The 56,443-nt window shown below is 64.2% G+C and carries 55 protein-coding genes and 2 pseudogenes (1 of these 57 cut by a window edge); 23 read left to right on the top strand and 34 right to left on the bottom strand.

What is annotated here, in order from left to right:
• The coding region (locus GJ630_RS09460) for a DUF2339 domain-containing protein (RefSeq protein ID WP_191449784.1) at positions 1-501 on the bottom strand (501 nt) is incomplete at its 3' end.
• Positions 502-629: 128 nt separating this feature from the next.
• On the opposite strand from GJ630_RS09460, the gene GJ630_RS09465 reads away from it, so the two are divergent.
• Complete coding sequence (locus GJ630_RS09465) at positions 630-1,688, top strand: glycosyltransferase (protein WP_014039847.1); 1,059 nt, start codon at positions 630-632, stop codon at positions 1,686-1,688.
• Positions 1,689-1,736: 48 nt separating this feature from the next.
• Here the strand turns inward: GJ630_RS09465 and GJ630_RS09470 are convergent, their stop codons facing one another.
• The gene (locus GJ630_RS09470) at positions 1,737-3,476 is read right to left on the bottom strand and encodes a Na+/H+ antiporter NhaC family protein (protein WP_151146759.1); all 1,740 of its coding nucleotides are present in this window, start codon (positions 3,474-3,476) and stop codon (positions 1,737-1,739) included.
• A 101-nt stretch (positions 3,477-3,577) separates the two neighbouring features.
• Between GJ630_RS09470 and GJ630_RS09475 the strand changes: the two genes are divergently transcribed.
• The gene (locus tag GJ630_RS09475; protein ID WP_371727302.1) at positions 3,578-5,440 is read left to right on the top strand and encodes a DEAD/DEAH box helicase; all 1,863 of its coding nucleotides are present in this window, start codon (positions 3,578-3,580) and stop codon (positions 5,438-5,440) included.
• 27 nt (positions 5,441-5,467) lie between these two features.
• Here GJ630_RS09475 and GJ630_RS09480 read toward each other — a convergent pair whose 3' ends face one another.
• The 7 genes and pseudogenes from GJ630_RS09480 to purH all read right to left on the bottom strand — a co-directional run bounded on the left by GJ630_RS09480 (position 5,468) and on the right by purH (position 14,482).
• On the bottom strand, positions 5,468-6,961 hold the full coding sequence (locus GJ630_RS09480; protein WP_064288376.1) for a globin-coupled sensor protein: 1,494 nt from the start codon (positions 6,959-6,961) through the stop codon (positions 5,468-5,470).
• Between the two features lie 185 nt (positions 6,962-7,146).
• Positions 7,147-7,785, bottom strand: a complete 639-nt coding sequence (locus tag GJ630_RS09485; RefSeq protein ID WP_129754911.1) for a class I SAM-dependent methyltransferase — start codon at positions 7,783-7,785, stop codon at positions 7,147-7,149.
• Between the two features lie 66 nt (positions 7,786-7,851).
• On the bottom strand, positions 7,852-10,323 hold the full coding sequence (gene folP / locus GJ630_RS09490; RefSeq protein ID WP_191449786.1) for a dihydropteroate synthase: 2,472 nt from the start codon (positions 10,321-10,323) through the stop codon (positions 7,852-7,854).
• 117 nt (positions 10,324-10,440) lie between these two features.
• A complete protein-coding gene (locus GJ630_RS09495; protein ID WP_064288379.1) occupies positions 10,441-11,157 on the bottom strand; it encodes a hypothetical protein in 717 nt (238 codons plus the stop codon).
• 41 nt (positions 11,158-11,198) lie between these two features.
• Entirely contained in the window at positions 11,199-11,738 is a 540-nt protein-coding gene (locus GJ630_RS09500) for a hypothetical protein (protein WP_014039855.1), read from the bottom strand.
• Positions 11,739-11,795: 57 nt separating this feature from the next.
• A pseudogene (locus GJ630_RS20535) lies at positions 11,796-12,760 on the bottom strand (formate/nitrite transporter family protein); the annotation flags it as partial.
• Positions 12,761-12,901: 141 nt separating this feature from the next.
• Complete coding sequence (gene purH, locus GJ630_RS09510; protein WP_191449787.1) at positions 12,902-14,482, bottom strand: bifunctional phosphoribosylaminoimidazolecarboxamide formyltransferase/IMP cyclohydrolase; 1,581 nt, start codon at positions 14,480-14,482, stop codon at positions 12,902-12,904.
• A gap of 145 nt (positions 14,483-14,627) precedes the next feature.
• On the opposite strand from purH, the gene GJ630_RS09515 reads away from it, so the two are divergent.
• From GJ630_RS09515 to GJ630_RS09535, 5 genes are all read left to right on the top strand, one after another.
• The gene (locus GJ630_RS09515) at positions 14,628-15,182 is read left to right on the top strand and encodes a hypothetical protein (RefSeq protein ID WP_004963012.1); all 555 of its coding nucleotides are present in this window, start codon (positions 14,628-14,630) and stop codon (positions 15,180-15,182) included.
• Between the two features lie 248 nt (positions 15,183-15,430).
• Positions 15,431-16,498 (top strand): zinc-dependent alcohol dehydrogenase family protein, encoded by a 1,068-nt coding sequence (locus GJ630_RS09520; protein WP_191449788.1) that lies wholly within the window; start codon positions 15,431-15,433, stop codon positions 16,496-16,498.
• Positions 16,499-16,631: 133 nt separating this feature from the next.
• Complete coding sequence (gene purB, locus GJ630_RS09525) at positions 16,632-18,014, top strand: adenylosuccinate lyase (RefSeq protein ID WP_191449789.1); 1,383 nt, start codon at positions 16,632-16,634, stop codon at positions 18,012-18,014.
• Positions 18,015-18,105: 91 nt separating this feature from the next.
• On the top strand, positions 18,106-19,413 hold the full coding sequence (locus GJ630_RS09530; RefSeq protein ID WP_191449790.1) for an MFS transporter: 1,308 nt from the start codon (positions 18,106-18,108) through the stop codon (positions 19,411-19,413).
• 89 nt (positions 19,414-19,502) lie between these two features.
• On the top strand, positions 19,503-20,147 hold the full coding sequence (locus GJ630_RS09535; RefSeq protein WP_191449791.1) for a phosphoribosyltransferase: 645 nt from the start codon (positions 19,503-19,505) through the stop codon (positions 20,145-20,147).
• Between the two features lie 16 nt (positions 20,148-20,163).
• Here GJ630_RS09535 and GJ630_RS09540 read toward each other — a convergent pair whose 3' ends face one another.
• From GJ630_RS09540 to GJ630_RS09560, 5 genes are all read right to left on the bottom strand, one after another.
• Positions 20,164-21,291, bottom strand: coding sequence for a M20 family metallopeptidase (locus GJ630_RS09540; protein ID WP_191449792.1), 1,128 nt, complete (start codon positions 21,289-21,291; stop codon positions 20,164-20,166).
• Positions 21,291-22,526 carry a diaminopimelate decarboxylase gene (lysA, locus tag GJ630_RS09545; RefSeq protein ID WP_191449793.1) on the bottom strand — a complete coding sequence of 412 codons (1,236 nt, stop codon included), beginning with the start codon at positions 22,524-22,526 and terminating at the stop codon, positions 21,291-21,293. The genes GJ630_RS09540 and lysA overlap by 1 nt, the downstream gene beginning before the upstream one ends.
• 189 nt (positions 22,527-22,715) lie before the next feature.
• Complete coding sequence (locus tag GJ630_RS09550) at positions 22,716-23,252, bottom strand: Tfx family DNA-binding protein (RefSeq protein ID WP_129754937.1); 537 nt, start codon at positions 23,250-23,252, stop codon at positions 22,716-22,718.
• Positions 23,253-23,316: 64 nt separating this feature from the next.
• Positions 23,317-23,688: a hypothetical protein gene (locus GJ630_RS09555; RefSeq protein WP_014039866.1), complete on the bottom strand. Its 372-nt coding sequence runs from the start codon at positions 23,686-23,688 to the stop codon at positions 23,317-23,319.
• A 1-nt stretch (position 23,689) separates the two neighbouring features.
• Complete coding sequence (locus GJ630_RS09560) at positions 23,690-25,216, bottom strand: aldehyde dehydrogenase (protein ID WP_014039867.1); 1,527 nt, start codon at positions 25,214-25,216, stop codon at positions 23,690-23,692.
• A 468-nt stretch (positions 25,217-25,684) separates the two neighbouring features.
• On the opposite strand from GJ630_RS09560, the gene GJ630_RS09565 reads away from it, so the two are divergent.
• The gene (locus GJ630_RS09565; protein ID WP_191449794.1) at positions 25,685-26,761 is read left to right on the top strand and encodes a polymer-forming cytoskeletal protein; all 1,077 of its coding nucleotides are present in this window, start codon (positions 25,685-25,687) and stop codon (positions 26,759-26,761) included.
• A gap of 265 nt (positions 26,762-27,026) precedes the next feature.
• Here GJ630_RS09565 and GJ630_RS09570 read toward each other — a convergent pair whose 3' ends face one another.
• The 3 genes from GJ630_RS09570 to dapA form a co-directional block, all read right to left on the bottom strand.
• Complete coding sequence (locus GJ630_RS09570; protein WP_014039869.1) at positions 27,027-27,857, bottom strand: 2,3,4,5-tetrahydropyridine-2,6-dicarboxylate N-succinyltransferase; 831 nt, start codon at positions 27,855-27,857, stop codon at positions 27,027-27,029.
• A gap of 497 nt (positions 27,858-28,354) precedes the next feature.
• Positions 28,355-29,104, bottom strand: a complete 750-nt coding sequence (dapB, locus tag GJ630_RS09575) for a 4-hydroxy-tetrahydrodipicolinate reductase (RefSeq protein ID WP_050037740.1) — start codon at positions 29,102-29,104, stop codon at positions 28,355-28,357.
• On the bottom strand, positions 29,101-30,021 hold the full coding sequence (gene dapA / locus GJ630_RS09580; RefSeq protein WP_014039871.1) for a 4-hydroxy-tetrahydrodipicolinate synthase: 921 nt from the start codon (positions 30,019-30,021) through the stop codon (positions 29,101-29,103). Before dapA ends, dapB begins: the two co-directional genes overlap by 4 nt.
• 510 nt (positions 30,022-30,531) lie before the next feature.
• Here dapA and GJ630_RS09585 point away from each other — a divergent pair.
• Both GJ630_RS09585 and GJ630_RS09590 read left to right on the top strand, forming a co-directional pair.
• Positions 30,532-31,185, top strand: coding sequence for a hypothetical protein (locus GJ630_RS09585; RefSeq protein ID WP_064288391.1), 654 nt, complete (start codon positions 30,532-30,534; stop codon positions 31,183-31,185).
• A 200-nt stretch (positions 31,186-31,385) separates the two neighbouring features.
• Positions 31,386-31,883, top strand: a complete 498-nt coding sequence (locus GJ630_RS09590; RefSeq protein WP_004516675.1) for an NYN domain-containing protein — start codon at positions 31,386-31,388, stop codon at positions 31,881-31,883.
• A 133-nt stretch (positions 31,884-32,016) separates the two neighbouring features.
• Here GJ630_RS09590 and GJ630_RS09595 read toward each other — a convergent pair whose 3' ends face one another.
• Positions 32,017-32,199, bottom strand: coding sequence for a hypothetical protein (locus tag GJ630_RS09595; RefSeq protein ID WP_008310160.1), 183 nt, complete (start codon positions 32,197-32,199; stop codon positions 32,017-32,019).
• A 587-nt stretch (positions 32,200-32,786) separates the two neighbouring features.
• Between GJ630_RS09595 and GJ630_RS09600 the strand changes: the two genes are divergently transcribed.
• Together GJ630_RS09600 and GJ630_RS09605 are read left to right on the top strand one after the other, a co-directional pair.
• Positions 32,787-33,254, top strand: a complete 468-nt coding sequence (locus GJ630_RS09600) for a PUA domain-containing protein (RefSeq protein ID WP_191449795.1) — start codon at positions 32,787-32,789, stop codon at positions 33,252-33,254.
• 115 nt (positions 33,255-33,369) lie between these two features.
• Positions 33,370-33,855, top strand: coding sequence for a hypothetical protein (locus tag GJ630_RS09605; protein ID WP_191449796.1), 486 nt, complete (start codon positions 33,370-33,372; stop codon positions 33,853-33,855).
• Here the strand turns inward: GJ630_RS09605 and GJ630_RS09610 are convergent, their stop codons facing one another.
• Positions 33,856-34,806 carry an AEC family transporter gene (locus tag GJ630_RS09610; protein WP_050037744.1) on the bottom strand — a complete coding sequence of 317 codons (951 nt, stop codon included), beginning with the start codon at positions 34,804-34,806 and terminating at the stop codon, positions 33,856-33,858.
• 146 nt (positions 34,807-34,952) lie between these two features.
• Between GJ630_RS09610 and GJ630_RS09615 the strand changes: the two genes are divergently transcribed.
• The 4 genes from GJ630_RS09615 (at position 34,953) to GJ630_RS09630 (ending at position 36,741) form a co-directional block, all read left to right on the top strand.
• Complete coding sequence (locus GJ630_RS09615; RefSeq protein WP_008310152.1) at positions 34,953-35,348, top strand: nascent polypeptide-associated complex protein; 396 nt, start codon at positions 34,953-34,955, stop codon at positions 35,346-35,348.
• A gap of 1 nt (position 35,349) precedes the next feature.
• Entirely contained in the window at positions 35,350-36,072 is a 723-nt protein-coding gene (locus tag GJ630_RS09620) for a methyltransferase domain-containing protein (protein WP_371727312.1), read from the top strand.
• A gap of 76 nt (positions 36,073-36,148) precedes the next feature.
• Complete coding sequence (locus GJ630_RS09625; protein ID WP_014039877.1) at positions 36,149-36,358, top strand: hypothetical protein; 210 nt, start codon at positions 36,149-36,151, stop codon at positions 36,356-36,358.
• Between the two features lie 2 nt (positions 36,359-36,360).
• Positions 36,361-36,741 carry a hypothetical protein gene (locus GJ630_RS09630; protein ID WP_129754946.1) on the top strand — a complete coding sequence of 127 codons (381 nt, stop codon included), beginning with the start codon at positions 36,361-36,363 and terminating at the stop codon, positions 36,739-36,741.
• On the opposite strand, the gene GJ630_RS09635 is transcribed toward GJ630_RS09630, so the two are convergent.
• The 3 genes from GJ630_RS09635 to GJ630_RS09645 form a co-directional block, all read right to left on the bottom strand.
• On the bottom strand, positions 36,722-37,333 hold the full coding sequence (locus GJ630_RS09635; protein WP_129754947.1) for a hypothetical protein: 612 nt from the start codon (positions 37,331-37,333) through the stop codon (positions 36,722-36,724). The two genes, GJ630_RS09630 and GJ630_RS09635, sit on opposite strands and share 20 nt — an antisense overlap.
• 9 nt (positions 37,334-37,342) lie before the next feature.
• On the bottom strand, positions 37,343-37,669 hold the full coding sequence (locus tag GJ630_RS09640; RefSeq protein WP_005535365.1) for a transcription factor S: 327 nt from the start codon (positions 37,667-37,669) through the stop codon (positions 37,343-37,345).
• Between the two features lie 117 nt (positions 37,670-37,786).
• A complete protein-coding gene (locus GJ630_RS09645; protein ID WP_191449798.1) occupies positions 37,787-38,881 on the bottom strand; it encodes a hypothetical protein in 1,095 nt (364 codons plus the stop codon).
• A gap of 129 nt (positions 38,882-39,010) precedes the next feature.
• On the opposite strand from GJ630_RS09645, the gene GJ630_RS09650 reads away from it, so the two are divergent.
• Positions 39,011-39,298 carry a DUF5789 family protein gene (locus GJ630_RS09650; protein ID WP_064288396.1) on the top strand — a complete coding sequence of 96 codons (288 nt, stop codon included), beginning with the start codon at positions 39,011-39,013 and terminating at the stop codon, positions 39,296-39,298.
• 150 nt (positions 39,299-39,448) lie between these two features.
• Positions 39,449-39,649, top strand: coding sequence for a hypothetical protein (locus GJ630_RS09655; protein ID WP_014039882.1), 201 nt, complete (start codon positions 39,449-39,451; stop codon positions 39,647-39,649).
• Between the two features lie 98 nt (positions 39,650-39,747).
• Here the strand turns inward: GJ630_RS09655 and GJ630_RS19520 are convergent, their stop codons facing one another.
• From GJ630_RS19520 to GJ630_RS09690, 9 genes and pseudogenes are all read right to left on the bottom strand, one after another.
• A complete protein-coding gene (locus GJ630_RS19520) occupies positions 39,748-39,912 on the bottom strand; it encodes a hypothetical protein (RefSeq protein ID WP_023843175.1) in 165 nt (54 codons plus the stop codon).
• A gap of 89 nt (positions 39,913-40,001) precedes the next feature.
• Positions 40,002-40,166 (bottom strand): hypothetical protein, encoded by a 165-nt coding sequence (locus GJ630_RS19525; protein WP_165353747.1) that lies wholly within the window; start codon positions 40,164-40,166, stop codon positions 40,002-40,004.
• A 102-nt stretch (positions 40,167-40,268) separates the two neighbouring features.
• Positions 40,269-41,039, bottom strand: a complete 771-nt coding sequence (locus tag GJ630_RS09660) for a creatininase family protein (protein ID WP_014039884.1) — start codon at positions 41,037-41,039, stop codon at positions 40,269-40,271.
• Between the two features lie 78 nt (positions 41,040-41,117).
• The gene (locus GJ630_RS09665; protein WP_191449800.1) at positions 41,118-42,815 is read right to left on the bottom strand and encodes an alpha-glucosidase; all 1,698 of its coding nucleotides are present in this window, start codon (positions 42,813-42,815) and stop codon (positions 41,118-41,120) included.
• A gap of 96 nt (positions 42,816-42,911) precedes the next feature.
• The gene (locus GJ630_RS09670; RefSeq protein ID WP_064288413.1) at positions 42,912-43,994 is read right to left on the bottom strand and encodes a Xaa-Pro peptidase family protein; all 1,083 of its coding nucleotides are present in this window, start codon (positions 43,992-43,994) and stop codon (positions 42,912-42,914) included.
• A 214-nt stretch (positions 43,995-44,208) separates the two neighbouring features.
• Positions 44,209-45,167: pseudogene (locus GJ630_RS09675) on the bottom strand (nucleoside hydrolase).
• Between the two features lie 123 nt (positions 45,168-45,290).
• Positions 45,291-46,304, bottom strand: a complete 1,014-nt coding sequence (locus GJ630_RS09680) for an alanine dehydrogenase (protein ID WP_014039888.1) — start codon at positions 46,302-46,304, stop codon at positions 45,291-45,293.
• Between the two features lie 79 nt (positions 46,305-46,383).
• A complete protein-coding gene (locus GJ630_RS09685) occupies positions 46,384-46,656 on the bottom strand; it encodes a hypothetical protein (protein ID WP_050037749.1) in 273 nt (90 codons plus the stop codon).
• Positions 46,653-48,206, bottom strand: coding sequence for a Na+/H+ antiporter NhaC family protein (locus GJ630_RS09690; RefSeq protein WP_014039890.1), 1,554 nt, complete (start codon positions 48,204-48,206; stop codon positions 46,653-46,655). Before GJ630_RS09690 ends, GJ630_RS09685 begins: the two co-directional genes overlap by 4 nt.
• A 329-nt stretch (positions 48,207-48,535) precedes the next feature.
• Between GJ630_RS09690 and GJ630_RS09695 the strand changes: the two genes are divergently transcribed.
• A complete protein-coding gene (locus GJ630_RS09695) occupies positions 48,536-49,288 on the top strand; it encodes an IclR family transcriptional regulator (RefSeq protein WP_014039891.1) in 753 nt (250 codons plus the stop codon).
• 133 nt (positions 49,289-49,421) lie between these two features.
• Here GJ630_RS09695 and GJ630_RS09700 read toward each other — a convergent pair whose 3' ends face one another.
• A complete protein-coding gene (locus GJ630_RS09700; RefSeq protein WP_050037751.1) occupies positions 49,422-50,168 on the bottom strand; it encodes a helix-turn-helix domain-containing protein in 747 nt (248 codons plus the stop codon).
• Between the two features lie 138 nt (positions 50,169-50,306).
• On the opposite strand from GJ630_RS09700, the gene GJ630_RS09705 reads away from it, so the two are divergent.
• Positions 50,307-51,350, top strand: coding sequence for a DUF1611 domain-containing protein (locus GJ630_RS09705; protein ID WP_008310123.1), 1,044 nt, complete (start codon positions 50,307-50,309; stop codon positions 51,348-51,350).
• Positions 51,347-52,426, top strand: coding sequence for a dipeptide epimerase (locus GJ630_RS09710; protein WP_191449801.1), 1,080 nt, complete (start codon positions 51,347-51,349; stop codon positions 52,424-52,426). Before GJ630_RS09705 ends, GJ630_RS09710 begins: the two co-directional genes overlap by 4 nt.
• 44 nt (positions 52,427-52,470) lie before the next feature.
• Here GJ630_RS09710 and GJ630_RS09715 read toward each other — a convergent pair whose 3' ends face one another.
• Complete coding sequence (locus GJ630_RS09715; RefSeq protein WP_371727321.1) at positions 52,471-53,568, bottom strand: polymer-forming cytoskeletal protein; 1,098 nt, start codon at positions 53,566-53,568, stop codon at positions 52,471-52,473.
• A gap of 204 nt (positions 53,569-53,772) precedes the next feature.
• Here GJ630_RS09715 and GJ630_RS09720 point away from each other — a divergent pair, with 204 nt between their 5' ends.
• The gene (locus GJ630_RS09720; RefSeq protein WP_191449802.1) at positions 53,773-54,624 is read left to right on the top strand and encodes a hypothetical protein; all 852 of its coding nucleotides are present in this window, start codon (positions 53,773-53,775) and stop codon (positions 54,622-54,624) included.
• Positions 54,625-54,639: 15 nt separating this feature from the next.
• Here GJ630_RS09720 and GJ630_RS09725 read toward each other — a convergent pair whose 3' ends face one another.
• Complete coding sequence (locus tag GJ630_RS09725) at positions 54,640-56,100, bottom strand: trehalose-6-phosphate synthase (RefSeq protein ID WP_191449803.1); 1,461 nt, start codon at positions 56,098-56,100, stop codon at positions 54,640-54,642.
• Positions 56,101-56,429: 329 nt separating this feature from the next.
• Here GJ630_RS09725 and GJ630_RS09730 point away from each other — a divergent pair, with 329 nt between their 5' ends.
• Positions 56,430-56,443 carry the 5' portion of a 6-hydroxymethylpterin diphosphokinase MptE-like protein gene (locus tag GJ630_RS09730; protein WP_014039898.1) on the top strand. The gene runs 679 nt beyond the window's last position, so only the first 14 of its 693 coding nucleotides appear in the window; it begins with the start codon at positions 56,430-56,432; its stop codon lies beyond the right edge, outside the window.

Raw genomic sequence — 56,443 nt, forward strand, 5'->3', positions numbered from 1 at the left:
CGCGTAGACGCTGAAATACGCGATGGCGAGGCCGGTCCCCGCGACGAGCCGACCCCATCGGTCGTAGCCCTGCCGCTCGGCGGCGTACCGACCGCCCGCGAGCAGTATGAGCCCGCCCGCTGTGCCGGTGAGCACACGCCCGAGCGGGCCGAGGTAGCCCGCTTCGATGGCCAGACGAATGAAGAAGACGACGCCGACCACCAGCGCGAGCCCGCCGACCCCGCCGAGCCACTTCATCCCGATGTCGCGCTCCCAGTTCCGCTCGTCGACAGGCGCGTCGCTGTCGGCTGTCTCGCCGGTCTCTGGCGCTGTCCCCGAACCGTGTGTGGCCTCCGATTCGGGAGCCGCCGTGTCCGCTTCAGTGGTTGCAGTTTCGTCCCCGACAGACGGAGGCGGGTCGGTGTCCAGTTTCGATTCCAGGGCGGTGATGCGTGTCTGGAGGGCATCGACCTCGGCGCGGAGGTCACGTACTTCCGCTTCGAGGTCGTCATCATCGCTCATACACTGACACGTTGCAGAGTCGCTGTAATAAACATCCAGTCGAACGACAGTTCCGACGGCCAATCCGCCATCTGTCGCCGTCAACCGCGAACGGGTGGATTTTTGAGCGGCCACGTCGTCGCACCTGTATGCGTGTCGCGGTCGTCGCCATGGAGACGAGTCAGTACCGGGACACAGTGGGCCGGACCCGGCTGGAGCGGGTGGCTACCGAACTCGCCGCTGCCGGTCACGACGTGACCGTGTTCTGTTCGCAGTGGTGGCCGGGATTCGACAATCAGCGCGAGCGCGACGGCGTCACGTACCGCGCCGTCACCGTCTCGCCGACCGTCCCCTCCTTCTGTGTCCGCCTCCCGGCCATGCTCGCCCGGTTCCGTCCGGATGTCGTCCACGTTCACCCGACGCCGTCGTCGGTCGCACTCGCGGCCAAGACCGGTGCAACGCTGTCTCGCGCGCCGCTTCTCACGGAGTGGTATGGGGACGAAGACGTGCCCGAAAGCCGCCGGGCCAACCTCGCGCTCCGCGCGTCGGACTGTCTCGTCACCCCCTCCGAACTCGTCCGCACGCGGGTCCGCGAGCGGGGAGCGACGGCGGACCAGACCGCGATTCTCCCACAGAGCATCGACATGGATCTTGTCCGGGAAGTCGACCCCGACGAGGAGATCGACGTGGTGTACGCCCATCGGCTGGACGGCAGCGCGAACGTCGAGTCGCTGCTGCTCGGGCTGGCGGAACTCAGACAGAAGGGTTGGTCGGCGACGATCATCGGCGACGGCCCGGAGCGGGAGTACTACGAACAGGAGGCGGCCGACCTCCGCATCGACGACCGCGTGACCTTCGCCGGCGCGTGCGACATCGAGGAGCGCGTCTCGATCTACAAGGGCGCGCACGTATTCGTCCAGACGGCGTTCCGAGAGTGTTTCGCCACGGACCTCCTCTGGGCGATGGCCTGTGGCTGTATCGGCATCGTGGAGTACCAGGCCGAGTCGTCGGCCCACGAACTCATCGAGCAGCGCGACCGCGCCTTCCGGGTGACGAACCCGCAGGAAATCGCCGACAAAATCGCCGAATCGGCCGACTTCGAGCGCCGGACCGTCGACGAGTCCTGTGCCGAGTTCGACCACGCACAGGTCCGTGCAGAGTACGAGGACCTGTACGAGTCACGTATCGAGGAGACCGGTCTTTTCTAATCGGAACGCCGTTCAGACGCGCTGACGACGGGGACAAATCGCCACCAGTCAGTACGGGATGACGCGGAACCCTTCGGGGAGCACCAGCCCGAACACGAGGAACAGCGCGGCCGCGATACCTGCCGCGATGAGAGCGTAGGGCGCTTGACTCCGGACGTGGACCATGTGGTCGCTCCCGCTCGTCGACGACGCGAGGACGGTCGTGTCGCTGATGGGCGAGGTGTGGTCGCCGAAGATGCCGCCGCTGAACACCGCGCCGAGGACGAGCGGGAGGTTCGCGCCCGTCGAGAACGCGAGCGGGATGGCGATGGGGAACATGATGCCGTAGGTCGACCACGACGAGCCATCGGAGAAGCTAACAAAGGAAGTCACGAGGAAGACGCCCACCGGAATGATGAACGCCGGCACGCCGCCGAAGACGTTCGTCACGAACGACGAAATACCCAGTATCGTCACCGCGTTCTGGATGGAACTGGCGAACATCAGGATGACGGCCGCAAGGAGGATGCCCTTGAAGCCGACCATCATCGCGTCGGTGGCATCGTCGTTGGACGGGATGTCGCCCTTCCAGCGATACAGCAGGAAGGCGAGGATGAGTGCCGAGAAGGACGCGAGACCCAACTGGACGCCGCCGATGTTGAACGCCCACGGGCCGCTCGGCGGCGTGATGAGCTGCCAACTGCCGAGCTGGAGCAGCGTGGCCCCCATCCCTTCCTTCCCCTTGACGTAGATGACGGGGCTGGCCCGCCAGAACATCGCGCCGAGGCCGACGACGATCATGGTGAGAATCGGCCAGGCGAAGTTCCGCCAGTCCGGCGTCGCGGTCTCTGACACCTCGTACTCGTCCATCTCCGCGGAAATCATCGGGTCGGCGTCGTCGCCGACGACTTTCCCCTCGTTTCTCGCTCGGGATTCCTCCGTCCCCATCCCGTAGATGTTTGGCACGACCTGCCACGCGACGAGTCCCGCGAGACCGAGCGCGATCCAGGAGTAGAAGCCGGTAAACAGCGTGTTGAAAAACAGCGGCCAGACGGCACCGGTCGCCGCGGTGACCTGCTCGCCGCCGGTGTTCACGAAGTTGGTCATGCCCGAGGGCAGCGTCCCCTGCTGCTGTGCCTCGACGAGGCCGCCTCCGATGAAGCCGACCATCGCCGCTCCCCACGTCGAGTAGAACGCGAGCCGGGACGCCGGGGACCCCGCTGAGTCGACGTAGTAGGCCAGTTTGGCCCGCGAGACGTCGAACTTGTCGGTCAGCGGCCGCATCATCGAGCCGACCACGAGGCAGTTGAAGTAGTCATCGATGTGGATGGCGATCCCGGCCAGGAACGCGGCCTTCTCGGCGTCTGCGGCGGATTCAGCCCGCTCCACCAGCGCCTCCAGCACGCCCTGTATCGCCCCAGCTCGGATCATCAGTCCGATCAGCCCGCCGATGGCGAAGATGGCGAGCAGGACGTTCTTGACGTACCATTCCCCGAACAGCGGGGCCGTGGCGATGATTTCCGGCACGAGCTTCAGCCCGAAGAGCGCTCCGAGTACGATGCCACCGACGCCGACCGTCCAGGGACTCCCGTCTTCTGCCTGTGGCTGGACGGTCGCCACCTCACCGCCGGCGGTGATCAGATCGGACGGGACCCCGACAGCCTGGGGGTGTAATGCGCCGACCAGCACGCCTGTGATGACGATGCCCACGAACAGCCCGATAAGAGCGTCCCGGGTGTACCAGGCGAGACCGATGGCGACGAGCGCGGGCACGATCGACCACGGTCCAGCCGCGATTCCCTCAACCATGCCGGCTGGTCTAAGTGGCGCTATATTAATGTACGTGTTCGGACCGACGGGGCGGTCGCCCAGACGAAACCCGTTTGAGCGTCGGTCCCCTCCATTTGGTAGTGACAGTCGAGGAGCCAGCAGACCGAGACGAGGACTCGGACCCCGCAGAACTCGAACTCGACGCCGTCTACGACGCTATCGATGCCGTCGGCCGCCCACATCTGACGGCGACGGAGTTCTCCCGGAAAACGGACCTGACGCCAGACGAGGCCCGGGAAGCACTGGAGCGCCTCGCCGACGACGGCGACATCGAGCGCCAGGACGTGTCCGAGGTCGAGTCCGTGTGGTACCCGGCGGACATCGCCGAGGTGACAGACCGCGAGCGCGTCGTTCTGTTCCCCGACCGCCGCGAAGTGGTCGTCGAACACCCCGACCAGTTCACGCGGGCGCAACTCTCACAGTTCGCGCGCCTGCAGGACACCAACCGTTCGGGCGGCTACGTGTACGAACTCCGCGAGGAGGACATCTGGGCCGCGCCACACGAGTCCCTGGACGCCCTCCTGACGACGATGCGGGACGTGCTGGGCGAGCGCTCGCCCCACCTCGAAGAGTGGGTGACGAGCCAGTGGGAGCGCGCCCGGAAGTTCCGCCTGAAGACCCACGAGGACGGCTACGTCGTACTCGAAGCCGAGAGTGACGACCTGATGGGCAACGTCGCCCGGCCGAAACTCGACGACGACCACCTCCGGGCCCCCATCTCGGATTCGGAGTCGTGGGTCAACGAGGACGCGACCGCCGAGATCAAGCGCACGCTGTACGAGGCGGGCTATCCGGTCCGGGACGACCGCGACTTAGAGACCGGCGACGCCATCGAGATGGACCTCCGCCTGCGCCTGCGGGATTACCAGCAGGACTGGGTCGAGCGGTTCACCGAGCAGGGGTCGGGCGTGTTCGTCGGCCCGCCGGGGTCGGGCAAGACCGTCGCCGCGATGGGGGCGATGGCCGCTATCAGCGGTGAGACGTTGATTCTCGTCCCCTCGCGCGAACTCGCGACCCAGTGGCACGACGAACTGGTCCGGCACACGACCCTGACCGACGACGACATCGGCGAGTACCACGGCGGCGAGAAGAACATCCGGCCGGTCACCATCGCAACCTACCGCACCGCGGGGATGGACCGCCACCGGAAGCTGTTCGACCAGCGCAAGTGGGGCCTCATCGTCTTCGACGAGGTCCATCACGTCCCCTCGCCGATTCACCGCCGGAGCGCGGACCTCCAGACCAAACACCGCCTGGGTTTGACCGCCACGCCGACCAGAGAGAGCGACGACGAGGAGGAGATATTCACGCTCATCGGCCCGCCTATCGGCACCGACTGGGGGAAACTGTTCGACGAGGGCTACGTGGCCGAACCCGAGGTCGAAATCCGCCTCGTCCCGTGGGGCAACGAGACGGAGCAGTCCGAGTACAGTTCCACGTCGGGCCACGACCGCCGACAGGCCGCCGCCAGCAACACCGGGAAAATCGACGAGATACGCTACGCACTGGCCGAGAACCCGGCCGCGAAGGCGCTCGTGTTCATCGAGTACCTTGACCAGGGCGAGGCCATCAGCGAGGCCATCGACGCACCCTTTATCAGCGGCGAGACGCCACACGCACGTCGGGAGAAACTGTTCGACGAGTTCCGCCGGGGCGAACTGAACACGCTGGTCGTCTCCCGTGTCGGCGACGAGGGTATCGACCTGCCCGACGCCGAACTCGCTCTCGTCGCGTCTGGACTGGGTGGGTCCCGTCGGCAGGGCGCACAGCGGGCCGGACGGACGATGCGCCCCGCCGGCGACGCCCGGATGGTTATTCTCGCGACACGCGGGACGACGGAGGAGGACTTCGTCCGCCGGCAGATGCGCCACCTCGCTTCGAAGGGCATCCGCGTGACCGAGACGGAGGCCGAGGCCGTCGAGCCGCCCGAAGTCGAGGAGTAAGCCAGACGCGCTGACTGTGGGTCGAGCTTATTCCGTGTCGGTATCGAGCCGGCGCGCGGTCTCGGCCACGTCCCGAATCTTCGCCGTCTGTTCTTCGTTCGTCGCCGCGAGGTCGTCCAGTTGTGCCGTCATGTCGTCGATGCCGCTCGACAGTTCGTCGATCATGCTGGCCACCTCCTCGGTCGACGCCGCTTGGTCGTCGGTGGCCGCCGAGACCTCCTGGATGCCCTGTGCTGCCTCGTTGACCGCCGACACGATCTCTTCGAGTTGTTCGGCCGCCGTCTCGACCTGATCGATGCCCTCCGTCACCTGCTCTGTCACGGTTTCGAGGCTCTCGACGGCGTCGACGGTCTCGTCTTGGATCTCTGTGACGGTGTCCTCGATCTGGTTCGCGTGTTCCTGTGAATCTCCGGCGAGCGTCTTGATTTCGTCGGCGACAACGGCGAACCCGTCGCCCGCCTCGCCGGCGCGTGCGGCCTCGATAGACGCGTTCAGCGCGAGCATGTTGGTCTGGTCCGCGATGTCGTTGATCACCTCGACGATGTCGTCGATCTCGTCGGCCTGCTCCCGGAGGCCGGCGATGTCTGTGGAAACCGTATCGACAGCGTCGTCGACGTCGTTCATCATGGCCGCGGCCTGCTGTGCGGCTTCGTTCCCGCGTTCCGCCTTTTCCTCGGCCGATGTGCTGGTACTCGCGACTTCTTCGGCGGTCGAGGCGATCTCCTCGATGGTTGCGCTCATATCCGCGACCTCGCCCGCCACCTCGTCCATCGACTCGGACTGTGTCTCGGCTGTGTCGGTGATTTGTTGGTTCGTCTGGGCGACCTCCTCGGCTGAGGCGCTCAGTTCGTCGATGGGCTGCTGGAGTCCGCTCTCGACCTCCTCCATCAGCGCCTGCTGGTCATCGATTGCCGATTCCAGACGCTGGCTGTACGAGTCGATGTAGGTGTCCATCGCCACCTGCTGGTCGAGGTTGAGGAGTTTGAACACGGACAGCGCCCGCGATTGCATCTCTTCGAGTGCCTCGTCCCGGGCGGCGTCGCCCGACTGCAGGTCCTCGACGATTGTCCGCAGGAAATGTTCGAAGTAGATGCTGTAGGCCCCGAGATAGATCTTCGGGCCGAGGTCGAGCATGTCGTGAATCTTCCCGATACGGGCCCGGTTCTCGAAGTACTGTTTGTCGTAGCTCCCGGCGACGAGGTCGCGGAGGTACTGTGACTGTGTGTTTTTGAGCTGGTCGACCGACTTGGTGGACCGCCCGAAAATCTCGATGGTTTCGTCGAACGATTTGAGGTGATCGTAGAAGTCGTCGACGACAGATTCGGCCCGGGCGTTCGTCTTCGCTTCCATCGCGGTCAGATTGTCGACGTCCGACTCATCGAATCCGGTAAACTCCTTCCGCCAGCGTATCTCCCCGGCGTCCAGTCCGATACGATCGGTAAGCGTTCCGCCGTCGACCGCTTTTCTGTCAGAAGAACTGATGCGCTCTCGGGAGTTCTTACTCCCGTCCCGTAATTCCATGGCGGACCTCCACCGATACAAACCTTATATGTTCGCTCCCGATTTTCATTGTTGAGAGATATCGGGAATAATACCCTCAATATAGTGGGAAAATTGCTTGTGCCGCCCAGGCCTAACGCACTGAACAACTGCCCGAGTAGTCCTGGTTATAGAACCCTTCTCCACACGAACGCCAGTCCCCTGATTCAGTTGTGACCCGGCAGTGTCTCGCTGTCCTCCGGTTGTGCCCGGAATATGGCAAAGGTCCCTCCGAGTTCGTCGTCGACCGGTTCGACCGATTCGACGCGAAAGCCGGCTTCCGTCAGTAGATCTGCGCTACGTTCACGACCGTGGAAACTCCAGGCCATGGCGGTGCCGGTATCCAGCCAGTCGTCGTTCGTGCCTTCCCATGGGTCGTCTCCTAGCGCGGCCAGGAGTTGCCCGCCGGGCCGGAGCACGCGCTCAAATTCGGAAAAGACAGTGGCGTGTTCGTCCTTTGGAACGTGGATGACGGCGTGGTAGGAGACAACGGCATCGAACGTATCGTCAGCGAACGGGAGCGTCGCCAGGTCACCACGGACCAGTCCGTCGGAGTCGACAGTATCACGAGCGGTACGGAGCTGTTCGGCTGAGATATCCAGTCCGATGGTATCGTGCTGATCGGCGAGAACTTCCATTGCCGGCGTACCCGCACCACAGCCCGCATCGAGGACGCGACTACCATCAGGGAGGGCCGCTGCAAGCGATTCGACAAGGGTCCGTTCGCGACCGTTCCCGTCCCGCTTCTCGGCGTAGGTACTCGCAATCTCGTCGTACCCCTCGCGGACAACGTCTCGCTGATCCATACCAGCGGTGCTCGGTGGTGGCGTAAGTGCTTTCGGTCTGGTGGAATTACGGACAAACAGCGCCGCTCAGTCCTCGAATTTCTCCGGGTTCTGAGCTGCCTCAGCGACCCGAACCGCGGCAACGTTCTCCGGGACGTCGTGGACGCGAACGATGTCGGCCCCCCGTTCGGCCGCCAGCGTCGTCCCGGCGATGGTCGCCTCCAGACAGTCGCCCGCTTCCTGTCCGACCAGCCCGAACAGGGACTTGTGGGAGTGCCCGACCAGGATTGGACAGCCGAGTGCCTCGAACTCCGGAAGTCGGTCGAGCAGTTCGAAGTCCTCCGTGGCAGATTTCCCGAAGCCGATGCCCGGGTCGACGATGATCTGGTCTCGGTCGAGTCCGGCCTTTTCCGCGAGCAGGACGCGCTCTGTCAGTTGGTCGATGCAGTCCCCCACCACGTCGTCGTAGTGGATGTCGCTGTCGGGGTCGACCGGCGTCTCGATGGAGTGCATCACGACCACCGGCACGTCGTACTCGGCGGCGACGAGGCGCATCTCGGGGTCTTCGAGGCCAGACACGTCGTTCAGGATGTCTGCCCCGGCGTCGAGTGCTGCCCGCGCGACGGGTGCTTTCCGCGTATCGACGGATATCGCGACATCCAGCTCCGAAAGCGCCTCGATGACCGGCACCACGCGGTCGATCTCCTCCTCGGCCGGGACCGGTTCAGCACCGGGCCGGGTCGACTCCCCGCCGATATCTAGGATGTCCGCGCCGTCCTCGACCATTTGCTCGGCGCGGGCGACGGCGTCCTCGACGGCGTTGTACTCGCCGCCGTCGTGGAAGGAATCCGGGGTGATATTGCAGATACCCATAACGGCTGTGCCGTCGTCCCAGGGATACGCTGCCGACGTGTCGGGCTCGGACTGTTGGATGGACAGCGCCCCCCGCAGTTCGTCGGCGAACGACGCGAGCCCGTAGGGCTGGCCGTCCAGCTTCTCCGCGAGGCGCTTGTACTGGGCCATCGTCGCCATCATGACCACGTCGGTTGATTCCTCCTCTTGGCCGTCCAGCCCAGAGACGGCACATTCGCCGCCCAAGGACAGCAGTTCCTCCTTGAGGTACTGGGCCTGTCGCGGCTGGACGCGGGTACGCAGGACGCGGTGGACGCCCTTCCCCCGCATCCGCCAGGCCCCGGTATCGGTGACGTGGGCGCTCTCGATGGTCTCGCGGGCCTCGGCCAGCGAGTCGACCTGCTTGGGAATCAGCGAGCGCGACCAGCCGGTCCGGGCCTCCCGGACGGCGTACAGCGACCCGGTCACGAGGACCGCATCACCGGAGTCCGCGGCGTTGAGTGCGATATCGAGCGCCCCGGATACGTCGTTTCGCGTCTCGATGGTGGCGTCGGTCGCGTTCTCAACGGCGGTCGCGACGACGTGGTGAGACTCCGCCCGGTCGACGTTGGGCTGGCAGGCGACGACGTGGTCCGGGTCCGGTAACGCCGCGGCGATGCGCTCGTGGTCCTTGTCGACCATCGCGCCGACGACGACGTGGAGGTCGTCGTAGTCGAACGACGACAGCGTCTCCGCGGTGCGCTCGATGCTTCCTGGGTTGTGTGCCCCGTCGAGGACGACCAGCGGCGACTCGTTCATCACTTCAAACCGACCGGGCCAGTGGGCGTTTCGCAGGCCGCGTTCGAGATCGGACTGCGAGACATCCGCGACCTGCCGGCACAGTGTGGCTGCGATTCCGGCGTTCTGTGCCTGATGCGCGCCCAGCAGCGGGAGGGAGGTATCGACGCTCCAGTTCGGGCCGTCGACCGAGACCGACCCCTCCAGCCCCTCACGACCGCCGTAGTTCACGGATATATCGGCCTCGCTCTCGGCCGGGTTCTGGTCTGTCTCGACGGCGCTCCCAACGGTCACGACATCGTCGGTGAACTCGCGGACGGCCGCGAGCGCGTCGCCTGTCGTTCCGGTCACCAGCGGATTGCCGTCCGGGGCGACGTGGGCCTTGTCGTGGGCGATTTCCTCGACGGTGTCGCCCAGGATGTGGGTGTGTTCGAGCGTCACGGACGTGACGGCGCTTGCGACCGGATCGACCACGCTCGTGGCGTCGTATCGGCCGCCGATACCGACCTCCAGCACTGCAACGTCGACGTCCTGGCGGTCGAACTCCCACAGCGCCATCGCAGTCATCGTTTCGAAGAAGGTGGGCGAATCATTGGCCGCGCCCTGCTCGGTCACGTACGCCTGAACCGATTCGACGAACTCGACGAGCGCGGCCTCGGAGAGCTTCCTGCCGTTGATCCGGATTCGCTCGCGCACGTCGTCGAGATGCGGGGACGTGTACAGTCCGACATCGAGGCCTGCTTCCCGCAACGTTCGTTCGACCATCCGCGCGGTGGACCCCTTCCCGTTGGACCCCGCAATCTGGACGCAGCGAAGCCCCTCCTGTGGGTCACCGAGCGACGATAGCAGGTCCTGCGTGGCATCAGTACCGGGTCGCGAGGCGAACCGGCGCAACTCGAAGAGGAAGTTCGCGGCCTCGTGGAACTCCATGGTCGGGCTATCGGAGCCGCTCGCTTTAGCCTGTCGGACTGTTGCGTGTGTCCGGCGCGAAGACGCCCCGAACAGCCTGCTTACCCAACTGGTCTCCCACTGGCCTGCCGGCGACAGTTACGCCTGGTCGCTACGCTCGCGCGTGGCCCACCGACCGAGCGCGCTCGACAGAATCAGGAACGCGGCACCCAGCAGCGGTGCCGGGTCGATCTTCGCTTCCGGTCGCTCGTCCGTGTCCGTCTCAGTGGGCTCCGTCTCCACTTGTTCCAGAGTGTCCGTCTCGGTCTCTGACTTGGGAGCGCCAGATAGCTCCGTACCCGTCCCAGTATCCTGCCGCCGGGACTCGGACTCAGTCCGTGGCATCTCTGTGGCCAGCGACGTTTCCTGCGCCTCTGGAGCCGGCGTCTCCTCGGCGTCTTCTACCGCTGCTGTCGGCTCGAACTCCGTCTCGGCCGGTGATGGCGTGTCGACGCTCGGTTCAGCCGGTGGTGGCGTTTCGTCTGGACGTTCCGTGGCCCATTCCGACGCGTCCTCGTCGGTGCTCCTGGCATCGGTTCCATCAGCGTTGCGGCGGCGGTACCACCAGAGCCCAGCCGTTGCCGCGCCGAGCGCGATGAGGGACAGCCCCGTGCCGAGCAGCCCCCACTGTCGCCACAGCGACCCGAGGCGGTCCGTGAGACTGGGGCCGGAATCCTCGGCCCCGTCCGGCCCCGCCGGTCCCGGTGATGGGCCAGTAGTGGTATCGTCGACAACGGCGACGCCGGGAACGGCGTCGAGCGCCGAGGCGATGGCGTCTCGCTCCACCTCGACTTCGAGAAACGTGGGTGCGTCCATACGTGACCCGTCGTCGGGCGACTATGTAAAACCCGCTCAGGCTATTCCCGGGCGGGCTCGTACTCGGTGTCGGTCGCCGCGGTCCGCGGTAGGTCGGTCTCCATGTCGACGGCGTCCAGCAGTTCAGAATCCGGGTTCTCTGACTCGCCGAGAAGCGCCTGCAGTTCCCGCTCGTACTCGGCCTCGGAGAGGTCCCCCTCGACGTACCGGCGCGTCAACGCCTCGTGTCGCTCCTCGACTGTCGGCTCCGGCGGCGCGAACACGTCGGCGAGGCCGAGCGACGCGAGCGGTGGCACGACTGATTCGAGACGGGTGAGCCCACCAGCGACGCGCTGGCTCTTCGGCACCGACGCCCGCCGGGCCAGCGCACGGACCAGCGCGACCGAGAAGACGATGTCAACGCCCACTAGGAGCAATGTGCCAAGCAGGAACCCGGCGAAAGTCTGGATGACCGCGCCGCCGCCGAGAAGCGCCCCGACTGTCGCGACGACACCGACGATTCCCAGCCCGACAGCGCCCAGCGTCGTCAGAACGACGGCGGCAAACAGAAGCAGCAGCCGGTTATCTCTCACCCAGTTCACACCAACGATAGCCGGAGGCCGTTGAAATGGTTTGTGTCAGCGCTCGTTCTCTCGCGACTCCGGATCGCTTTGGGGAATTTCGTCGGTCGCCGGCACGTACGAGCGGCCCGAAGCGGACCACCCGCCCCAGATCCACTCCCGGATGGTGAGCTGGCGCTTGGACCCCTGATCTCGCGCTGTTTCGAGCCGCCGTTCGGTCGTATGGAAGTAGTTGACGACGGTCACGAGCACGACGCCGCCGACGGAGTTGCCGAGAAGTACCGGGAGAACGAACTGCCAGAGGCCGACAGACAGCGCCAGCTCGCCGATAAACACGAGATAGAACATCTCCGTCGCGGAGACGACGACGTGATAGAGGTTTCCGAAGGGAATCGCCAGGAAGGCGATGTAAATCAACACGAGCCGGGAGATGCTGTCCCGCAGCGAGTAGTCGACCCAGACGACGCCGGCGACGATGAGGCCGGCGAACACCGCCTTCGAGAACAGCGTTAGCTGAGAGGTCGCGATAGCTTTCTGGGCGAAGCGGCGGCGGCCGCCGCCGCGTCGGCGGAGAGAACGTCGGTCGTCGCCAGCGCGAGCGCGCCGAGCATCCCGCCGAAGAGGTTCGAAATCAGGACGACGACCCAGATACGGAGCAGCGACGGGATGCTCGCCAGCCGTTCGAGGACGAGCGCGACCGGCGGGAGTGTGTTCTCCGTGTAGAGCTGATAATCCCCGAGAATGATGAAGACAAACCCGAGTGGATACAGGAGCGCGCTCAATATCGGGTCGCCGCCGGTCTTCGCGTACAATGACGCGTACAGCATGAACGTCACTGTGATAGCGAACCCGCCCGCGACGCCGGCGAAGAACATCTCGCGAGTCCCGACTGTCACCTCCTCGTCGGCCGCGACGATGATGCGCTGGAAAATCTCGTCCGCGGAGAACCGGTCACGGATGACACTCCCACCCGCCGGGGCACCGCTCCGAGAGACGTCCACAGCGTCGCGGACAGCTTCCTCCCTGTCGTTGTCGTTTGCCATCGGGAGCGGGTTCTAAAGCCTCGACAAAACCTCTTTCGTTGCCGGCTACCGGTTGCGCTGCGGTCCCGCTCAGTCGTGCCGGAACCACCGATAGACTCGTGCCACTCGTCTACCGAGGCTCAGACACGCTCTCGCTACCGCTCAGTCGTGTCTGAACGACCGCTGCCCGGTGAACACCATCGCCATGTCGTGTTCGTCCGCGGCCTCGATGACGCTCTCGTCGTTCTTCGAGCCGCCGGGCTGGATAACCGCCTCGATGCCAGCGTCGGCGGCCTCTTCAATGCCGTCCGGGAACGGGAAGAAGGCGTCCGAGGCCATCACCGCGCCCTCGGCGTCCTTCCCCTCGGCGTGCTCGTCGGCCTTCATCGCGGCCAGCCGGACGGCGTCGACCCGGGACACTTGCCCCATGCCGATGCCGACCGTTTCCGTCCCGTCGGCGAAGAGGATACCGTTGGACTTGACGTGTTTGAGCGTGTGCCAGGCGAACAGCATCGACTCGACCTGCTCGTCGGTCGGTTCCCGTTCGGTGACGACCTCCAGGTCGTCGGCCGAGAGGTGCTGGGTGTCCCGCTCCTGAACCAGTCGGCCGCCGACGAGGGGTTTCTCGGTCAGGCTATCGGTGACCTCGAAGTTCTCGTTGACATCCAGCACGCGGAGATTCTCCTTCTCGAACAGCACGTCGAGCGCGGCGTCGGTGTAGCCGGGCGCGACGACGACCTCTTTGAATGAGTCGATAATCTGCTCGGCGGTGGCGGCGTCGCACTCGCGGTTCAGCGCGACGATGCCGCCGAAGGCGCTCATCGGGTCTGTCGACAGTGCCTTCTCGTAGGCGTCGGCCACGGAGTCGGCAGTCGCACAGCCGGCCGGGTTGGTGTGTTTGATGACCGCCGCGGCGGGCTCCTCGAACTCCTTGATGAGGTTCAGCGCGCCGTCGGCGTCGTTGTAGTTGTTGTACGACAGCGCCTTCGCACCCTCGTTGAGCTGGTCGGCGTGGACGACGCTGGCCTCCGAGACGGTCGTGTCAGTGTACAGCGCGGCGTTCTGATGGGGGTTCTCCCCATAGCGCAGACTCGATGCGAGGTCATCCGAGACGATGCGGCGGGCAGGGAAGTCTCCGCCCTCGTCGCCCTCTACTGAGACCGTGCCTGCATCCCAGTCGATGGTGACGCGGTCCTCGGCGAACCACTCGATGACGCGCGGGTAGGCGGTGAACTCGCCTTCATAGAGCACGCGCTCTTTGAGACTGTCCTCGTCGTCACCTTCGAAGACGGGAATCGGTTCCTGCGTGACGATGGGGCCGCCGTCGACGCTTTCATCAAGGACGTGGACGGTACAGCCCGTCACCTTCACGCCGGCGTCGAGGACCTGCTCGTGAGCGTTCGCCCCGGTGAAGTTCGGCAGCAGGCTTGGGTGGACGTTCAGCGCGGTCGGTGTCTCGTCGAGGAACGTCTCGCTGAGGACGCGCATATACCCGTCCAGCGTGACGAGGTCGAAGTCGTACTCCGAGAGGGCGTCGAGGACGCGCTCCTCGTGGGACTCGCGCGACTCGTCCGCGTCGTGCTCGACGACCTCGGTCGGGATGCCGCGCTCGGCGGCTGCTTCGAGCACCGGCGCGTCGGCGTCATTGGTCAGAACGACGGCGAACTCCGCCCCGCCCGGGGCGCGGTCCGCGATGTTCATGAGATTTCGGCCGCGGTTACTGGCCATACCGGCGAGTTTCATGTGGGACTGACCGACCGGACCGTGCAAAGTTGTTGCGAAACCCCCGGCCGGCCTGTGGCGTGCGACCGAGCCACATTAGCTATGTCTGTATTCTCGGCGTGTACCGGTTCGGTGCGCATTTGTAGCCCGCCGCCAACTCGCCCGTATGGCGAAGCTACGGTGTCAGCGCGCGGGTGCGGTCGCCGCCGTCGGTGGTGTCGTCTGGGTTGGCTGGGCCGTGGTGCTGTCCGCGACCGGTCAGACCGAAATGAGTACCTCCATCCTCGCCGGAACCGCCCTCTCCGCACTCGGTGTCGTAGCCGGTCACTATGCCATTGAGGATTTCTACGGCGCACGGATGAAGCGGCCAGGGACCATCGGTGCGTGGGCCGGCGGCCTCGGCGGCCTCGTTTTCGCCGTCGGACAACTGGTCCGCCTCCTCTCCGGTGGTGGCGAGGCGGTCATCGCGGTCGGCGTACTCGTGCTGGTCAGCGGGTCGTTACTGGTCACCGTCGGTCTCGTCAGGACGCGCATCCAGCCGCCGTGGCTGGGCGTGTTGCTTGGCCTCGGGACTATCGCGTTCCTCGGGTTCGAAGTCCAGCCAGCGGCGGCAACCGTATACGGCCTCGCGTGGGTCGCACTTGGACAGGACCTCTATCGCTTTGACCCACCGGATGGCCGCTTTGGCGATGCCGACGGCGACTACGGCTGGCTGAGTTGAGGATTGGCCGGCTAGCGGGACCATCTCTTCGCTCTCTGTCGAAGGTATTTCGATGTGGACGAAAATATGGCTACTTGATATGTGTCATCGGCTTCGGCAGCAGCGGCAGTTATTTGAAATTATTCTGGACTTAGATTGACGCAGCCGAGTAACCACAATATCAGGGGTGCGGACCTCCTCGCTCGCGAAGATATTGTAGCTCAAAAACCATAATATTCATTAGTAAGATATCCTATGTTAATAGTGTAATGCAAGCAGTACTACTAGAAGAGTTTCAGGAACCGCTGACAGTACAGGACGTCGACCGCCCCGAGCCGGAGCCGGACGGTGCCGTCGCCGAGGTCATCGGCTGTGGTATCTGTCGGTCCGACTGGCACTGCTGGCAGGGGGACTGGGACTGGTTCGGGTACCGGCCTGACCCGCCACACGTCCTCGGTCACGAGCCGACAGGCCGGATTGTCTCTGTCGGCGAAGACGTCGAAAACATTGAGGAGGGACAGGAGGTCGCCATTCCGTTCAACTTCGCCTGCGGGAACTGCGACCTCTGTCGAAACGGGCGGGAAAACATCTGCGAGAACCACATCGGTCTCGGGTTCATGAACCAGGCCCCCGGCGCGTTCGCCGAGGAGGTCCACATTCCCAACGCCGACCTCAACGCCGTTCCGCTCCCGGACGGTATCGACGCCGAGTCGGCCGCCGGGATGGGCTGTCGGTTCATGACCTCGTTCCACGCGATGGCCCACCGCGCACCGGTCAGTGCCGGCGACGACGTGGTCATCCACGGCTGCGGTGGCATCGGGCTCTCGGCGGTTCACATCGCGAACGCCCTCGGCGGCAACGTCATCGGAGTCGACCTGATGGACGAAAAACTGGACCGCGCGGAAGAGCTTGGCGCTGTCGCCACCGTCAACGCACAGGCGGTCGACGACCCCGCAAAGGAGGTCAGGGACATCACTGACGGCGGGGCCGACGTGTCCGCAGACGCCCTCGGTATCGCAACGACCTGCCAGAACGCGGTGAACTCGCTCCGCAAAGGCGGCACGCACGTCCAGATCGGACTGACCACCAGCGAGGAGGCGGGGATGGTGTCGCTCCCGACCGACGAGTTCGTCGCCAAAGAAATCGATTTCAAGGGCTCACTCGGGCTCCAGCCATCGCGGTACAGCGAAATGCTGGACATGGTGGAATCGAGCAAACTCGACCCGACGGCGCTGGTCGAGGACACGGTCGACATCCACCAGGTACCCGACGAACTGGCCGCGATGAGCGACTACAACACGGTCGGTATCCCAGTCTGCAACGAGTTCAGCAACTAACGACGCGGCCTCCTCTTTCACCCGAATCCCCGCTCCCCACCTTTCTCGCCGTCACACCACGCCTCGCTGCCGCACCGCGTCGCGGTTGCGGGAGAACGACACGCTTTTTCGCGCCTCCCGCGCACACTCGGGTATGACCGAGAGAGGGCCACTGGCCGCCGTTTCGCCGCTCGACGGCCGATACGCCCGCTACACCGAACCGCTCGTCCCGTACGCCAGCGAGCGGGCGCTGATGCGCGCCCGCGTGGAAGTCGAAGTCGAGTATCTCATCGCGCTTGCCGACCTCGACGCCACGCCGCTGTCAATCGACGACGGCCAGCGCGCGACGCTCCGGGCGCTGTACGAAGGGTTCGACGACGAGGACGCGAGCGTCGTCAAACAGCTCGAAACCGAGGGCTACGGCGAGTACGCGGCGACCAACCACGACGTGAAGGCCATCGAGTACTTCATCCGACTGGGGATGCCCGACGACCTCGACGCCGCCAACTGGATTCACTTCGGGCTGACCAGCGAGGACGTGAACAACCTCGCCCAGCGGCTGCTCGTCAAGCCCGCCGCCGAGGAGGTGCTGGTGCCCGAACTCCGCGAGATTCGGGATACGCTGGTGGAGATGGCCCACACCTACGCTGACGTGCCGATGCTGGCCCGCACACACGGCCAGCCTGCGACGCCGACGACGTTCGGCAAGGAGATGGCCGTCTACGCCTCGCGGCTGGGCCAGGCCATCGGTCGGGTCGAGCGGGCCGCCGACACCCTCTCCGGAAAGCTCGCCGGCGCGTCGGGAACCTACGCGGCCCACGTCGCCGCCTACCCCGACGTGGACTGGCCAACGTTCGCCGAATCCTTCGTCGGCGACCTCGGCCTGGAGCACGAACCGCTGACGACGCAGGTCAACCCCTGTGACGACCTCGCGGTCCTGTTCGATGCGCTCCGGGGCGCGAACAACATCCTGCTGGACCTCGACCTCGACGTGTGGCTGTACGTCTCGGACCGCTATCTCGGCCAGGAAGCCGTCGAGGGCGAAACGGGGTCCTCGACGATGCCCCACAAGGTCAACCCAATCGACTTCGAGAACAGCGAGGGGAATCTCTCGAAGGCCAATTCCGACCTCCACTTCCTCGGCGACTACGTCACGAACTCCCGGCTCCAGCGGGACCTCTCGGACTCGACGGTCAAGCGCAACATCGGGGCCGCCTTCGCCCACTGTCTCATCGGCTACAGCAAGTGCCAGAACGGGCTGGCGAAGGTCGTCCCCAACGAGCAGGTGATGCGCGACGACCTCGCCGCGACGCCGGAGATCATCGGCGAAGCCGTTCAGACGATCCTCCGGCGCGAAGGGTACGCCGACGCCTACGAGCAGGTCAAAAAGGCCACTCGGGGCCGCGAGGTCACCATCGAGGACTTCCACGATATGTTTGCCGACCTCGACGTGAGCGACGAGGTCCGGGCCGAACTGGAGGCGCTGACGCCGACCGATTACACGGGGATCGCGGCGCAGCAGGCCGACGACATCTGAGCGCCGCTGTCTCGCCGGTGCTGTTTTCGGGTCGACGTACCACCGCGGGGAACGCAACTATCACGAGTGTGGCCGCCTTCGTCAGGGGTAGATGGTCCTCGGCACTGACACCCGGGTCCTGACGCTCGCGTTCGCTCGGATGGCGGACGCGCTGGGCAACTCGTTTCTCATCATCGTGCTCCCCCTGTACATCGCCAGCGGACAGGTGTCGCTCGCCGGTATCGCCGGCCAGCAGATACTCGGGTTCACGCTTCAGACGGAGACGCTGATCGGACTGGTGCTCTCATTGTTCGGTCTGCTGAACAGTTTTGGCCAGCCGTTTACCGGGCGGCTCTCGGACCGGACCGGTAAGCGCCGGATTTTCGTCCTCACCGGGCTGGTGCTGTTCGCTATCGGCAGCGCGGCCTACCCGTTCCTCTCCTCGTACTGGACGGTCCTCGCCGCGCGGGCATTTCAGGGACTCGGTGCGGCGTTCACGATTCCGGCGACGGTGGCGCTGGTAAACGACTACGCGGCGAGTGACGCCGAGCGCGGCGGGAACTTCGGCGTGTTCAACACTTTCCGGCTCATCGGCTTCGGGTTCGGGCCGATAATCGCCGGCGTCGTCATCACCGGCGGACTCGCCGCGAACGACGTGGTGACCTACCGATTCGCCGGCACCGCGATATCCGGCTTCACCGCCGCCTTCGCCATCGCCGTGCTGGGCGCTGTCGTGAGCTTTGCCCTCGTGTGGGCCCTGATTCAGGATCCGCCGGTCGATGCCGAAGCGGGCAAAGACCTCTCGATAGCGATTCTGGACCGAGAGGGGGAGGGGCTCGATTCAGTGTTCGTCCTCGGTATCGGCACCTTCCTAATGGCGGCCACTATCGCCCTGTTTGCCACGCTCGAAGGGCCAATTCGGATGCGGCTGGACGAGTCGACCCTGTTCTTCAGCGTCCAGTTTGCCGCCGTCGTCATCGCGAACGTCGTCTTTCAGGTACCCATCGGCCGAGCGAGCGACCGGTTTGGTCGACGGCCGTTCATCGTCGCCGGGTTCGTCATCCTTGTTCCGTCGGTGTTCGCACAGGGTGTCGTGACAGGCCCGTGGAGCATGCTTCTGGCGCGGTTCGTCCAGGGCATCGCCGTTGCGCTGGTGTTTGCCCCGTCGCTCGCTCTTGCCGGTGATCTGGCCGGCGCGAGAGGGTCCGGGACGACGCTGTCTGTCCTGACAATGGCGTTCGGTCTCGGCGTCGCTATCGGGCCGCTGGCGTCGGGCCTGCTGTACAACTTCGGGTCGTTCAGCACGCCCTTCACTGCCGGTGCCGCGCTCGCGTTTGTCGGTCTCGTTCTGACGTACACACAGGTCGAGGAGACGCTGGCCCTCGGGCAGGAACCCGACCAGCCGACACCCCAGGACTGAGCCGGTGACGCAGCCACCCGCTCGGTCGGCCGCCAGCCCGGTGACGACTGACCGGAATGATTAGGATGTACGATTCCGTATAGTGTGGTATGTTCACAGACCGCTCGGATGCGGCGCAACAGCTCGTGGCCGCGCTGCGCCGGCGGGATGTCGTCGGCGATATCGTCGTCACGCTCGCACCGAACGGCGTCCCCGTCGGCAACGTGGTCGCTGACGCGACCGGGCTCCCGATGGATGTCATCGTCATACAACGTATACGCGCTCCAAACCACCCTGAGCTGACTATCGGAGCCGTCGCGCCGGGGGGCTTCTCGTGGATCAACAGCCCGATGATGCGGTTTCTGGACGTGAACTGGGAGTACGTTCAGGAAGCGAAGACACACGCGAGCGACACCGTCGAGTCGCGAGCGGTCGACTACGGCGAGACATGGGGGCCGCTTGACGTGGCTGGCAAGCGGGTTCTGCTGGTCGACGACGGGATTCCGACGGGTGCGGCGATGCGCGTCGCGACACAGCGCCTGCGGAAAGTGGGTGCCGACGAGGTTATCGCCGCCGCCCCCGTCGCGCCGCCGGACGTGCTCGACGAGGTACAGCGGTGGGCCGACGATGTCGTCGTCCCGCTGAAACCGGCGGCGTTTCAGGCGACTTCGGACTACTACGAGGAGTTCGACAGCGTGACAGACGAAGACGCAACCACGGCGCTCTCCGACCTCGTCCAGCGGCGGTCGGCGTAGGTCGTGACTTTCCGACTCAGACCAGCCGTTCGACCGTCTCCCGCACGGCTCGCGCGGCCGTCCGAACCTCCGAGAGACGGACGTACTCGCGTTTCGAGTGGGCGACAGCACCCATCTCATCGCTCAGGTCGCCGGGACCGAACACCACGGTCGGCCCGTTGCTCGCGAAATACGAAGCTTCCGTCGCGGCCCCGAACTGCCGGACCCCGCCGCCACTTGCTTCCTGCAGCGTGCGGACCAGTTCTGCGTCGGTGTCGGTCGCGAACGCCTCGGGGAACGGCGTATCCGGGCGGATGAGGTCCACGCTGAGACCCATCGACTCCGGGAGCCACTGTTCGAGGTGGGCCTGCAGGTCGGCACAGAACGATTCGCTCGTCTCCGGCGGGACGCTCCGCCGGTCGAACGTGATGATACACTCTGCCGGGACCTGATTGGTCGCCTCGCCGCCCTCCACCATCGACGGGGTGAGGATGGGGTAGCCGAGCGTCTCGTGTTCGCCGGGGCCTTTCTTGTCGTCATACGACTCCATCGCCTGCAGAACCGGCGCGGCGGCCCGAATCGCGTTGTGGCCGCTGCCGGGGTCGGCGGCGTGGGCGCTCTCGCCGTGAATGGTGACCGTGCCCTCAAACTGGCCGCGAGCGGCGGTACACACGTCGAGGCCGGTCGGTTCGCCAACGATGTAGCCGTCGGCGCCGACTGTGTCTGCAAGGTGTGCGCCGCCGGTCTGTGTCGTCTCCTCGTCGGTAGAAATCGCCAGTGTGACCCGGCCGTCATCGGGCGTCACGGTGAGGAACGCATCCAGCAAGGCCGCGAGCGGGCCTTTCGCGTCACAGGCCCCGCGGCCACAGACGATGTCGCCGTCCCCATCGCCGCCGGTGCCATCGACAGTCTCGTCTGGCCCCGGCGGCTCCGTCCGCCGCTCGTAGGGCAGATGCGGCGGCACGGTGTCGATGTGCGTGTTGAGCAGGATATGGGTCCCGTCGGTATCGCCACGGGACGCGACGACGTTGCCGAGGTCGTCCACCTCCGGGTACTCCCCGGCGTCTTCGAGCGTGTCGACCAGTAACGAGCGCATGTCGTCGACGCGCTCGTGTGACGGCGTCTCGACGGCCTGCCGGTGGAACGAGGGGATGTCGAACGCCATTACCGCTCCATGCGGGTCACGTCCGCCAGTGTCTCCCGCTCGCGGACGACTCGCGTCTCGCCGCCCTCGAAGGCAACTTCTGCCGGCCGTGGCTGGGAGTGGAACTGGTTCGCCAGTTCGTAGCCGTACGCACCGGCGTTGCCGATTGCCAGCAGGTCAGTTCGCTCGGGTCGAGCGAGCGGTCGGTCAGTGCAGAACACGTCGGCGCTCGTACAGCACGGACCACCAACGGACACCGGTTCGGCTTCCCGGCCCGGCGCGGTGACGTTCCGAATCGGGTGGTAGGAGCCGAACATTGCCGGTCGGATGAGTGTTGCCAGCGAGGCGTCGACGCCGACGACGGTTGCCGCCGGCGTCTCCTTGACCGTGTTGACCTCCGTGAGGATGCACTCGGCGTCGGCGACAACGTACCGGCCGGGTTCGAGTTTGACCTGCGCGTCGAGGTCCCCGACCGCCTCGCGGACCTTCTCGCCGACAATCTCCATGTCCAGTGGCTCGACGTCTTCTCGGTACGGCACGCCGAAGCCGCCGCCGAAGTCGACGAAGTCCAGTTCCGCGCCGTCGGCGATGACTTCTCGGCCCATGTCGGCGACCTTCCCGATGGCCCGACAGTGGTCGTCGAGGTCGTCGTGAAGGACGCCGCTGCCGGCGTGGGCGTGCAGGCCGACGAGGTCGAACCGCTCGCGCACATCGGCCGCGACCTCGGGCACCTCGTCGTAGGGAATGCCGAACTTGGCGTCTTTCCCCGTCGCGACCTTCTCGTGGTGGCCCGTCCCGATACCGGGATTGATGCGGATGGCGACCCGGCCGTCGTAGCCCCGCTCTTCGAGGCGGTCGAAGGTGTCCCGCGCGCCCCCCGTAATCGTCAGCCCGGGGTGCTCTGCCGCCAGTTCGACGGCACGGTCGAGGTCGCGGTCCGGCGGATTGACGGCCGTGTACTGGAGCGTGTTCGGGTCTGCGCCGGCGTCGATAGCCCGCTGGAGTTCCCCCCAGGCCGCACACTCGATGTCCGCGCCCGTCTCAAGCAGTTTCGACAGAACGGCCTGTCCGGTGTGGGCCTTCGCGGCGTACATGACATGGGCGTCGGGGAACGCCGCGGCGAATCGCTCGTAGTTCTCGGCGACGCGGTCGAGATCAACGACGTACAGCGGCGTGCCGTGCTCGGCAGCCACCGCCTCCAGACGCTCGTGGTCCCAGTCCGCGAGGCGGCGGACCGGCGGCGAGTCGTGGCTCATTGGGGAAACCACGGTGTCGGCGGCTAACAAGGGTTCCGTTTCGATACACACAGCGCCCCAACTGGCCATCTCTCTATCGGGCGACGGTCGGATGCGGACGGTGCTGCGCAACAATCGTCTGTCGGCGCGTGAGGACACACCGGTATGTGAGCCGTGCCTGCCGATTCGAGCCAGCAGTACTGTTCCCGGTTACTCTGTGCGTTCTGCCGACCGTTCTCGAACGTGTACGACACCGTCGTTTGTCACATCAATGCGGAGTGGCACCTGCACCGTGTCCTGCTGAATCGCACCATCGACGGCGTCATCGACGAGTTGCAACAGATTCGAGGAGCCGTAATTGACCTCCACACCGGCCTCATCACAGGCGGCATACACCGTCGGTGGAATATCGTAGATGTCGGTCCCGACTGCAATGTCGACACGAACCGGTGCAGTCAGGGTGTTCGCGAAGGCGACTGTCTGGCGTGCCTTCTCGACGTTCTCTCTCGCATTCCGCTCTATGCTCGAAATATTCGCGCGTGACGTGCCGAGCAACTCCCCGATATCGCTCTGACGGACATCGTTTTCGCGGAGCGCAAGTACCTCCGCTTGCCGGCGCGTTAGCACGCTCTCGTCCGCATCAAAGCCGACAGCAGCGAGCAGTTCGTCCGGGTCGATTCGTTCATCCATAGCCACAGGTCGGTAGCTGGACTGAAAACAACGTTGTTGCCAGCCGCGAGCGGCCATCCCTGGCCGTACTAAGTAAGGTGGACTGACCCTGAGCGACAGCACAGACTGCTGACTGCCGAGTTCACTGTTCGGTAACGGACACAGCGCCTGGCGACTGCCAGCGGGTCACGTCGCCGCTTGGGTGGCGTGCCATGACAATCGATTCGGCGTCGTGTGACCGGGCGAACCGCTTTACCATGGCCGTTTCGGTGAAGTCATCCGGGGCATCGATATACACACGTCTGGTCAGCCCATCTGTATGCAGTGACACCCATCCGGCCAGCGCCAGTTCGGTTTTGGGGTCTCGTGTCCCCGCAGCAGCGTCGGGCACCACTGCCCGGAACAGCCGCTCGTGCATCCCTGACGGGACGACGTATTTCGTCCCGTCGGGGGCGATGGACACGTTGGCGGCTTCAATCTGTCCGGGAGGGACTTGCGGGAACGGGACGCTCACGTCAATCGAGTGAAATATTCACCGTCTTCGTCTGCGTGTAATGTTCGATCGTTTCCTCGCCGATCTCTCGACCGATTCCCGACTGCTTGTATCCGCCGAACGGCTGGCCTGCCGGGAAGTCGTTGTAGGTGTTGACCCAGATGTTCCCCGCTTCGATGTCTTTTGCACACTGGTGCGCCTTCGAGAGGTCTTCTGTGAGGACTCCTGCTGCGAGACCGTAGTCGACATCGTTAGCCAGTTCCATCATCTCATCGTACTCGCTCCAGCTGAACACTTCCTGAACCGGGCCGAAGATTTCTTCCTGGACCGGTTTGCTGTCGTGGTCAATCTCGTCAATGAGTGTCGGCGCGACGAAGCAGCCATCCGAAAGGGCTTCGTCGTCCGGCTGACTCCCTCCGGTGACGAAAGCGGCTCCTTCCTGTTCTGCCTCCTCTATGTAGCCCAGCGTCCGCTCGACCTGCTCTGCGGTCACTTTCGGGCCGAGGTCTGTCGCCTCCAGCAGTGGGTCATCTACAGTTAGGTCCTCGGCTGCAGCCGCAAGCTCATTCAGGAACTCGTCTTTGATGTCTTCATGGACGAACAACCGTGACCCGGCACAGCAACACTCACCGGTGTTAAAGAAGATTGCCGTAATCGTCGTCTGGACAGCCTGTTCCAGGTCTGCATCGGGGAACACAATGAGTGGACTCTTTCCGCCCAGTTCCAGCGTCACGTCGGTGATGGTTTCGGCGGCGCTTTGCATCACTTTACTCCCGATTTCTGTCGATCCAGTGAACGCTAGCTTCCGGATGTCAGGGTGTTTCGAGAGCGGCTCCCCTGCCTCCGGACCGAACCCGGTGACGACGTTAACGACGCCGTCGGGAATCACATCTTCCGTAATTTCCATCAGTTTGAGAATACTCAGCGGCGTCTCCTCGGCAGGCTTCAGTACGACGGTGTTACCGGCCGACAGCGCCGGGGCGAGCTTCCAGGCCGCCATCAGCAACGGGAAGTTCCACGGGATTATCTGTCCAACAACCCCATACGGCTCCCGGAGCGTCTGGACGTGCCGGCTGTCGTCAGTTTCAATGGTCCGTCCCTCGCCCGACCGAGCGAGACCTGCGAAATACCGGAAGTGGTCGATAACGAGGTCAATATCGATCCGAGCCTCGCTAATCGGTTTCCCGTTATCTAAACTTTCGAGCTTCGCGAACTCCTCGCTGCGCTCCGCAATGGCATCTGCGATACTATCCAGCATTGCCTGGCGTGCGCCTGTAGACATATCGCTATACGTCTCGTCGTAGGCGTCCCATGCGGCCGCAACTGCACTGTCAATATCCTCCGCAGTGCCGGCTTGCACTTCCGCAAGCGGTTCACCGGTTGTCGGGTCTATCGTTTCGAATGTCTTCCCGGCGCTACTCTGGACCCATTCCCCACCGATGTACAGTTCCCGCCGATCCGGCAGCACCTCGTTTGCCGCCTGTTCGTGACGCTTCTTTATCGCTGACTTCCGCTCGGTTGCGCTCTGCTGCTTGCTGTCACTAGACATATCTACGGCAAATATTTCATGCTATCAATACTTAAAGTTTCAGGGTGGTGTAGCCAGTAGCGATTACAAAAACTCAGAATTCGGCCAAAAAGAAACCACTATAGGTTTCACCCCACCTAATACACGCTCGATATGTCGCCTGTGAGACCGCTGGAGAGCGTCGTCAGGAACCGCTGTCGTCTTATAACTAAAATCACATACCGATACAGAAACGCTCGTTTCGGTCCAGTCCCAGAGGCCGATGTCCACGTTTCGAGGGCCGCTACTCCGCGCACCCCACTCTCTCTGCGTGCGTCTTCTGGCTCCATTGTTTTCAGTGTCTCCTCTCCATCGGCGACGACAACACCGCGGCGCGGACAGACCGCTCGGTCTGGACGAGTGCGGCCCGGCTCACACCGTTCGGGTGGCGTTCTCGCTGCCTGATAATGTTATCACACATTTATCATGTTCCCAACACAATCAAATCGCATGTCTTCCAGACTCGCCAGCGGCGGCCTCCGGGTCGCTACGCTCGCGCTCGTGTCGCTCGTTTTGCTATCGACTGTGGCCGGTACCGTTGCCGCGCAGTCGTATCAGGGAGCAAGCGGAACCATAATCATCGGACCTGACGAGACGTACGACAGCGTTGAGGGGGTCGCCGGGACGGTCATCGTTCGCGGGACGGTGACCGGAGACGTCGAAACCGCGGCAGGGACCGTCCACGTCACCGAGGCCGGTGAGGTGGGTGGGAACATCGAGGCTGCGGCGGGGACTGTCCGTATCGACGGCACTGTCGGCGGCAACGTCAGCGTCGCCGGCGGGACAGTCGAGATCGGCGAGACAGCCCAGATTGGCGGAAACCTCGAAGCAGGTGCTGGCTTCCTCGCGATTCATGGGACGGTCGACGGGACCGTCCGTGCTGGTGCAGAGGAGTTCGTCCTCGGGCCGACGGCGTCGGTCGGCGGCGACGTCCGCTACGACGCAGCCACGTTCACCCGCGATCCCGAGGCCACCATCGGCGGGAGTGTCGTTCAGGACGAGAGCATCGGCGACAGCGCCGGGCCGGACTCCGGCGAGTTCGCGCTTCCGTCATGGATCGGTGTCGTCTACGGCCTGCTCGTAAACCTCCTGCTGGGTGCGATCCTACTGGCCGCCTTCCCGTCGTTTTCAGCGCGCGTCGCCGGACACGTCGCGGAGCGCCCGGCGAAGTCCGGGGGCGTCGGCCTGCTGACACTCGTCGCCGTGCCCGTCGTCCTCGTCGTTCTCCTGTTCACCATCGTCGGCATCCCGCTCTCGCTGGTCGGTGCCGTCGTTTTCGGCGTCGCGGTGTGGGTCGCCGTCGTCTACGGCCAGTTCGCCGCTGGGTCGTGGGCGCTCTCGCTCGCTGACCGGGAGAACCGCTGGCTCGCGTTGACCGTCGGCCTCATCGGGTTTGCAATTCTCGGTGCGATACCGGTTGTCGGGTGGGTGTTCGAACTGCTTGCGCTTTTACTCGGCCTCGGCGCACTGGCACTCACCCTCAGAGAGTCCTACCAGCGCCGTGGGAACGTCGCAGACGGGCGGTAAACGACGCTTGACGAGGTCGACAGCGATACCACCGCGGCCTGAAGTCCGAGCGACATGCCGCCGTTGGTTCCCCTCCAGTCACTCAGCTTCGATACTCAACAGCTCTTGACCGTGGCGTAGACTGTCTCAACTATCAGTCCGTCCACCAGATGCGCTCGCCGGACGAGGTGATGCCGAGAGCGCTCTCCACGGTCGAAACTCCATTGCTCGCGGGTCACTTCGCTCACCGTTCGCTTTACCGAGGGCCGCGCTTCGCGCGCCCTCGCTACTCCCGAAGCGCGTCTTCTCTCTCCGTCGCTTCCAGCGTCTCCTCCTCGACATCGGTCGCCACCACAGCGGGCTTGTACGCCCCGCCGGGAATCAGGTCGTTCTCGCCGACTGAAGAGTCGACGAAGCGCTGGAAGGCGCGCCGTTCCGGCGGCAGTTCGCCGTACAGTACCTCGTCCTTGACGAGATCGTAGACGGGAATCCGCGGCGTCAGGAGCGTGTTCTCACCGACAATCGAGCCTTCGCCAACGACGAAGCCGCTGGTGACGCGACAGCCAGCGCCCAGCGATACCTCGTCCTCAACGATGACTGGGGCGTTCTCGACCGGTTCGAGGACGCCGCCGATGAGCGTGTTCGCGCCGAGCTTGACGTTCTCGCCGATCTGGGCGCAGGAACCGACGGTGTCACAGGAGTCGATGAGCGTCCCGTCGCCGACGTACGCCCCGATGTTGACGAACGAGGGCGACATCATGATGCAGTCCTCACCGAGGTACGCGCCACGGCGGATGGTCGTGCCGTCCGGCGTGTTGCGGGTCCCGCGCTCGCCGAGGTCCTCAGTCTCCCGGAGTGGGAGCACGTCGTGGTAGTCGACGCCGCCGTACTCCCGGGCGACGGTCTCGCGCAGGCCGAAGTTCAGCAGAATGCCCTGCTTGACCCACGCGTTCGCCTCCCACTCGCCGCCAGACTTCTCCGCGGCGCGGACCTCGCCGGCTTCCAGCGCCGTGAGGAATTCATCGAGTACAGCGAGGTGGTCGTCGGTCGTGTCGGCCGCCGAGAGGCCGTCCTGTTTCCGTTGCCAGAGGTCGTCGATATCGGCTTCGAGGCTCATACCACCCGGTTGCGACGCCGGGGGCTTACCTATCGGGGTTTCGGGATGGGTGTGCTACCATGCCGCATTTTCCGTCTGTCGTTCTCTCAGTCGGACCCGCGGCCGGGGATGTACCCACATTCCCGGCACATACTGATGCGCGGTGCCGTCGCCTCGAATTCGCTGGAACATCGCGGGCAATCGGTCGCTGGTAGTTGTACGCGCTGGTTCGTAGCCATAGACGATACGCGGCAACTCCGACATATAAGGCTGACCGTGGTATTGAGAGAGGTATTCGAGTGTGTATTATCACATATTCATATTTTCCGAATACCGGGTGTCAATATGGTCGCCGCTCACCGATCCGTCGATAGTAACAATTGAAACGATTTACACACTGATCGCACTACAGTCGTCCGATCAGGTGTGCATTGATTTTCAACGGCTACTATAGAACCGCAATCAATTACGGCGAGTAGACCGCTGAAAACCGTCCCGTGTTTCCCCTCCGGTCTCCTTCAGGCGTCTACAACGTCGCCGAACTCGTACCAGCCGGCGTCGCGGCCGACGAGCCACGTCGCCGCGTCCAGTGCGCCGGCGGCGAACACACCGCGGTCCTCGGCCCGGTGGGAGAGCGAGAGGACTTCGTCGTTGCCGGCCAGTACGAGTTCGTGCTCCCCGCGAATGTCACCGGCTCGCCTGGCGAACACGCCGATTTCGTCGTCGTCGCGCGGTGCGTGCCCTTCCCGGCCGTACACCGGCTCTACGTCGCGCTCCTCTTGGATCACGTCGAGGATGCTGTTGGCCGTCCCCGACGGCGCGTCGACCTTGCGGTTGTGGTGGGTCTCCATGAGTTCGAGGTCGTAGTCGTCGAGCGTCCCGACGGCCTCGCTGACGAGGCGCTGGAGGACCTGAATTCCCTGCGAGAAGTTGGTCGCCTTCAGCAGCGGAACCTCCTCACTGGCGTCTCGCAGACTGGCCATCCCGTCCTCGTCGAAGCCGGTGGTTCCGACGACCATCGAGACGCCCGCTTCGACGCAGGCTTCGGCGACGGTCAGCGCACCCTCTGGGACAGCGAAGTCGACGACAACGTCCACGTCGTACTCCCGGAGCGCCTCGGCGGCATCGGCGAGGTCGACGACAGGGACGCCGTCGACCGCGTTGGTATCGCTGGTCGCAAAGCCGACCACGACCTCGCTGTCGGTGGCGGCCTCGATGACAGCGCCACCCATCTGGCCGGTGACGCCGTTGACCGCCACCCGCGTCATCGCTCGGCCTCCGCGTACTCGTCTTCGAGGTCTTCGGTTTCGAGCGTCGCGAGCACGTCACGCAGGTGGTCGAGGTGTTCGTCGGACAGGCGGGTTAGCGGCGAGCGGAGGTACGCCGGGCCGTAGCCTCTGATCCGCATTGCCTCCTTGACCGGGATGGGGTTCGTCTCGACGAACAGTGCGCGGAACAGCGGGCCGAGTTCGTGGTGAATCGCTCTCGCTCGCTCGAAGTCGCCGGACAGCGCCGCACCGACCATCGCGCAGGTGCGCTCCGGTTCGATGTTGGCCGAGACGGAGATACAGCCGGTCCCGCCGACCGACAGCATCGGTAGCGTCATCCCGTCGTCGCCGGACAGCACCGCGAAGTCCTCGTCCTGCGTGCGTTCGATGATCTCTGAAATCTGTCCCATGTCGCCGCTCGCAGCCTTGTAGGCCCGGATGTTCGGGTGTGCGGCGAGTTCGACCGCCGTATCCGGGTCGATGTTCTGGCCCGTCCGCGAGGGGACGTTGTAGACGATCTGTGGCAGGTCGACGGCGTCAGCCAGCGTCGTGTAGTGGTCGAGGAACCCCTGCTGTTCGGGCTTGTTGTAGTACGGCGAGATGAGCAACAGCGCGTCAGCGCCGGCCTCGGCGGAGCGCCGGGACAGCTCCAGCGCTTCCTTGGTGTTGTTCGACCCCGAGCCGGCGATGACCGGCACGTCGTCGACGGCGTCGATGACCGCCTCGACGACCTCGATGTGTTCGTCGTGCGAGAGCGTCGCCGATTCACCGGTCGAGCCGACCGGAACGAGGCCGTCGACGCCGGCGGATTCGAGCCGCTGGGCGTCCTCTTGGAGTGTTTCGAAGTCGATACTGCCGTCCTGGTGGAACGGCGTGCACATAGCCGGGAACACGCCGCGGAAGTCGATAGCTGTCATTGCTGAGTGTGTGGTGTCGCTGTGGGTTCGGTTGTCCGGTCGGAAACGGTGCGATAGCCGGCCGATACCGCCGGCTGTTGTGTGTCAAACGTCCTGACCCGAGACGGAGTCGCCACGTCCGCCACGAGTCGCTAAAACGTCGGCTTGCGTTTCGCGCGGACGACGCCCTCACCGGGGAGCCACGAGGCGGTTCCGGACTGACGGCGTCGTCGCATGGTCGAGTAACCAAGCGTGACCGACTTAGCTTTTGTGTTCTCGCTGTCGCCTTTCACAGTGCATTCGAAGCCTTATCGAGTCGTCGCATGGAGACGGCGGGACCCCCATCGTGTGGCAGTACGCCAGCGTTTCCCTCGGCTTGTCTGGGAGACGCTGCTGGAGCAGGCCCGACTGCATTTTGGTATTTGCGTCCTGTCTGAAACAAGCGGTCAGAGGTGTACACATTACATTCTGACAATAACACATAAGTGTCGGCCACAAACACATACTGCAAGGTACATAATATCGGCAGGTATGCGTCGAAGACACTATCTTTTAGCCACCTCCAGCGTCTTCGGATTCGCCGGCTGTTCGAGTACCAGCAGTGATCCGACCGAGACAGCTGCAAAAACGGAAACCGAGAACACTGAGCAACAAACAGCTGGAAATACCGAAGAGATGACAGAGCGTCAACTCAGTGGTCACATTCGGCCAGCTGAGAGTCCTGAGTCCCCGGTAAAAGAACTCTCGTGTGAGAAGGGCAACTTCACTCGCCACCCGCCAATGTATGACGAAGGCTCCGTTCCGTGGGGAGATACCGGGTATGTATCACTACGGATTGATGGGACAGCGTTTGAATACGGTGACACAGCCCAAATTACGCTGACAAACGTGTCTGATCGCACCCTCTCTCTGGGTCTTAAGTATCTGTACCAGATCGAACTGCTCACTGAAGATGGCTGGCAAGATGTCCGTGGACAGACCGGGGACGATGAGTTTCAATACGTGGATATGGGTACCGAGGCAGCGCCTGGGCAGGTATTTGAATGGTCGCTCCGTCTGACCGAAGAGGGGGTTGTTCCTGACGAGAAGGATTTTACTGTGTGTCCTGAACTCGTCTCCGGTCGGTATCGGTTCGTCTACTGGACAGTTACTCCGGTAGCAGTTGCGTTCGACCTCCAGAAGTAGGCTGTTTTGCGCTTGTCCGAGTGAAACACAGTGCTCACTAAGTTGACTGCACTCCTCGGTAGTAAGACCGCCTTATTGACATATTCTATCCACGGCTAGAGCTGCTGAAGCGACAACAACTGGTTAGTTGGGGCATAATTACGCCGTTCTTTCACGTTTGTATCCCGAAAGCATATTCGGGCCGATAGCCAATACCTGATATGACAGTTTCCCAGCCGGGACAGCGCGTGGCCGTACTGGCCGACGCGCAAAACCTCTATCACACTGCCCGGAGTCTTTACTCGCGGAACATCGACTACGAGGCACTACTGGAAGAGGCCGTTGACGGCCGCGAACTGACCCGCGCAATCGCCTACGTCATCCGCGCGGATTCGCCCGAAGAGGAGTCGTTTTTCGAAGCGCTCGTCGACATCGGCTTCGAGACGCGCATCAAGGACATCAAGACGTTCCAGGACGGATCGAAGAAGGCCGACTGGGATGTCGGGATGAGTCTCGACGCGGTCTCGCTAGCGAATCACGTCGATACGGTCGTGCTCTGTACCGGCGACGGGGACTTCGCTCGTGTGTGTCGGTATCTCCGCCACGAAGGCTGTCGCGTCGAAGCGATGGGCTTCGAAGAGTCGTCCTCCGAAGACCTCAAAGCGGCCGTTGATGGGTTCATCGATATGAGCGACGATTCCGACCGGTTCCTGCTATAGCCGACCCAGTGTGTGGGCGGTCGCTCCGGCGCTGTCTCCACCACTGGCCCAACCGTAACCGGAATAGCTTCCTGTGGCTCGACAGGCTCAGAGCTACTTGTGCTTGGGTTTCGAAGGAAAAGGCTCTCGGCGGTTAGACCGGGCGACCGTCTTCTGACGTTCCAACGAGGAGGGCTCCGGCGGCCAGCCCAAGTGCAGCCAGCGCTCCGGCAGCGGCCGGGATGCCGATGTCGATTGCCCCTGTACCAAGGATGAGCACGGTGCTGATCGCCAGCAGCGCAGCGCCCAGAATCACTTTTCGCGTGTCTGTAGCCATGTCACCCGTCACTTGGAAGTCATCCGGTATAAATTTCCCCAAAATCGACGGAGGAAAGTATGGTACTAGGAAGCAATGCCCACATCTTTCCTGAGAGACGCCATCGCTCCGGCCCGGCAGAACGGAAATTCCGGCCCACCTGCATAACTGAAGCAGCAAACACATCCCCGTGTAGTTCCCCCGACCAGTTGGGTCACAGAGACGGCGTGTTGCCACATGCTGAGGATAGTCGGTACACCCTCGCGCTCGTCACGGAACAGGCGCGAGATGGAGACCCACTGCAGTTCCAGGCGTCGTGGTCGGATCGCTGACCGCGGATCGGATACAGAGGCACACGCCCCGTGTACTCGGGCCGGGGCGACTGACGGAGCGAACCAATGGCATTCCGGTTCGGGACTCCGTCACCCATAGGGCCGGACCGGTGATTCGGAACGGATTGGGGGAGTGGCATTCACCATCGCCACACGATTTCGGTCGGCCGTGGTTCGGGCAGCCACGGTCGGGCAAACATTTCCTTTCGGACTGCGTCGAACAGTGGCACGGACAGAACCGAAAGGCGGTTTATCACCCGGCATCGAACACGGGCAATGAGCGACGACGAGTTCCGCGGGCTCCGGCGCGCGGCCGACTACCAGTTCGGCGGTGGCGGCGGGACAGCGCTGTTCGCCGGCGCTGACGCCCTCGACGTAACACACACCAGCTCCGGCCGTCCGCGGCAGGTCCATGCCACGGATGGCCGGATCGCTACGTACGGCGACGACGGGCGCTTTCGGCTCGGACTCGCCGGCGGGAGCAGACTCCTCGATGCCTTCGACGGGCCGCGACACCGCGTGGTCGTCGGCGACGAGAGCGAGCCCTTCATCCGTGAGGGCCGCAACGCCTTCGCGAAGTTCGTCCAGTCCGCCGACAGCGCTCTCCGTCCGGGCGACGAAGCCCTCGTCGTCCACGAGGACGGCTATCTACTCGCCGTCGGTCGCGCGGAACTGCCCGGCAGCGGCATGGACGACTTCGAGACGGGCATGGCCGTGAAGGTCCGGCAGGGTGCAGAGGACTGACGGGTTTGTGGCGATCACCCGGGGCGTGCCGCCCTCGTGGGTTGGCACTATCCAGGATGGTCGACAAGGATTAGTATGACAGAAAGCATTTGCTGCTCCCTTCGAGACGAGCGATATGCGCCGCCGCACGCTCCTCGCCGCGCTTGCGCTCTCCCCAGTCGCCGGCTGCAGTGCGCCCGGTGACGACACGTCGACGGACGATTCGACACCATCGACAGCCACAACGACGCCACAGGAACAGCCGACAACAGCAGTGACCAGTACACCGCAGGACACGCCGACACCGACACCAACGCCCCCTCCAGACGATCCAATTCTGTTTGTCGTCGACAACGATACCGACAGCGAGCAGACTGTCACGCTCACCATCACGAGAAACGAAACGGCGGTACTGGACGAGACGGCGACGCTGGCTGCCGGCGAGTCGGTCGAGTATGACCCGATGATCGGTGCGACCGGCGAATACACGATCACTGTCGAGGTTCCTGGCGGCCCCAGCCGGACCATCGACCGGCCTATCGGCCGGTTCGCGGTCAGAAACGGCTCGAACCACTTCGTCGACATCACCGCCGAGGAGATACGGATATCCTGGGAGGAGTAGTCACAGCACCAGTCCGGACTGCAGCAGCCACACGAGAACCGTCACCGTCACCGCGCTGACGACGGTCGTCAGGAACACGGTCGCGCTGACGAATTCGCCCGGCGAGCAGTCGCCAGTCTGATGGCTGAACGCGCCGACGAGGATGATGGTCGTCACGCCGGTCGGCGTCGCCAACAGGAGCACGACCACCCGCGCGACTGTCTGGTTCTGGAACCCGATTGCGAGCACCGCGGCAAACGCGAGCACTGGCGCCAGCAGGAGTTTCAACGCGCTGGCGATCCCGACCGACCGGAAATCGCTGTCTCCGTCGACGTTCGATAGCTGGATGCCGAGAATGAGCAACATCACCGGAATCGAGGCGTTGCCAAGCAGTTCGAGTGTCTGCATCACCGTCGAGTCTGTGGGCGGCACCGCACCGATCCATCGGAGCGCGAGCGCGACAACGACAGCGTAGACGAGTGGGACACCGAACACGCGGCGCATGTCCGCCAGCGGGCTGCTGCCACTGCCCCGGGCGGCAATGTAGATGCCGAGCGTGTAGAGCATCACGCCCTGCAGCGCGGTCACGAGGACGGCCGTGCTGCGCCCGGTCGCGCCGAAGGCGAAATCCGCCAGTGGAATGCCGTAGTTCCCGGTGTTGGGAAAGATAGACACGAGGACAAACGCGCCCAGCAAGGGTTCCGAGTGGCCCGTGAGGCGACCGACACCCTCTGCGAGGAGGACCATTGCGGCGGTGAACAGCACGACAGCGAGGACGACGCTCAGAATCGTATTGCCGGCCAGCGAGGACGTTGTCAGGCTGTGGACCACCAGCGCGGGCGCGAGAACGTACACCGTGATGGTGTTGAGCGCGTCGGGGTCGGTGCCTTTCACCCGGCCGAGGGCGAAGCCGGCCGCAGCGACGGCGACGACCGGGAGGATGGCCGTAGCGAAGATCGTCAGCAGTGACACGGCGGGGATGGACGGGCGAGCCTTAGAATCGTTACGAAGCCGCGGGAGCGTGCCGGTTTCGGCCGGTCGACAGAACGGTACCGCGACGAACTTCGGCCCGAGCCCGGGTCGCTACGCTTTTCTGCCCTGCCCCGCCAGTCCTACGTATGTTTGGCGGAGGCGGCGGGATGAACCCGCGCAAGATGAAGCAGATGATGGAACAGATGGGCATCGACATGGAGGACATCGATGCGCAGGAAGTAATTATCCGCACACCTGACGAGGAACTCGTCTTCGACGACGCGGAGGTCCAGCTCATGGAAGCCCAGGGCCAGAAAACGTATCAGGTCGTCGGCGAGCCTGAGAGCCGCGAACTCGGCTCCGGCGAGGGCTCGGCCGCGGCGGCTGCGGATGATGCCGACGAGAGCGGTAGCGACTCCGGCGTCGACGAGGACGACGTCGAACTCGTCGCGATGCGGGCGGGCGTCGACGAAGACACTGCGCGAGAAGCGCTGGAAGCCAACGACGGCGACCTCGCCGACGCGGTCGACGAACTGGAGTAACGTGGCGTATCTCTTCGTCCACGAAGACCGCGAGTACCTGCTGGACCCCGGCGAGCGCTTCGAGTCCGACCTCGGTATTCTGGAGGTCCCCGAGGACGTGGAACCGGGCGATGTCGTCGAGACGCATCTAGGCACCGGTTTCACCGTCCGCCGACTGCGCGGCCCGGACCTGTTCACCCACCTCGAACGCACCGGCGCGCCGATGATGCCCCGCGACGTGGGGCTGGTCGTCGGCAAGACCGGCGTGGCAGCGGCGGACCGCGTCCTCGACGCCGGCACCGGGACCGGCATCCTCAGCGCGTACATGGGCCGCATTGGCGCTGACGTGGTCACCTATGAGCAGGACCCGGAGTTCGCCGAGGTGGCGCGACAGAACCTGGAGATCGCTGGCGTCGCGGACACCGTCGAGGTTCGGACCGGCGACATCACCGACGACCTCGACGACCTCTCGGGCTTTGACGTGCTGACGCTCGACACCGAGGACGCCCCGACTGTGGTCGAGCGAACGCCGACGCTGCTGGACCGTGGCGGATCGCTGGCGGTGTACTCCCCGTTCGTGGAAAACACGCGCGAGGTCGTGGCGACGGCCACCGAGGTCGGTCTTGACGGCGTCGAGACGCTCGACACCATCCAGCGGGAGATGGACTTCGACGACCGCGGCTCCCGCCCATCGACCGGTGGCGTCGGGCATACCGGCTACCTGACATTCGCGCGGCGGCCCTGACGGCTTCTGTCAGGCTACCCAAACCCCTGTCGTTGGGGTCGACTTTAAACATGTAGTAGCACGTACACTGTACTGCATGAGCGAATCAGAAACGCCGATGGAGACGACAACCTGGCCAGAGCTCGCAATCGGACTCTACGACCGCCTGACCGGGCGCAACGCGGAAATAACGTACGACTTCGACGACATGGAAGTCGACGTCCCGAGCAAGGCCGGCGAGGACGCCGAGCACGCTCGCTGGCGAGTCGATGGCACGCTGACTATCACGACACGCGATAACGACTGACAGTGGTCACCACGGCGAAGGCGGTCGGCGATCTGTTCGACCAGGTCGAGCGAAAGCCGGACCTGCTCGTCGACGCCGACCTGACCGTCGAGCGCGACGGGGTCGCGTTCAGCGTCCGCGGGTACGACGACCTCGTCGCCGTCGACCTACCGTCTTTCGGGGCGGCGCTCGCCCTCTGGCGGGACCGACCGGTCGAGGGAAGGGACGCCGCCGCGGCGCTGACTGCGGCCGGACTGACGGCTGAAATCCGCGTTCGTGGTGCGCCCGTGGCCCGCCTCGGCGCGGACGCCGTTCCGAGCTCGCTCGCGAAACGACTCGGTCTCGGGCCGATAGAACTGTTCCTCGACGGCACGCTTCTGGCGCTTACGCCACGGCGCGGATGAGGTCAAGCAGTTCGGACCGGTAGTCCGACGGCGTCCGCCGGAGCGCTTCCGGCGGATTCTCAATATCCAGGAGTGTCGCCAGCGACCGGTCGGGGTACGCGCCGGCGGCGATACGGAACCCCTCGCCGTGCCAAACGCCGACCCAGCCGGTAATCGACAGCGTCGCGTCGGCCGCTTCGAGGTCGAGTTCGGCGCTGTAGGTCCGGAGCCGCGCCCGGTCGCCGCTGTCGACGCGAACCCGCTCGCTCCGCCCGCGTTCGACGGACTCGAACCCTCTGTCGGCCAGTTCGTCGGCGAAGGCCGACTGGGCCTCCGACCGGACCGTCGGGAGAATCACCGCCGGTCCGATGCCCGGCGCGAGCGGCGGGGTAAACGACAGTGCGGTCGCGAAGAAGAACCGCCACTGGTGGTCGAGCCCGACCGCGTCCCGGACGGCTTCGCGTGTCTCGGCGGCGTCGTACACCTTCGTTGCCCCCTCGACGCGGGCCGTCGGCAACTGAAAGACAGTTTCGACGCTCTCGTCGACGAGCTCCCAGCCGCCGTCGCGCAGCCGGTCCGCGGGAACGTCCGGGAACGCGGGGTCAGTGGGCACGGTCCGGCCTCAGTGGTCGTCCTCGCGCCACTTGTGTTCGCACTCGGTACAGGTGAAAAAGCGCGTCTCGGACTCGTCGGCCGCGCGGATCTGCTTCATCTCGTAGAAGGCTCGCTCGTTGCCACACTCGGGACAGCGAGCGCCCGTCGTCGGCCCCATGTCTTCGGCGTCGACCTCGGAGGTGTCGACGACTTCCGACTCCTCCTGGCCCTGCGTGGTGACGGCCATCTCCTGTTCGGTCTCGGCGTTTCGAGCCTTTTCGTAGCCGCAACTACCGCAGACCCAGCGCTCGTCGTCCGTTTTCATCATCGAACCGCATTCGTCGCAAAACTCCATTGTAGTACCACCGTTTGCCTGCCGACCGTGTTAAATACCCGGTTTCGCCCAGGCCGTTCTGTCGGTCCCCATCGCTGTGCAGTGCGGAAGCTTAGCAAAATCGGAGTGCCGACGGTATCAGTCGTTGCGAACCCACGCCGAACAGGGTTCCATGTCGTCCATGACCTCGCCGTGGAACGAACAGTACGGCTCGATATCGCCGTCCTGCATCACGTACTCGAAGTGCCGGCAGTTCCCGCAGTAGGTGTCCGGTTCGCCCTGGTGGACCGCCGTCTCGGTAATCGCGTCGTGCCCCGCCGTCGCCGTGCCACCGTCGGTCGATGTGGACCCTTCCGGGCCGGCCTCAGCTATTCTCGGGTCGAGCGCGTTCTCGGAGGGGCCGGTTTGCTCTGTTCCATGCGACGTGGTGTTTCGCTGACCGATGTTCGAGCCAGGGGTCGTCTGACGGTCCGACCGTCGCTCTGTCGCTGTGCCGCTGTCCGACCGTCGCTTGGACCGCGTGCTGCGGTCAGACTGCGTGCCGCCCGTCGGCTGTCGACTGCGGCCGTTGGCCGTGCGCGTAGTGCCCGAGTGCTGTCCGGTCCCACCGTCACTGACAGCGCCCTCGTCGGTCGCACTCGCTCGGTTCGTCTGCGTCTCGACCGTGCCGTCCGGGTCCTGTCCGAAAAACCCGATGCCGCCCAGTCCCGGCAGCGTCCGGGCTTCCTCGACGAGGCGAATCGTCCCTTCTTCGGTCACTTCCATGCGAGCCGTCCCGCCGGGGTCGTTTCGCGTCTTGAACGTCGCAAGCGATGCGAACAGGCACCAGAACGTCGTCACGATACCAGCGAAGTAGACGACGCCGGTGAGCAGTGCCAGCAGCGGGTCGCTGCTGGTCCAGCTGTAGGGATACAGCGACCGGAACAGTCCGACGCCGACTGCCGCGACGCCCGTGCCGCCAATAGCAGTCAGCCGGATTCGACGACTGGCCGGCAACACCGCGAACACGCCGAGGATAACCGACGGCAGCCCGAGCCCGGCCATGATGCCGGCGATTCGCCTGGCCGCGTAGGCGTCCATCCCATACCTGTTGCCGACGCCGGTCGTTGCGAGTGCGATTGCCCCGACAAGTCCGGCAACACCAACGAGAAACAGGGCTGTCCCGACGAGTTGCTGGCGACGCGATGCGACGCGCCCAACCTCCCCTTCGTACACGTCGGTGAGACTAGTCATGGAGTATACTACTGCTACATCCGATAAAACTACCCGTCAGACACATGCATGACGCGGGCACGCGCGTGATTCACCAAGTGCGCGAGCCGTTCCGAAAGCACTAATCGGACCCACGGGAACAGTTCGGGTATGAGCGACGACGAAAGCGAGGACGCGGAGGAGCCGGCTGTCGAACTCGGCGACGGACCCGACGTTGCCGGTGCGCCACTCGCCCGCGTCTCGGCCCGGCTCACCTGGGGCATCGAACACAGCACTATCGTCGACCGCGAGGGGGACACGACGATTCGGACGCCGGACGGCCCGCAGGAACTCGCAACGGTGCTCGAGGACGTCGACGTCCCGTACTTCGCCGACCGTCAGGAGTTCGAAAGCGCAGTCCGGGACGTCATCGGGACCGGCCCCATCCCGACCGAGTGAGGGCGGGAGCGGACTTCTGTGGCACCAGCACGACCCATCCCAGTTACAACTGCTGTGATCTGTGCGGCGTGTGTTATCACCCCCTTATACTCGCGGTCCGATATCGCGTCGAACCACAGGCTTTGATAGCGTCTGTTGCGGAGACAGCGTGTGTTCCACAGAAGTGGCCTCTCCTGGAAAGAGCGTGCCGCCTTCGCTGTCTGGGGACTCGGGGTATTCATCGTCCTCCGGACTCTGTACGACGTATTCGGCGTGGCAGGGCGAGAATTAGCTATCGCGGCTGGTGTCCTGGTTTTTGGCTCGTTCTACAGCGTCTTCATGCCAGTCTGGCGGCGGTTCTCAGCGGAATGACTCACACGAAGAACCGGCGGGACAGACACAGCGGCGTCACCGTTCCGACGCAGTTGGATCCACTATCGTAACGCCACAACGCAACAGTTTGCTACCTGTTACCGCATATTTTCGAGCGCATACACCGTGTCGGAGATGAGCCATTCCGTCTCACAATCGGCGTGCTCGATACTGAGCGCGTTGAAGGTCTCTCGTCCGTCATCAACCGTTATTTCGAACGCTCGGCTACGAAGCGACTCGGGATGGGGACTCGGTGGGGACACACATCTCCATCATAGAGTGGGACCGATAAACGAGTCGATTCGCCGCGACAGGCCCATTACGCGCCGATTGGCCGCCGTCTGGCGATTGGTTATGAATCGCCCGACTCGCTCACTTCGGCTCTGCCGCGGCGCTTGCCGAACAGGTACGCGGCCACGACGAGTGCGAGGGGAACGACGAGAAACATCCCCATCGTGACGAGCATGACGACCATTTCAGTAGTACCGGGCATCCCGGGAAACAGGAGGAGGGCCATACGCCCCGTACATCCGCCTGTCTCAAAAGTCCAACTCAGGGTCCACTGTTTAGCGTCGGGCACGCAGACCGGGAATCGCGTTCTACCACCGGCAGCCCCGCGTTAGACGTGTGGCTCCGGGAGCAGGTCGTCGAATGCCTGTCCGTCCAGCCATTCGCAGAGCCTGACGAGCTGTTCGGTCGCGGCCTCGAACATCTCCGCCCCCTTCTCGGCCGTGGCGTCGGTCTGGTCGCCGAGAACACCATTGCCAGTGTTATCAGCGGCATCGTAGAAGGTCCGCGAACCGTACTTCTTTGTCTCCGCCGCCTCGACGCTCGGAATCCCGCCGTCCCGTGCGTCTTCGAGGCGGTCGTCGTGAACCAGTTCGGCGCGCAAGTGTTGGATCATGGCCGTCTCCTTCGGCCCGCCGTGTGGCCCGTTCTGCTCGAACAGGTCGTCCACGAGGTCCGGAATGCTCTCGTCCCACATCCACTCGATGGCGTACAGCACTTCGTCGTCCCGGAGCCGCCGGCCGACCTCCCGGAGGTGCTCGACGTTCCCGCCGTGGGCGTTCACGTAGATGACCCGGTCGATGCCGTGGTACGCCAGGTTCCGGGTGAACGACTCGACGTAGTCGCGAAACACCGGCGCGTCGACCCACATCGTCCCGTTGAACTGTCTGTGATGGGGGCTCACGCCGACGTTGATGGTCGGGGTGCAGAGGTAGCCAGTCCTGTCGGCGGCTTCTCGGGCGAAGGCTTCCCCGATGAGATGGTCCGTCGCCAGTGGGAGATGCGGCCCGTGTTGCTCTGTCGACCCGAGCGGGACGAGCGCGAGCGACTCCGTCTCGAAATAGTCGCCGAGGTCCGGCCAGGTCTCGTCGGCAAGGTACATACCACTGCTGGTGACAGACGCGTCTTGAATCTGTGCTTCGCCACGGCCCCGCGGCGGGATTCAGGTAGCACGAAGGACTCAGTCGAACAGCTCGTAGACGCGAGCCTCGTACGGCGCGAGCGTCACCGTTTCCGGGTTCTGGTCGTCGTGGTCGTAATTGCACTCTCGCAGCGTCGCATCGGCGTACTCGACCGGCAGGTCGAAGGTTTCCGTCGCGTCGTCGAAGTGCAGGACGACGAGGACTTTCTCGGTTCCCGAGTCCGTCGACAACGACCGCGTGAAGGCGAAGACGGTTTCGTGGTCGGGGAGCAGGTCGGTGTAGTCCCCGTACACGAGCACGTCTCTGTCGGAGCGTAACTGGATGAGCCGCTGGTAGTAGCTGTAAACGGAATCCGCATCGGCTTGCTGGTCGGCGGCGTTGATCTCCCTGTAGTTCGAATTGACCTGAATCCAGGGGTCGCCGTCGGTGAACCCGGCGTTTTGCGAGTCGTCCCACTGCATCGGCGTTCGGGCGTTGTCGCGGGTCCGGTAGCCGACGACGTCTTTCACGTCCTCGTAGCCCTCGACGCCCTCCCGGTCGAGTAGCTCCCGCGCGTGGTTGATGGCGTCCACGTCGCGGAGGTCGTCCATCGTGTCCCAGTCGGCGTTAGTCATCCCGAGTTCCTGGCCCTGGTAGATGTAGGGCGTGCCACGGAGCGTGAGGAGGAACGTTCCGAGCAGCTTCGCGGATTCCCGGCGGTAGTTCTCGGTGTCGCCGTAGCGTGAGACGCTCCGCGGCTGGTCGTGGTTCTCCCAGTACAGCGTGTTCCAGCCGTCCGCCGCCAGCCCGTCCTGCCAGCGGTCGACGATACGCTTCAGCTCCGGCAGGCTCCAGTCGCCGACCGACCACCGCTCGCCGTCAGCGTAATCCAGTTTCGTGTGCTGGAAGTGAAACGCCATGTCCAGCGGGCCGTCCGCGCCGGCGTACTCGCGGGCCGACTCGACGGTGAGCTGTGGCATCTCCCCGACGGTCATCACGTCGTAGTTCGACAGCACCTCGTCGTCCATTGCGTCGAGATACGACAGCATCTCCGGCCCGTCGATGAACTGTTCGGACCCGACCCACTCGCTGTCCGGATCGCCGTCGGGCAGCCCCTCGACTTTCGACAGGAGATTGATGACGTCCATCCGGAAGCCGTCGATGCCCTTCTCCAGCCACCACTCGATAGTGTCGAAGACGTCCTGTCGGACGGCGTCGTTGCGCCAGTTCAGGTCCGGCTGTGAGGTGTCGTACAGGTGGAGGAAGTACTCGCCGCGCTCCTCGTCGTACTCCCAGGCGGAGCCCCCGAAGAAGGACTCCCAGTTGTTCGGTGGCGCGGGCTCGCCGTCCTCGTCTGTTCCGCCCTCGCGCCAGATGTAGTAGTCGTCGTACTCCGGGTCGCGCTGGCGGGACTTCCGGAACCACTCGTGTTGGTCCGAGGTGTGATTGACGACGAGATCCATGACGAGCCGCATGTCCCGGTCGTGGACCTCCTCAAGTAGCGCTTCCCAGTCGGCCATCGTCCCGAACTCGTCGTAGATGGCCTGATAATCGCTGATGTCGTAACCGTTGTCCTTCTGCGGGGAGTCGTACACCGGGTTGAGCCAGATGACGTCGACGCCGAGGTCGGCGACGTAGTCCAGGCGCTCGATGATGCCCTGTAAGTCGCCGACACCATCACCGTCGCTGTCGTTGAAGCTCCGGGGATAGATCTGGTAGACGACTGCCTCCTTCCACCAGGCGCGCTCTGCGGTCATACAGAGGGGTAGCCTGACGTGTTGCTTAAATCTACGGGTTCATACAACACCCGTTGTAAACTCTTAACTCGCCGGCTAGAGATGGCTGCAGTACCGCTACAGTTCCAGCACTGTATGTCGCGGCAGTTCGAGGTCGTAGCCGACTGCCGAGACCGTCTCGGTTGGCCAGTCGCCGGTCGCTGACAGCAGTTCGATGTCGTCGGCCGAGACGAGATAGGTATCCTCGCTCTTCGCGCCGTCGATAGTCGGGTTCCACGCGTACCCATGTGGCAACGCGACCTCGCCCTCGTGTCCGGGCGTGGCGATCCATTCCCGGCCGGCGAAGCCCGTCGCACCACCCTGGTGATGGTTCTGCCACTCACCTTCCCAGCCGACCGCGGCGTAGGCGTCCTGAATCGCGTCGAACACGTCGCCCGCTGTGCCGCCACCCTGACCGGCCGCCTGTGTCGCGGCCAGCGCAGTGGTCTCGACGCGGGCGGCCTTGTGGGTTCGCTCCATGAGCCACTCCGGCGGGTCGAACGCGACCGCTCGGGTGGTGCTGACGTGGAGCCCGTTCCGCTGGACGGTCACCGACATGAGCGCATAGTCGCCGAGTTCAGTTTCGGTCGAGGTGTAATGGCGGTAGGATTGTGCCCGCTCGGCGCTACCGACGAGTACGACGGGCGTAGCGATGCCTCGGCCTTCGAGCTTCTGTCGGAGCACGGCGGTCACATCGAGTTCGGTGTGGGACGGCTCGACGTTCCGCGCGACTGCTTCGACTGCTTCAGCCGTGTCTCGCGCGAGGTCACGACACTGCTCTATCTGGGCCTCGGTCAGTGGCTGTCGGAGCTGTGTGGCGTCGACTGATTCGAAGCCGGGGACGTCGAAGTCCGCCGCCGCCGGGGTCGGGCTCGCTTCGGCGACAGCCTCGGCCAGCGACTGTGCGTGCCAGTCGAACGTTTCGACGGCCACATCGCTTTCGAGTTCCTCGTCACGTAGCCGCGGCGCTTCGATGTTGTCGGCAACGACCCGTACCTCGTCGCCGTCGTAGCCCGCGGCGGCGACGCCGATGTCGCCCTCCCGGTCGACGACGTTGTCGCCGCCTCCCGTAAGCCACGCGAAGGAGTTCGGTCGGGCGAACCAGACGGCTTCGAGTCCCGCTGCCCGGCGGTACTGGTCGAGACGGTCTGTAAGCGTCATACCCTGACATCCCTCCGGCCCCCAGTAAAAACCAGGGACAACACGCGGCGACAGGACCGGCGCCACAGGTCTCGCACAGCGGCAACTACGACACACACCGTTCGCTACTATCGCGCCCGACACCGCTCCTGATACTGCCGGCTGTAACTATTTCAAGAGATTCGCCACCCCGAAGTGGCGATATTCGTCACAGACGTACAGCCGGCAGTATGACTCACTCGGCGATGCCGCTGTCAGGGTCCCGGGACTGGAGCAGCGAGTACATGACCGACTGGAAGGCGTCGCTGTCGACGGACTCCACGACGTGGGTGTTCGGTTCGCCGTCAGTCACGCCGTTGACGTCGACGCTGGTGTACCCGCGGGTGAGTCCGTCGCGGTCGTCCACCGCGACGTGGTACGTCGACACCGCCTCGCGGAGTTCCGGATACGCCAGCAACGCGGCGGTGACGCTGTCCGGGAGTGCCGTCCATCCGGGATCGTCGGGGCCTTCGCTGTTGACGCCCGGGCCTGCTCGGTTACCGACTCGAAGAACGACGCCAGTTCCGTATCGAACGCTGATACTGCTTCGAACTCGGAGGAGCCAAACACTGCGTCTCGAAGACACACGCCCCAGTCGACGAGCGTCACCTCGAAGGCGTCGAACACGCGTTTGGCAGCGTCGGGGTCGACCCACAGATTGAATTCCGCGGCAGGAGTGACGTTCCCCTCACAGTTGACGTTCCCGCCCATCACCCACACCTCATCGACAAGCTCCGGAAGTTCAGGCTCGCGGGCGTACGCCAGCGCCAGATTGGTCAGCGGGCCGATGCAGAGCAGCGTGATTTCGCCAGGGGCCGCCCGACAGCGGTCGACGATCTCGTCGGGGCCAAACCCTGCCGCCGACTCGATACCGGTGTCGGGGAACACGTCCCCGCCGAGGCCGTCCTCACCGTGAATGTACGTCGCGTGTTCGAATTCCTTGAGAAGCGGCTGTCTCGCCCCTTCGTAGACGGGCACGTCGAGGGAATCGGCGAGTTCGAGCGTGTACTTCGCGTTCTCGACCTCTCTGTCGAAGGGCACGTTGCCGGCGACGATTGTGACTGCCTCGACGGTAACTCGATCACTGAGACAGGACAGCAAAATTGCCTGTGTGTCGTCGCCCGCGGTGTCCGTATCGATGATGACGCGTCGCATACGCCCTCGTCGTATGGCACATATAAATCGTTCCGGGACACAACTGCGTGCCACAGTTGTCTGTGCGACACTCGATAGCGGTGGGTGAACGGCCAACTGCTACGATACTGCAGACCGCCGGGGTTACACCATTTCGAGGCGGTAGCCGCTGTCGTCACCGAGCGATTCGTACACGATGCGTGCGGCAGCGATGTCCTGAATCGCGAGCCCGGTCGAGTCGAAGACGGTAATCCCGGACAGGTCCTCGCGGCCCGGCGCGTTCCCGACGACGATCTCGCCGAGTTCGGCGTCGATATCCGACTCGTCGATTTCACCCGTGCTCCAGGGGACGTTTATCTCGCCGGAGTGGGTCGTCTGCTCGAAGTCGTCGATGACGAGGGTCGCCTCGCGGATGACCTCCGTGTGGAGTTCCTGCTTCCCTTCGGCGTCGGCACCCATGGCGTTGACGTGGGTGTGTTCCCCAAGGTCCTCAAGCGTGACGATGGGGTCTTCGACCGGCGTCACGGTCGAGAGAACATCACACTGGGCCGCCTCGGAAATCGTGCCGGCTCGCACGTCGAACTCGTCGCCGAAGGTGTCGATGAACCGCTGGACGCGGTCGTCGTCGAGGTCGCTGACGACGACGGATTCAATCGGTCGTACCTGCGAGATGGCCTCCAGTTGCGTGTAGGACTGGACGCCGGCACCGATGATGCCCAGCGAGGACGCGTCCTCGACGGCGAGGTGGTCCGTCGCCACGGCGGCGGCCGCGCCGGTTCGCTTCATCGTCAGCGTCGTGGCGTCCATCACGGCAAGCGGGAAGCCGCTCTCGGGGTCCGTGTACACGAGCGTCCCCATCACGGTCGGCAGGTCGAACTCGTCGGGGTTGTCCGGGTGAACATTCACCCACTTGATGCCCGACGCTTCCCAGTCGTCCGTTTCGAGGTAGGCCGGCATCGACCGGAAGTCCCCGTTGTGCTGTGGCAGGTCGATGTAGGACTTCGGCGGCATCTGCGCCGTGTCGTTTTCGTATGCGGCGAACGCGGCCTCGATGGCCGGCACGAGGTCCGCCATCTCGACGGCCGCCTCGATGTCCGTACTGGGGACGATAGTCGTCTGGTTGTCCTGTCGTGCTGTCGAATATAGTGAGTTGCTCATAGTGGTTCGAATCTGTGATATCGGTTTATTCGATCGCGCTATACTGATTCAATGTCCGTCTCGGCGCTCGTTGGCAATCCTAGAACGACCCCTGAGACAGCGTTTTGAGGTGGGTGAGACGGCCGCGGTGCTCCGCGTCGTCGAACGACTCGACCTTCGCGAGGACGCGACAGCCGACGATGTCTGTCTCGCCGTTCTCGAAGTGGAGACGGGTTTCGCCGACCTGTGCGACCAGCTCGCCGGATTCCTCGTCGAGTTCCGTGACGTACACCTCGATCTCCTCGCCCGCCGCGAACGTCGGCGTGGTCGTCCTGAAGGACATCCCAGTGAGGAATTTACTGAATATGCTCATAGACGGGTCACATCCTTGGATTTGCGGTCAGTGGTGTATTCGAGCCCGAAGCCGGTCAGTGCGGAGAGCAGGAACACACCGAACAGGAACCAGCCGTGGAAGACGTACGGCCACACCTGCACGGGGTTGACGACCATCGCACTGGTGAACCACTCGTACTGGTTCGGGAGGCCTTGCAGCGTCGCGAAGCCGATGAGCACGCCGCCGCCCCACGGGAAGATGTACCCGAGCGCCGAGGTGTTCGCGTCGAGGATATTCGCTCGACGGTAGCTGTTGATGTTGTACCGCTGGCCGATGCGGGCGATGTACGGCGCGATCGCGATCTCTGCGGCCGTGTTGATCGTGATCATCGAGTTGACGAGGGCAGTGCCGACCACCATCGTCGTTTCGGCCTTGCGAACGCCCGTTGCGACGTTTTCGAGGAGCCACTCCTGGATCGCCTCGAAGCCACCGCCACGGATCATGATCTCTGACCCGGCGACGATGAGCAACACGAGAACGATTAGCGGGAAGAACCCGGCTGCACCGTTGTAGATCGACCCGGTGACGCCAGCGTTTTGCGGCGCGACCACTTCCGCGATGGGAAGTGAGCCAGCCCAGCTTGCGGCCGAAGACGTTTCCGGGACCTTGAACAGCAACACGGCACTCAGCGGTGCGAGACCGAAGACGATGTTGAAGGCAACGGCGACGACGAGGCCCCACGAGATCGCCTCGACGATGTGTCGGCCCATGACTGCCGTCACAATGACGACGAGCATGGAAATGAGATGCAACAGTCCCGCCGGCTCGCTGTTCTGGACGAACAGGTCCTGTGCCTGCTGGGAGATGTCCAGCCCGGGCATCGCGTTCCCGGCGAAAACGTACGCCGCGAGCGCCAACACCGCAGCGATGATGGCGTACTTGAACCGCGAGGCGACGACGCCGCCGATGTCGGCGTCCTGTGTCACCGCACTCACGATTGTCGTATCACTGACCGGTGCCAGGTTGTCGCCGAAGACAGCCCCTGAGAGAATTGCTCCGAACAACAACACCGGATTCGCACCGAGCAGGATGCCGGCCGGGAAGAACAGCGCCGAGAAGGCGACTGCCGCGCCGTACCCGGTGCCGATACCGGTCGTGAAAAGCGCAGCGAGGATGAAGGTGGCGGCGGGGAACAGCGCGCCCCCGACTTCGGCCGCGTTCGCTGCCCAGACGAGTCCGCCGACGAAGCCACCTGCCTGCAGCGTGTTCGAGAACATCCCTGCCCAGAGCCACGCGACGACTGCCGTCGCGGCGACCCGCTTTGTCATCCCATCGAAGATGGTGTTCGCGTAGTTCTTCCAGTCTCCCTTGGCGAAGAACATCCCGACGATGAGCGCCACGAGCATCCCTGCGACGAGTCCAGTCGTGTCCCCGATACCGAACAGGCCACTCTGGACAATTGCCCACAGGATAAACAACCCTATGGGAATGACGCTCATCCACCGTCCGCCGTAGAACTCGATTGCTTCGACGTCCGGACCAGAGATCTCCTCGATCTCTGTCCCATCGCCACTATCCGTGTCTGACATGCATTCTGTGCCTCGTCAGATACACACGCAAAAGATCATGATAATAACTATCTCTCCGGTAACAAATCACGGGAGCCGCCTCTGGTGAAGTCTTGTCTCGTTCCGGCCGCTGTAGCTATATAAAAGTCCACTTCTATTGGATCCGGGACAGCGTCCTGACCTTATATATCGCACAAATCCCGGAAGACGGACTAATTTCGGGCGTGAGATTGTAAAATATACCTATGGGTAATCACACTCTCAGTAGCTATCACATCTACACATAATATCCACCGAACCAGTTCCACTATGTCCGGACCTTTTTATATCACTATCAAGTCCACAGTGGTATGGACAGCTCTAGCGGTCGTCGTCTCCAGACGACCGAAACCTCCCTTGCGATCATCGATGCGGTAAACGAGCTGGGGGAGGCTCGAATGAGTGAGCTTGCGGACCGGCTGGACCTCTCGACGAGTACCATTCACGTTCACCTCAAGACACTCTTGGATCAGGAGTATCTGGTCAAACGGGGCGAGCAGTACCGACTCGGTATGAAGCTGTTCCACCTCGGAGAGGGCGCTCGGACCCGAAACGAGTGGTACGAGGTCGCCCGTCGCAAAACACACGAACTCGCCGATAGCTGTGGCGAGGAGGTCACGTTCGCCGTCGAGGAGTACGGGCGTGCGATAACGCTGTTCAACGTCGTCGCTAACGTCCCGTCGAAAGGGTTCCAGGTGGGCCGGTACTACTACCTGCACAACTCGGCAGTCGGCAAGGCGATTCTCGCCGCGTTGCCGGAGACCCGAGTCAACGAGATTCTCGACCGGTGGGGGCTGCCAGCCGAGACAGAGTATACTGTCACGGACCGGGAAACCCTCATGGAAGACATCGAACGCACGAACGAGCGCGGCTATTCGGTGAACGATCAGGAAGCGGTCGAGGGGCTTCGCTCGGTCGGCGTACCGGTCACCGCCCCACACGGCGGCGTCCTCGGCGCACTGGACATCTCCGGCCCGCTGTATCGGCTGCCGCCGAACGAAGAACTCGCGTCGATGCTGCAAGACGTTGTCGAGGAGTTGGAGTCAGAACTCGGAGTGGAATAGGCATTCGGTTGCGCTCGCGGTCCCGGAGGCGTTCAGCCGCGCTTGGGGTCACAAATGCTGAACAGGGACCGGGACGCTGGCTCTGACAGTACGGACCCGGCAAGGCGAAGCATGGATCGACGCCGTACCGTCGTCAGTACCGGCCAGCGTCTCTCGGGCCGAGAAGCGTGGCCTCGACTTTCCGGAGGTGTTCATGGAACGTCGTCTTCGCGATATCGAGTTCGTCGGCCAACTCGCTCCCGCTTACCGCCCTCGGGTAGTCGTAATAGCCGCGTTTGCGGGCCAGTTCGAACACTTCGCGCTGCTTGTCGGAAAGCTGCCGGACAGCCAATCCATCGCGTTCTCTGCTTCCGGTGGTCGCCGACGTGATCTGTGTGATGGTGATTGTTGCGTCTTTCTGTGCACACACGGCGTCGAGTTTCTCCTGTATCGTCGCCCGCGATTCGTCGATGGCGACCGTCCAGTACTCGGTCCCGTTGCGGATTCGAATCGGCTCCTGGTTCATGAACCCGTGTGAGACCAGCGCGTCGTGGATGCTCTCCTCGGGGCCGTACTCGACGAGCAGCGTACTCGTCGCTTTGTTTACCGGTGCGGATATGCCGCCGAAGCTGCGACGGGTATCCATCTCTGTGACTGTCTCGGTGTGGTCGGACGCCCGAGTCGCCGCGACGAGTGCGTCGACCGCGTCCGCCGACTCCGCGTATGCGACGACGTGGGCCTTGACCTTCTCGTCGACCAGATACGCGGCGTTGACCAGCAGTCTGGCCGAGGTGGCCGCCGTCACCTCCCGCATCCAGCAGTCGGGATGCTCCAGTTCGAGTGTCAGCTGGAGACCGCCACTGGCCGAGTTAGCGGTCGCATCGGAGCCGTCAGCGCCCATCGTTCTCTCCGGGTCCTGAGACGTGACTGTGCTTGGTTGCGTTTGCTTTCACCACGGGGAATCGTCCTCCAGTGGTCTCACTGAGTGCCACACATGTAAGGCTCTGGTTTGTCAGTCACGTCGGCGATGTACATCAGTATGGACTTGCGGCGAAAATACGACGAAGGCACGCCCGCCGTTGTGCTCGCAGAGGGCGAGTTCGGACAACCGGAAGGCAAGACGGCCAACGGAATCGTCATGCACGGAGAGCTGTTCGACGCGCAGGCCGTCGTGGACTCGACGTGTCCGAGCCCCAACGCCGGAGCGGCCCTCGATTGGCCGGCTGCCGACGACGTGCCGGTCGTCGAAACCGTCACCGAAGCGCTGAACCGAGCCCCGGACGCAGCCGTCCTCGTCATCGGCGTTGCGCCCGCTGGCGGTGACCTTCCGGCGGCCTGGGTCGAGGCTATCCAGCGTGCGATGGAACGGGGCTGTGACGTCGTCTCTGGCCTGCACGTCTTCTTGAGCGAGCGCCCAGCCTGGACCGAGCGCGCCCAGCAACACGGTGTCGACCTCGTCGACGTCCGGAAACCGCCGTCCGTCGCCGACCTGACGCTCGGTGACGGCCGCGGGAGCGAAGCCGACGCGGATGTCGTCCTGACGATGGGGACCGACTGTGCGGTCGGGAAGCGGACGACGACCTTCGAACTGTACCGGGCGGCGACCGATGCCGGACTCGACGCCGGCTGGGTCGCGACGGGACAGACCGGTATCCTCGTCGGCGCGGACCGCGGTGTCGTCATCGACCGGGTTCCGGCCGACTTCGTTTCGGGCGTCGTCGAGGACATGGTGCTCGACGTCGCAGCGGACCACGATATCGTGTTCGTCGAAGGGCAGGCCGCGCTCACGCACACCGCCTACGGCGGGGTGACGCTCGGGCTGCTTCACGGGGCGGCCCCCGATGCAGTCGTGCTGGCCGACGACCCCTCCCGGGAGGCCCGGTCACATTTCGATGACCTCACTGTGGCCGGTGTCGAGGCCGAACGCCGTGCGATTACCGACCTCACAGAGACGACAGTCGCCGCCCTCTCTACCTGGGGCGACCCGGAGGAAGAAACAGCTCGGACAGGCCTCCGGGCGGCGAACATCTACGACGACGACGGCCCGGAGACACTCCTCGCGGCCGTTCTGGAGGAACTATGACCCGTATCGACGGCGTCTCCGTCGAGGCGCTCGACCACGAACTCCACGAACCGTTCGAAATTTCGCTCGGAACCCGAGAGAAAGCGCGGAACCTGGTCGTCGCAGTAGAGACGGACTCAGGTGTAGTCGGCTACGGAGAGGGGTCCCCGCTGCCGCCGGTGACCGGCGAGACGCAGGCGGCCGCCGTGGCGACTGCCCGGTCGGTTACGTCGCTGCTTGAGGGGGCGGCCCTCGCCGACTACCGCGAACTTGTCAGTGACCTGCGGGCAGCAGTGCCCGGAGCGGTTTCGGCGCTGTTCGCCGTCGAGACGGCACTGCTGGACGCGTACTGTCGTGACCGTGGTATCCCGCTCTCGGAACTGTTCGGCGGCGCGCCGACCACAGTTACGACTGATATCACCGTTCCGATAGTCACGCCCGACGCGGCAGCCGAACGAGCCACGCGCGCCGCAGCTGCCGGCTTCGACCACATCAAGGTCAAAACCGGCGGCGAAATCGACGCCGACGTGGCCCGAACAGTTGCGGTCGCGGATGCAGCGCCCGACGCGACGATCACGGTTGACGCGAATCAGGGCTGGACGCCGAAGGCCGCAGCGACGTTTGTCGACGAGGTGACCGCGGCCGGGGTCGACCTTGCCCTGGTCGAACAGCCGACACCGAAAGACGACATTCGCGGTCTTGCGAGGGCACGCGACAGACTCCCGGTTCCCGTCGCCGCGGACGAGGCCGTGTTCACGCCGGCAGACGCAACGGCCGTGGTTCGCGACGGGGCTGCCGACGTGATCAACGTCAAACTCGGGAAATCGGGGCTCCTCGGGGCAGCGGCGATTGCGGCCATCGCCGAGGCCGCCTCCCTCGACTGTATGCTCGGCTGCATGCTCGAAGGCGCGACCGGGATCGCGACGAGCGCCCACCTCGCCGCTGGGCTTGGTGCCTTCGATTACGTCGATCTGGACGGCCACCTGCTGTTTGACGAGTGCCCGCCGTCGATGTCGTTCGGCCCGGATATCGATATCGACGGACCGGGACACGGGGTTTCACCGCCGACGGCCGTGAGTGACGCGACTGAACGCTGACGCTGTGTAGCGAGCGTTCGCCACGCAAAATAGCGTCCGAGCGGTTACTCTGCCGACTCCGCCGCCTCTTCGACGTCGGGACCGTCCTCGGAAGCATCGCTGCCGGTTGTCACTCCGTCTGCATCCCCGCCGTCGGTTGCCGCACTGTCCGCAGTGGCGGGGTCGTCGGCTGCTGTATCGGCCGCCGACTCGCTGTTATCTGAATCGCTTCGTTCGTCGGCTGGCTCCGTAGTGTCAGTGTCAGCTTCGAGCGATTCGGCCATCTCGGCCATCGCCGCAGCGGATTCGTCCGGGCGGTCTAGCACTGCCTCGGTGTGCATCCGCATCTCCTCGCTGGTGCGGATTGTCCCGTCGACCGTCGCGTTCTCGTGGAGTTCGACGGTCGTCCCCGAGATGTCGCCCCAGATCTTCGCGCCCGGGCCGACGCGGACGGTGCCGCTGCGGGTCGTTACGTCCCCTTTGATCTCCGTGCCCCGGCCGACCACGATATCGTCTTTCGCGCGGAGGCTCCCGAAGACGACCGTGTCACGGCCGACTTCGAGGGACTTCGCGCGGATGTTGCCGTGGAGCCGGCAGTCGTCGCCGACCGTTGCCGGCGTCGAGACGCGCCAGGCGTCGTCCGAGACGCTCGCACCGCGTGGAATCAGAACCGGGTCGTGCTCGTCACTGCCGTCGTCTAGCATCTCGTCGATTACTTCCTCGGCCGCGTCTTCCTCGCCGATGCGGAGGAGTTGCGAGAGGTAGACGAACAGGAAGACGATGGTCGGCATCGGGTTCCGGATGACGATCCAGCCGTTCGCCTCGAACCCGTTCTCGATGTCCACGTCGTCGCCGATATCAAGGTCGCCCGCGACACGGAGTTCGCCGCCGATGTGTACCCGTTCGCCGATGTAGGCGTCTTCGCCGACGAGGACGTTGTCCGCGACGTCACACCACATATCCAGCCGACAGTCACCTTCGGCTTCGATGTGGCCGCCAAAGCGGACCCGCTCGTCGGCGATGACTGTCCGCCCGCGTACGCCGAACTCCACGGTCGACTGGCCGCCGACGATGACGTCGCCGTCGGTCACCAGGTCGTGTTCCTCGACGGTCGTCCCGTCGGGAATGTCGAGTTCGGACAGCGGGTCGGAGCCGAGAGGCACGGTTACTATAGCGGTTCCGTTCGTATTAAACCCTCATGACGTGCATGACGGGCGTCTGACGCTGGTCCGACGGGAACGGCATTCCCCTCCGTAGTGCGCTGGTGACGGCGCAGTCAGTAACGGTCTGTTCGAACGTCGATAACAGCGAGAACGTGACAGCTGAACGGCCATAACGAACTAGTTCGCTGATACAGTGGCTCCGGTATGTTACTCGAACGCCGCCACCTCTCGCTTGCACTCGTAATGCTACTGACAGCGTCCGCCGGCTGTAGCGGGCTGCTGGGTACTGATTCGGGCACAGACGGTACGGACGCCGAAGTAACGGCGACGCAGATTGATGCCAACGGCCCCGCCCCCGGGTCGTCCGGGTTCGACGCGGCGGCCGTCGAACGCGGGCACTTCGAGACGCTGTCGAACTCGTCGTTCACCACCTCGCTGTCGTTCCAGCTCTCGACGGTCCGCGACGGCGAGAACCGGTCGGTGTTCATCAACCGGACCGTCGCTATCGACCGCGACAGCGACCGGTCGCTGGCGACGGGCGAACTGGTCCAGGCCAGCGGCGACACGCTGGCGACGACGACCTACACGGCTGACGGGACCACCGCCGAGCGTCGAGTCCTCACCCGCGGTGACGACACGAGGACGGACTACCGCTCGGCATCACCGCCGTACGATGGCCAGGTCCAGCCCGTCAACGAGAGCAGCGTCATCGACCGCTCGCTGCTGCAATCACTAGGGTCGGACATCAACTGGACCTACGCCGGTACCGAGACGGTCGACGGTGACAGCGTCTCGCGGTTCGAAGCAACCGGGAGCGACGTCACTGGCTTCGCTGCCGACGACGCCGTCTCGACGAACGTCTCGGCCAACGGGACGACGGACTCGGCCAGTGCAACCGTGCTCGTCGACGATGACGGCGTCGTCCGGTCGTTCCAGTACCGGGTGACGACTGAGCGGGACGGCCAGCCGGTGACGGTGACGCTGTCGCTCTCCGTCTCGAAGGTCGACGACACCATCGTCGCGGAACCGGACTGGCTGTCAAAGGCAGCGAACTGACGAACGACGGAAAAACTACAGGGACTGGCCGGCGCTGAACTGCCTGGCGACCCACTGTGAACTGTCGAGCGCCTCGACGCCGTCCTGAAGACGCGACAGCCGGTCCCTTGTTTCCGCTTCGTCCAGTTCAAACGCCCGCTCGATGGCGTCCGCAATCGCCTCGATGTCGTGCGGATTGACCGTCAGCGCGCCGTCGAGATGGGTCGCCGCGCCGGCCAGTTCGCTCAGCACGAGCGAGCCGTCGCCGTCGACACAGGCCGCTGGGTACTCGTGGGCGACGAGGTTCATGCCGTCGCGATGGGGCGTCACGACCGCGACTTCTGCGGCCCGGTACAGCCCGGCGAGCGTCTCGTTGTCGAGTTTGGCCTCGGTGTAGACGATGGGCTGCCAGTCGTCGGTCCCGAAGCGGTCGTTGACGCGCTCGACGGCATCGACGACGTCCGCTCTGTAGCGGCGGTAGGCGGCGATCCCCTCCCGGGTTCGGCTCGCCTTCTGGACGTACGTGAATTCTCTTCGCAGGTCCGGCCGCCGGTCCCAGAGGTGTGCCAGCGCCTCGATCCGTTCGGGGATGCCCTTCGAATAGTCGAGCCGTTCGACGCCGAGCGCGAGGCGAATCGACGTGTCCGAGCGGCTGCCGCCCAGCACAGTATCCCGGATACTGGTCACGTCAGCAGCCCGTGCTCGGTCCCGAACCCCCTCGACGTCGATTCCCAGCGGGTTCGCGACGGCTCGTGTCTTGTCACAGCTGCGGGTGACTATTCCGCCGTCCGTGTCGACGGTCGCCGCGGGGAACGCGCTGTCGACGCAGTGCAGGAACTGCTCGGCGTACGCTGTCGTGTGAAAGCCGATGACGTCACAGGCCAGCAATCCGTCGAGGAGCGCGTCGCTGTGGGGGCAGTGCCTGAACACCGACGGCGCGGGCCAGGGGATGTGCCAGAACTGCAACAGCGTCGTATCCGGTCGCCGCTGTCGGACCAATCTGGGCGCGAGCGCCAGGTGGTAGTCCTGGAACCAGACCGACTGGTCCGCGTCGGCGACCGCATCGACGGCCTCGGCGAACTGCTCGTTGACGGCGCGGTACTGCTCCCAGTAGGCGGGCTCGGCCCACATTCGGCCCGTGTCTTCGTGACAGAGGGGCCAGAGAACCTGATTGGCGTAGCCGTAGTAGTAACCCTGAACTGCCGCGTCGGAGAGGGGAACGCGTTTCAGGTCGTATGTGGGGGCAGACGGCGGGACTTCGACGATGCCCTCCTCGGCAACGGCCATATCGGCGTCGCCGCTGCCCCAGGCGACCCAGGTGCCGCCCCGTGACTGCATCACCGGGTCGAGTGCGCTCGTCAGCCCACCCGCCGCGGACTGGACCCGTATCTCACCGTCGTCGTCCCGCTCGTGGCTATACGGTTCGCGGTTCGAGACGACCACCAGCGAATCCGGAACTGCACCGTCTTGCGCGTTTACTGACAGTTCCGGGGCCATTTGCCTGCGGTAAGTGCTTCCCTGCCTTGAGACTGTCGTGGACTACTGACTCGTGTTTCCAACGTAACAAGTCCTCGGGCTTGTGACGCCTGTCCTCCATGTCTGACGGTAAGAGAAAACTTATACCGGAGGCCTCGAAAGAAAGGGGTGAAAGCCGAAAGGGCACCCGGGTAGGGGTACACGGACGTGCCATTTCGGCTCAACTCGGTTTATCTGGACACGAATTCGATAGCGACAGCTACGCTGTGGGACGTTGGTAGTGTGAAAGCGGTATGACTGGCTCGGTGAACAAGACAGAAGCACGTCCACTCCGTGGTGTCTGACAACAGATGGAATTTCACAC

It is taken from the genome of Haloarcula sp. CBA1122 (genome assembly GCF_009741785.1).
GTDB lineage: Archaea > Halobacteriota > Halobacteria > Halobacteriales > Haloarculaceae > Haloarcula > Haloarcula hispanica.

Bases quoted from the DNA above. Each gene is read 5' to 3' on its own strand.
- GJ630_RS09465 (WP_014039847.1), top strand. From the start codon at position 630: ATGCGTGTCGCGGTCGTCGCCATGGAGACGAGTCAGTACCGGGACACA.
- GJ630_RS09470 (WP_151146759.1), bottom strand. From the start codon at position 3,476: ATGGTTGAGGGAATCGCGGCTGGACCGTGGTCGATCGTGCCCGCGCTC.
- GJ630_RS09480 (WP_064288376.1), bottom strand. From the start codon at position 6,961: ATGGAATTACGGGACGGGAGTAAGAACTCCCGAGAGCGCATCAGTTCT.
- GJ630_RS09485 (WP_129754911.1), bottom strand. From the start codon at position 7,785: ATGGATCAGCGAGACGTTGTCCGCGAGGGGTACGACGAGATTGCGAGT.
- folP (WP_191449786.1), bottom strand. From the start codon at position 10,323: ATGGAGTTCCACGAGGCCGCGAACTTCCTCTTCGAGTTGCGCCGGTTC.
- GJ630_RS09495 (WP_064288379.1), bottom strand. From the start codon at position 11,157: ATGGACGCACCCACGTTTCTCGAAGTCGAGGTGGAGCGAGACGCCATC.
- purH (WP_191449787.1), bottom strand. From the start codon at position 14,482: ATGAAACTCGCCGGTATGGCCAGTAACCGCGGCCGAAATCTCATGAAC.
- GJ630_RS09515 (WP_004963012.1), top strand. From the start codon at position 14,628: ATGGCGAAGCTACGGTGTCAGCGCGCGGGTGCGGTCGCCGCCGTCGGT.
- GJ630_RS09520 (WP_191449788.1), top strand. From the start codon at position 15,431: ATGCAAGCAGTACTACTAGAAGAGTTTCAGGAACCGCTGACAGTACAG.
- purB (WP_191449789.1), top strand. From the start codon at position 16,632: ATGACCGAGAGAGGGCCACTGGCCGCCGTTTCGCCGCTCGACGGCCGA.
- GJ630_RS09530 (WP_191449790.1), top strand. From the start codon at position 18,106: ATGGTCCTCGGCACTGACACCCGGGTCCTGACGCTCGCGTTCGCTCGG.
- GJ630_RS09535 (WP_191449791.1), top strand. From the start codon at position 19,503: ATGTTCACAGACCGCTCGGATGCGGCGCAACAGCTCGTGGCCGCGCTG.
- GJ630_RS09540 (WP_191449792.1), bottom strand. From the start codon at position 21,291: ATGGCGTTCGACATCCCCTCGTTCCACCGGCAGGCCGTCGAGACGCCG.
- lysA (WP_191449793.1), bottom strand. From the start codon at position 22,526: ATGAGCCACGACTCGCCGCCGGTCCGCCGCCTCGCGGACTGGGACCAC.
- GJ630_RS09550 (WP_129754937.1), bottom strand. From the start codon at position 23,252: ATGGCCGCTCGCGGCTGGCAACAACGTTGTTTTCAGTCCAGCTACCGA.
- GJ630_RS09560 (WP_014039867.1), bottom strand. From the start codon at position 25,216: ATGTCTAGTGACAGCAAGCAGCAGAGCGCAACCGAGCGGAAGTCAGCG.
- GJ630_RS09565 (WP_191449794.1), top strand. From the start codon at position 25,685: ATGTCTTCCAGACTCGCCAGCGGCGGCCTCCGGGTCGCTACGCTCGCG.
- GJ630_RS09570 (WP_014039869.1), bottom strand. From the start codon at position 27,857: ATGAGCCTCGAAGCCGATATCGACGACCTCTGGCAACGGAAACAGGAC.
- dapB (WP_050037740.1), bottom strand. From the start codon at position 29,104: ATGACGCGGGTGGCGGTCAACGGCGTCACCGGCCAGATGGGTGGCGCT.
- dapA (WP_014039871.1), bottom strand. From the start codon at position 30,021: ATGACAGCTATCGACTTCCGCGGCGTGTTCCCGGCTATGTGCACGCCG.
- GJ630_RS09585 (WP_064288391.1), top strand. From the start codon at position 30,532: ATGCGTCGAAGACACTATCTTTTAGCCACCTCCAGCGTCTTCGGATTC.
- GJ630_RS09590 (WP_004516675.1), top strand. From the start codon at position 31,386: ATGACAGTTTCCCAGCCGGGACAGCGCGTGGCCGTACTGGCCGACGCG.
- GJ630_RS09595 (WP_008310160.1), bottom strand. From the start codon at position 32,199: ATGGCTACAGACACGCGAAAAGTGATTCTGGGCGCTGCGCTGCTGGCG.
- GJ630_RS09600 (WP_191449795.1), top strand. From the start codon at position 32,787: ATGAGCGACGACGAGTTCCGCGGGCTCCGGCGCGCGGCCGACTACCAG.
- GJ630_RS09605 (WP_191449796.1), top strand. From the start codon at position 33,370: ATGCGCCGCCGCACGCTCCTCGCCGCGCTTGCGCTCTCCCCAGTCGCC.
- GJ630_RS09615 (WP_008310152.1), top strand. From the start codon at position 34,953: ATGTTTGGCGGAGGCGGCGGGATGAACCCGCGCAAGATGAAGCAGATG.
- GJ630_RS09625 (WP_014039877.1), top strand. From the start codon at position 36,149: ATGAGCGAATCAGAAACGCCGATGGAGACGACAACCTGGCCAGAGCTC.
- GJ630_RS09640 (WP_005535365.1), bottom strand. From the start codon at position 37,669: ATGGAGTTTTGCGACGAATGCGGTTCGATGATGAAAACGGACGACGAG.
- GJ630_RS09645 (WP_191449798.1), bottom strand. From the start codon at position 38,881: ATGACTAGTCTCACCGACGTGTACGAAGGGGAGGTTGGGCGCGTCGCA.
- GJ630_RS09650 (WP_064288396.1), top strand. From the start codon at position 39,011: ATGAGCGACGACGAAAGCGAGGACGCGGAGGAGCCGGCTGTCGAACTC.
- GJ630_RS19525 (WP_165353747.1), bottom strand. From the start codon at position 40,166: ATGGCCCTCCTCCTGTTTCCCGGGATGCCCGGTACTACTGAAATGGTC.
- GJ630_RS09660 (WP_014039884.1), bottom strand. From the start codon at position 41,039: ATGTACCTTGCCGACGAGACCTGGCCGGACCTCGGCGACTATTTCGAG.
- GJ630_RS09665 (WP_191449800.1), bottom strand. From the start codon at position 42,815: ATGACCGCAGAGCGCGCCTGGTGGAAGGAGGCAGTCGTCTACCAGATC.
- GJ630_RS09670 (WP_064288413.1), bottom strand. From the start codon at position 43,994: ATGACGCTTACAGACCGTCTCGACCAGTACCGCCGGGCAGCGGGACTC.
- GJ630_RS09680 (WP_014039888.1), bottom strand. From the start codon at position 46,304: ATGAGCAACTCACTATATTCGACAGCACGACAGGACAACCAGACGACT.
- GJ630_RS09685 (WP_050037749.1), bottom strand. From the start codon at position 46,656: ATGAGCATATTCAGTAAATTCCTCACTGGGATGTCCTTCAGGACGACC.
- GJ630_RS09690 (WP_014039890.1), bottom strand. From the start codon at position 48,206: ATGTCAGACACGGATAGTGGCGATGGGACAGAGATCGAGGAGATCTCT.
- GJ630_RS09695 (WP_014039891.1), top strand. From the start codon at position 48,536: ATGGACAGCTCTAGCGGTCGTCGTCTCCAGACGACCGAAACCTCCCTT.
- GJ630_RS09700 (WP_050037751.1), bottom strand. From the start codon at position 50,168: ATGGGCGCTGACGGCTCCGATGCGACCGCTAACTCGGCCAGTGGCGGT.
- GJ630_RS09705 (WP_008310123.1), top strand. From the start codon at position 50,307: ATGGACTTGCGGCGAAAATACGACGAAGGCACGCCCGCCGTTGTGCTC.
- GJ630_RS09710 (WP_191449801.1), top strand. From the start codon at position 51,347: ATGACCCGTATCGACGGCGTCTCCGTCGAGGCGCTCGACCACGAACTC.
- GJ630_RS09720 (WP_191449802.1), top strand. From the start codon at position 53,773: ATGTTACTCGAACGCCGCCACCTCTCGCTTGCACTCGTAATGCTACTG.
- GJ630_RS09725 (WP_191449803.1), bottom strand. From the start codon at position 56,100: ATGGCCCCGGAACTGTCAGTAAACGCGCAAGACGGTGCAGTTCCGGAT.